The following is a 57671-nucleotide window of genomic DNA, read 5'->3' on the forward strand; positions in this document are numbered from 1 at the left end:
GAAATTGTGCAAAGTATTACATTGGCTTCGTCATTTGTAGTTGTTGCAACAACATAATCAAATAGAGAAATATCAAGTTCTTCTAAAACGCCAAAATCCAAAGCATTTGCACAAATACTAAAAACGTCAAGTGAATTTGATATATTTTCAATAACATCTTCGTTGTTGTCCACTACAGTTACTTCATAATCTTCATCTAGTAGTGAAGCTGCAAGTCTATAGCCTAATTTTCCGGCGCCTACAACTAAAGCCTTCATATATTCCTCCTAAAAAATCGCATCAAGTTTTACCACAAATTCATAATCGGGATAGATGGATTTCAATTTATCTCTTATCTCTCTTTTCAGATTTTCTTTTTCATGTACTGTCTTTACAGAATCAGCATTATAGTCAATATCTATATAAATTTTATTATCTTCCAGAACTATATCGTGAAAAGAATAAATATTAAGTGATTCTCTTATTATTTTTTTTAGTGCCAAAGATACAGAATTAACTATTTCATTGCTGCTTCCCTTTGGATCGGCGTGAATAATTAATTTTATACCAAGTAAATCAGATATCTCTCTTTCGACTTTATCTACAATATTATGAGCTTCTTCTAAGGTCAAATTATAATCTAGAGCAGCATCAATAATTACAATCATATTGTCTGGACCAAAATCTGTCACCATCATGTTGTGAACATTGGAGATACCGTCATAATTTGAAACTTTTGACTTTATCTCGTGTTTTGTTTCATCACTAAGACCTCGACCCAATATAATTGAAATTGTTTCATATATTAATGAAATGGCAGTATATAAGATAAACAAGGCAACTAAAAGTCCCACATATCCATCTAGGAGCTTTCCTGTGAATTTTTCTATTATTATAGAAATAATTACAACTGAAGTTATGAGAGTGTCACTTAATGAGTCCTTTTCTTGTGCCTTTAAAGTCACAGAATCAATTTTTCTTCCCACATTTGAATATAAGGAAGCCTGCCAAAATTTTATTATTATAGTTAAAATTAAAATCACAATAGTGGATTTTGGATAAGATATTTCCACTGGATGTATTATTTTTTCAACTGATGTTTTCAAAAATTGAAAACCAACGGAAAGTACGATACCAGAAACTACAAGAGAAATCAAATATTCGAGTCTGCCGTGTCCATAGGGATGATCCTTATCTCTTGGTTTCGCAGCAAGTCTTATACCTATAATAGAAATAATAGAGCTAATGCAATCAGTTATATTATTTACTGCATCAGATAAAATTGAAATTGACCCAGTAAAAATATACAAGATAACTTTTAAGACAGCTACAAGTATATTTGATAGAAGTCCGAGAAATGAAGTTTCTTTCGAGATTTTTGCCCTGTCATAGCCATAGGCACTCTTTCCCCTTTTTAAAATAAGTTTTGCGAGCATTTATCCTCCAAAAAATTTAATTATAAATAAAAATAGGCTAAAAGCCCACTTTAAACAGATTTCCTCAGTTACAATCATTATAACACTAGTATATTAGTAATAAAAGGAAAAGAAAAAAAGTAAAATCCCCTGACTAATTTTATAATTTATAGATAAAAAAATGCACCAGACTTTCTGGCACATTTTCTAGCTTATATTTAAATTAATTTAAATAAATTTTTTAAGTTCTGGAAGAAGTAAAGCTTCTGCAACTTCTTCTGCCTTTTCCTTGGATCCTAATACTTCAACTAACTTTACGCCAAGAAGAATGGCAAGAGCTGGACCCATAGAAGTTATAATATTATTATCTTCAACAATTGCTTCATCCACAATAATTTCTGCCTTGAGCCTATTTTCCACTCCAGGATAGCAAGTGAACTTTTTATCCTTTAATAAACCCGCAACATCAAGAACTTGCGGACCAGCACAAATTGCAATTACATTTTTCTCTTCATCGTTAAAGACATTGGCACATTCTAGAACTCTTTTGTCATTCATTAGATTTGTAGCACCAGGTTGACCTCCTGGTATGTACATGGCTCTATAATCTTCAATATTAATTTCATCAAAAATCTTATCAGCAAATACCTTTATATCGTGAGCGCCTTTTACTTCTGGTCTATCCTTAATTGATACTGTATCTACTTTTAAATCTGCTCTTCTCAAAACATCAACAATTGTTAGAGCTTCAATTTCTTCAAAACCCTCTGCCAAAAATACCAATAAATCTTTCATAACGACCTCCTATTTGTTCATTATAGAATCCACTGCATTTATAATTGCAGACCTAAAACCATCCTTTTCTAAAGATTTTACTCCCCTAATAGTTGTTCCTGCTGGTGTTGTAACCTGATCCTTTAATTCTCCTGGGTGAAGTCCAGATTCTCTTACCATCTTTGCAGAACCTGCCACTGCTTGTGAAATAACTCTATAAGCCATATCCCTTTGCATACCATAAGAAACCGCTGCATCAGCTGCTGCTTCAATATACATGTAAACATAAGCTGGCATACAACCAGAAACTGCTTCATAAATTTTAATATTTTTTTCCTCAACAATTTCAGTTTGACCAAAGTTAGATAAAATATCTCTTATTTCTTTTACTTCTTCCTCTGAAATATTTTTTCCAGGACAAATTCCTGTCATTGAAGATAAAATCTTTGCAGGTGTATTTGGAAGAGCCATCATAAGTTTTTTTCCAGGCAAAATTTCTTCAAGCTTTTTAAGATCAAAGGCTGAAGTTACTGAAATAATAATTTGATTTTCTACATCTTCCTTTATTTTTTCTAGAACTTCAGCATAAACAAAGGGTTTAATTGTAAAAATAATTGCATCAGAATTTTTTACAACATCATTTTCTGATTCCACAATATTTGCCTTTTCAAAATCTTTAAAAGCTTCTCTCTTTTTCTTATCCATGTCAAAAAGATAAGTTTCTATATCATTATTTAAAAGACCGTGTGCCATGGCAGCGCCCATGTTGCCAAGGCCTATAATTCCCATCTTCATCTCATCACTCCTTAATTAGATTATACACGAAATTATTTAAATTTTCATTTTTATGCTATAATTTAAGGCGGTGATTTCATGAAAAAATTTTCTCTTTTTAAGTTATTTTTAACATTTTTTAAAATAAATGCCATAACCTTTGGAGGAGGATATACAATTGTGCCCGTTATAAAAGATATTTTCGTCTCTGATTTAAAACTTATTGACGAAGATAAAATGATGGATATAGTCGCCATTTCCCAAGGTGGACCTGGTGCTATGGCAATTTCCTGCTCTGTCTTAACAGGTTATTACTTAAAAGGACCTATTGGAGCAATAACTTGTCTTATTGCATCCTCCCTTCCTTGTTTAATAATTTTGTCCATAATTTCAAACTTCTACCAAGAATTTAAATCGAACTTTTTTATAAATGCAGCTTTAGAAGGCATAAGCGGAATAATTTCTGCAGTCCTATTTATAACTGTTCTTCGCATGGGAATTTCATCTTACAAGAAAAATCCACGCTTTAGCCTTGTTATGATAATTCTTGTATTCTTAGTTGCCTTTTTCACAGAAATAAACACAGGACTAATAATTCTATTCTGTGCACTTGCAGGAATATCTTATTTTAGCGTTATGGAGAGATACAAAAATGCTTAATTTATTTTTAATTTTCTTTAAAATTGGATGCTTTGCCTTTGGCGGCGGTTACGCAGTAATACCACTAATTTCAAAATACGTTGTAGAAGAAAATGCTTGGATTTCAACAAGAGAATTTATAGACTTAATCTCAATATCACAAATGACACCAGGACCAATAGCTATAAATTCAGCAACCTTTGTTGGTCAAAATGTAAATGGAATAATAGGATCAATCATTGCAACAACTGGACTTGTCCTTCCTCAATTTATTTTGATGATGATACTGGGATATTTCCTCTTTAGCAAGGGCAAAAAATTTAAAATCATGGACTACTCCCTACTTGGCATAAAAGCAGGAGTTGTATCATTAATATTTATAACAACCCTAAAACTATTTCAGTCATCAGTCTTCCCCGAAGGACTAAAGCTGTCAGGAATTAGCCTTGCAGCACTTATATCCTTTGTAGTTGGCTTCATCCTCTACCTAAAAAAAGTAGACCTATTTAAACTAATAGGTCTTGGAGCAGTAATTGGAATTGGAATTAAATATGCTTTAACACTAATGTAAAACAAAACTCCTTAGAATAAAATCTAGGGAGTTTTTTCTTAGAAACTTTTAACTTTACTATTTAAAATAAACAATCGTCAATTAATTTTTTATTCTTTAAAAAATGAGTTGGTTCAAATTTGATTAACCATTATAAATTAAGTAAAATAATTTGAAGGAGGATATATTAAGCAGACAAAAGATTTAGTTTTTAATCTAATACATAAAATTAAAACTTAAAATGATAAAAAAATTATTTGAATTTTATCAATTATTATTATAATATTTGAGTCTGCATCAATATGTACGAAATATGTCACTAAAAAGGAATAAAACACTTATAATATTATTTTTATTACTTTTAATTTTTTACTTTTTCATTTCAGCAACAAAAGAACAATTTCAAGAGATAAAGCTTTATCTGATTTTAATTTTTTGGTGAGTTCCATTGAAGAGAATTTCCCAGGAACTTATCATATTGATGCTAATAAAAAGAAAAACTTAAAAAGTCTTACAATGAAACTGTTGAATCAATTTCAAATAAAAAAGATTTGGATTTATACCATTTTTACAACCTTATAGATAATTATTTGAAAAATTACAGCTCTACTAATGGACCTTTGGGTCATTTATATTTACTAAGAGCTGAAGATCTTAATTATTTAAAAAGTGTGGAAAATTTTATTCCAAAATTTTCTATAAATAATTCTTTGAATCAAGATTCTTACAATACCTATAAGTACATATCCAAAAAAGATAAATTTTCTAAAATTAATTTTTTTACAAATTCAAAAAATCATGACAAAAACCTTGAGTTTCAAGAAGATGATAATTTTATATTAATAAGTATAAAATCCTTTGATCACAGATTAAAAAATAAAGATTTAAAAATTATGCAGAATTTAATAAACGAAGATAATTGTCAAAAAAGTGTAATAATAGATCTCTCCAATTGCATTGGGGGAAGCGATTATTATTGGATTGATAATTTTATTAAAACAAATATGTATCCTAAAAATAGATTGTACTCTAAAAAAGATAAAGCTTTGTTTCTTGATGGTAAACTCGTCAAAGCTTATTTAGATTTTTTTGAAAAATCACCCGACTATATTGTTAAAAATATTAACTCTAGCAATTTAAAAATTAACAATAATTTTAAATATTTGGTTGAAATGTCTAAAGCTGATTGTGTTTTGAACACAACGTATACCGATAAATTATTTAAAGGGGAAATTTATGTATTTTATGGAAAAAATACATCTTCCTCAGCAGAAGGCTTTTTAGAGTTTTTAAAATTCAATAAACTAGCAACATTGTGTGGCAATAATTCTAAAGGTAATAATCCATTTGTTCAACCATTATTTTTGAATCTACCAAATTCAAATTTCATTGTTAGATTTCAAGTCGATTATAGAATTGATGAAAATAATAAAGCTATCTGGGAAAAAGGTATAAATCCCGATTTATATTTCAACAATATTTCTGAATTAGAAAAATACATAAATAAAAAAGAGAATAAGTTTTAATTTCCCAGATTATAAAAATAAAATATTTTATAAACCTTAATTGCTGCTAATAACAATTAATAATTTATTAGCAGCAAAATTTTTAGATTAACTTTTTATTTAAAACAAACAATCGTCAATTAATTTTTTATTCTTTAACTTATCTATCCACTTTCTTGGGATTTCATCATATCCATAGATAATAGCAGCTAGTCCACCTGTAACTGCTGCTGTCGTGTCGGTGTCATCACCAAGATTTACTGCTTTTAAGACTGCCTCTTTATAAGAACTTGTATTTAAAATGCACCAAATAGAAGCTTCAAGTGTATGAAGAACAAAACCCGTAGACTGAATCTCATCTTCATTTTTCTTTTTTATTTCGCCAAATCCCAAATCTTCTAATTTTTCACCTGCAATTAATTTTCTCGCAAGATGAACATAATCTAAACAAGCCTTTTTAGAAATTTCATGTGCATGAGTTATGCCAGAAACTTCTTCAATTTCATTATCACTTGCATCGGTAAAGGCAAGGGGCAAAATTCTCATAAGAGATCCATTTCCATTGGCATAAAAATCATCTATTCCATGATCTTCCATTAAGGCGTCCCTTGTTGTCATCCCTACATCAAAAGTTTCACCATTAGCTGTAAATTCATCATTAAATAGCCATGACTTAAAATTTTTTCTTATATCTTCTATATCAATCTTTTTCTTATCTTTAATGGATTTGCAAGTCGCAAGAGTCATGCTGGTGTCATCAGACCAAGTTCCAGCTTCCTGATTCCAAGAACCAAATCCAATCATATCATCGCATATAAAAGTTCCTCTTTCTTTAAATTCAAAGGGAACTCCAAGAGCATCAGCAACAGCAAAACCATAAATTGCATCTCTAAGCATAAGCAAAAAATAACTCCCCTTCTTTACTTTTAAATTATTAAATCAATTATATATATTAAATACAAAAAAATAAAGACTCCCCTAAGGAAGTCTTTAAGTCTATATTATTTATTCCTAACTTATTTATTAAAGAACTGCTTGTGCTGCTGTTATGATTGCTAGTGAATATACTTCGTCTTCTGAGCAACCACGAGAAAGGTCGTTTACTGGGGCATTAAGTCCTTGAAGGATAGGTCCTATTGCTTCAAATCCACCAAATCTTTGTGCAATCTTGTATCCAATATTACCTGCTTCAATGTTAGGGAATACAAATACATTTGCGTGACCTGCAACTTCTGAACCTGGTGCTTTTTTATTTGCTACTGATTCTACAAATGCTGCGTCAAATTGAAGTTCTCCATCTATTGCCATTTCTGGATTTTTTTCTTTTGCAATTTCTGTTGCTTCTGCTACCATTGTTACTCTTTCGTGAGATGCTGATCCCTTAGTTGAGAATGAAAGCATTGCAATCTTTGGATCCATGCCAAATTGTCTTGCTGTTTCGTTTGATACAAGTGCAACTTCTGCAAGTCCTTCTTTGTCTAGGTCAATGTTAATAGCACAGTCAGCCATTAGATACATTTCTTCATCTCTTAGCATGATAAATGCTCCAGAACATCTCTTGTATCCTTCTTTTGTTTTTATAATTTGAAGTGCTGGTCTAACTGTATCTGCAGTTGTGTGTGCTGCACCTGACACAAGTCCTTTTGCTTTTCCCATGTAGATAAGCATTGTGCCGAAATAGTTGTGATCTTTTAGGATTTCTTCTGCTTGTGCTTCTGTCGCTTTTCCTTTTCTTCTTTCAACAAAAGCTTTAACCATTTCTTCTTTTCCTTCATAGTTAGCTGGATCTAGAATTTCAAGATTTCCAAGTTCTACGCCTTCTTTTTTCTGCAAGAGCTTGAAGTTCTTCTTTGTTTCCAAGAACTATTGGTTTAATATCTCCATCATTATTTAGTCTAATAGCTGCTCTTAAAATTCTTGAGTCATCGCCTTCTGGAAATACTATTTCTGGTTTTGCTTGTCTTACTTTTCCTTTTAATTCTTCTATTAATGACATAATGTCCCCCTTTGTTATTGTTAAATATTATTATATATCTTATGAAAATTAATTTAAAGTGAATATGCTTTAAAATTTACATCTTCTATTACTTGGTTTAGTCTTACTGAGTCAGCAACGAGTTTTGCTATTAAGTGATGCTTCATTGTGTGAACTCTTAAAACTTCTACTCCCTTGTAGGCTGCAATAGTTGTGAGTGCAGCTGATGCTTCGTCTCTATTTTCAAATCCTTCTTCATTGTTGCCATCAGCGTCAATATTGTTTTCACTTAAAATATTTGTTATAAATCTCTTTCTTGAAACACCTAAAAATGTGAAACATCCCATTTCTCTTATGGCATCAATTTTATCAATTAATTTTAAGTTTTCTTTTTTGTAAGAGCAAATCCAATGCCTGGGTCAAGCATTATCCTTTCTCTTTCAATGCCATTTTTTTCTGCACGTTCAAGTGATTTTTTTAGATATTTTTTCATTACTTCAACTATATCCATATCTTCGAAGGATTTTAGTTCTTCTTCTGTGAAAGCCCCTTCTCCTCCAAAAGGTGGGAAATTTGCACTGGACTTGTGATTTGGTCTTGCAATCTTTGGATTAAACATTAATATTGCACCTACATCGCTTTTGCCAACAACTTCTGCCATCTTAGGATCTCCCATAAAACCTGTTATGTCATTTACAAAGTCAACTCCTGCTTCAATAGCTGCCTTTGCTACTTCAGCTTTCCATGTGTCAATAGAAAGAGGAATATCAGTCTTAGTTTTTAATTCCTTTATAACTGGCACAACTCTTTCGATTTCTTCTTTGATATCTACATAAGTAGAGCCAGGTCTAGTTGATTCTCCACCAATGTCTATCATGCCAGCACCTGCTTCAATTAATTCAAGTGCTCTATTTACTGCCTTGTCTTTTCCATACCACAATCCACCATCAGAAAATGAATCTGGTGTCACGTTGACAATTCCACATAAAATTGTTTCTTTGCCACTTTCTAAAGTTTTATCCTTGTACTTACAAACTAAATTTTCCATTATTCACTCCAGCTCTCATTTTTAATAAATATTTATCCTATAAACATTTTATGTCTTCTAAGTTTTTAAATCAAATACAATTTATTTTGCATAATACCAAAGAACTCCGTCTTGGTCCTTAACATAATCAGCTTTTCCTTCTGCTCTAAGATACTCTAGATGAGCATGAGCTTCACCTGCTGCAAAAAACTTTTGTGTATTTGGAAATTCAGAAAAATCCTTAGCCCTCATATCCCATGACATATTCATTGCAATGTCACGAACAGTGCATTTTCCATTTTCCTTTAAAGTTTTTAGAGCTTCATCAACTCTATGTTTGTGGTGATTTTTTAATTCATCAATTCTTTTTGGAATATCCTCTATTAATGCCCTGTGTGATGAATACAAGTGATCAATTGGAAGTTCTCTTAATTTTTCAATATTTTTAAGATATCTTCCAAGACTATCTCCTACAGTAAAATTCCAAAAAGTAATGTTTGGAGTTATATCACCCAAAAGGTGGTCTCCACAGAATAAAATCTTTCTTTCCTCTTCATAAAGTCCAACCATACCAGGAGTGTGACCAGAGAAATCCATTCCCTTAAAGGTAAAATACTCCAACCTTCAAGACATAATTTGGATTAAAAGAAATATAAGGAAACTCTTTCTTAGGTCTATAAACAAAACCTGCATGTTCTTCTATTTTTAAATTACCTCCATCAAGACCCTGCATGTGAGCTATCTTCATAACTTCCTTCCATCTCTTTGAATCGGCATTGGCGAAAGAAGACATCATGCGATAGTCAATATCTCCCATGTAGATATCAACACCAAGTTCTTCTGAGAACCAAGAAGCTAGACCAGTGTGATCTGAATGAAGATGAGTTAAAAATAAAATTGTCTTATTGAGATCTACATCCATTTCCTTTATAAAAGAGAGCATTTCGTTTCTAATTTCCTCTGTATTAAAACCGGTATCCACAATCATTGCTTCGCCTTTAGACTTGACCATGTAAATATTAATACTCTTTAAAGGATTACCCCTAAGAGGAATGATTTTACAATAAACACCTTCAGAAAGTTTTTTAATACTAGACATATTTCCTCCCTTCGCTCATTTAATGTATAATAAATACGAGGTGAATTATGAGCGATTTTTTATTAAAACTATTTAAAGTTGAAACCATTAACAAACTACCTATTGATAAATTATACCCCATTATAGAAAATTTAGACCAGGACCAAAGAAAGCTCATAGCATCTTCCTATGATTTGGACCTAAGTGGTCTTGGGGATAGAGAAGAAATAGATGAAATTCATAAAGTGATTTTGTCAGAATTTAAAAACACACTTATGAATTTTTCAGAAAAAGAGCATAAATCTTTTTACGATTTTTACAACGGAGCAGTAGACTACACAGACGAAAATGTCTACATAAACATGAAAAAATTCACAAGTCTAGGTATAATGTACCTATTTCTGTCAAAATCAGGAGGCTATTTTAATTTTGTAATACCAGAAGAATTAATAGAAGAGTACGAGAGACTATTACAGTCTTCATAAAATTATTAAAAATATAAAACTAGACTTATAAATTTATTAGACTAGTTTAAATCTTAAAAGGACTTAGAATAGATTAAGTCCTTTTTTTGCGAATAAAATTAGGCAAATAAAAAACACTCAATTGAGTGTTTAAAAATACTATTAAAATAAATCGCTGTGAGAACCAGTCCTATTTAAAACAAGAACAAGTTCATCATCTCTAATTTCATAAATAAGTAGCCAATCTGGGCTAATATGACATTCTCTTACTCCTTCATAATTGCCACTTAATTTATAATCCCTATATCTTTCTTCTAATGTGATGCCTTTAGCTAATTTATCTACAATCTCATAAAGTTTTTCAAGATTAAAATTTCCACTTTTCTTAATTCTCTTTAAATCTTTTTAAAAACTCTTCCTAACTTTAATTTTTCTCATAACTTGTCTACATAATCTTTAAAATCATCAACACTATCAAATTCAGCTACAATAGGATTACCTGCCTTTACTTTAAAAGGAATAGCCTCTTCGCTCACAACAGCTTTTGCAAAAATATTAAAAGCAGTAGACATGCTCATTCCCATGGAATCACATATCCTGGAAAAATCATTTTTTAAATTTTCATCAAGTCTAATATTTAAATTTACATTTGCCATAATAGCACCCTCTTTATAAGTTATATAATATCATCTTGCATGCAATTGTCAATGATATTACCTGGATATTTATATAAAAATAAATAATGAAATTTAAAATCTGAAATTATTATCAGTGGATATTCACCAAAAAACGTGTGGGGACTTTGTGTGGGAAATTAGCGTCAAATACGGTTAAATATAGTTAATTGTCAAGGCAAATAAAAAAACCATCCCCTAAGGAATGGCTAAGTTTAGACAATTTATTTAATTTATCTAAAAATATTTGGTGGAGGCGGTGGGAGTCGAACCCACGTCCGAAGACCTCTTACAGAAAGATTCTCCGAGTGCAGACTCCTCTTTAATTTTCCCCTGTATTACTAGAGTGTCAAACTCATACAGGGTATCGCCATAAACCCCCTCTGCTATGACGCATCACAGAGTTCGTTTGCCCGCTAATTTGAAACCCGGTTACAGTTCGCGGTGTCTGGCCGGATTGCTACCTAAATTAGGCAGCTAGTGCGAAATTATTTTCGTCGTTTATTTTTTAATAGACCATTTTTACGTTGTGTGATCCATCAACGACTCGCTACTTTAAGCTCAAAATCCCCGTCGAAACCATTTTCGCCCCCATATTTACTTAGACTAAAATTATACTAAATCCTCGTGTCTTTGTCAATTTTAGGGCTTCTAGCTTTTCTTATTTTTCTTCTCTTTTTCTTTGCAAATTTATATCTAAGAAACTTCTTCCAAATTAAATAACCCATAATAGAACCAACTACATTTAACATTAAATCGTCTATGTCCACAGACCTTCCTATAAAAAACTGGATAAATTCTACAAAAAAAGAAGTTGCAAAGCTCAATAAAAATATTTTTGATAGCTTCCTGAATTTTGGAAAAATCTCTGCTACTAAAATTCCATAGGGTATGAAAATTAAGATGTTTCCAAAAATATTTGTGAGTGTGTGTAAAAATCCAGAATATTTTACATAGTTTTTCATAGTTCTAAAGGGCACAAAGTTTACACCCCAAGCTCCAGAATTTATCCTATCTTTAAAATTTCCAACAAAATCAAAGTTTTCGTTTGTCAAGTTTATGCCAGAATTTGCTATATAGGAATTTGGTGTGAAAAGCATTATTACAAGAAAGGCTATGTAAGCCGCAAAAATACTTAGTAAAAATTCTCTAAATCCAGTGGAATTTTTCTTTCTGTCGGAAAAAAATTTAACTCTTATGAGAGAAAAGACAACAAAGGTAATTATAAAGGCTGGAATAGTTCTTGCCGCAAAAAATAAAAATAATCTCATAATTTTTTTAGGTCTATTAAATTCTCAAGAGAATTTTCATTTTCTTCTACAATAGTCTTCCAGGTTTCCTTGGAGTTTTCATCATAAATCCCAGCAGTTTTAAGACCTGCTCTTTTTGCAGTTCTAAGTGCTAAATATGAATCATCAACTAAGAGAATTTCTTCTGATTTTTCCCCAAGAGAGTGGGCAATGGATAGATAAAATTCTTCTTCAGCCTTTAAATGTCCAACAGAATCGGCAGTGTAAAGTCCATCTACAAGTTTATCTATTCCATATTTTTTTATAACTATATTTGCAAAGTGATCTGTAGTTGAAGTCCCAATTACAACTTTTTTACCTTGATCCTTAAAGTATTTTAAAATTTCTAGACAATTTTCTTTTAAATCCACCTTATTGGCATAGAAATCTTCTACAGTTTTGCTAAAACCACTCATTAGTTCATCAAAACTTTCTTCCAAATTATAGTATTCTTTTAAATATTTAAGTGAAGCATCTAGGTTCATAGTTGTCATCTTATGCTGAACTGCATCTTCTATATCTATTCCCTTGGTCTTCATGAAGTCACGAGAAACACTTCGCCAATATCCCATAGAATCAACTAAAGTTCCGTCTAAATCAAATATAATAGCCTTCATGTTACCTCCTTTTTCCCATAATAATACCATTTTAGTTGTATTTTTAGTAGATTTCAAGTATAATGACTCCATTAGCCTTTGATTTTTAAATTTTTTGTAAAAAAGCTTTGACAAATATTTTTTTCATGCTATAATAATATTTGTTCGAAAATAATATATAAGAAATTCACATTTTGTGTACCTCGTCGGGGTGTAGCGCAGTTTGGTAGCGCACGTGGTTTGGGACCATGGGGCCGGGGGTTCGAATCCTCTCACCCCGACCATTTTTTTATCTGAAGGTTTATCCTTCTTTTTTTTTGCTTATTTTTATTAGACTTTAAAATCAAAATTTCTTATTTAGAATAAAAAGATATTTTACAATTTCCTTTAAAGGTCTATAGCTATTTTCTTATTAAAAAAAGTTTTTAATTATATAATCTAAATTCTGTAAATTTTTAATATTTTTTGTAAATTATTTTTAAAAATTTTTATGCAAACGATTTATCTATTGAAATTGCTAGATGCTTTTATCTTGTAATTATTCTTTACTTGTTCTATAATTGAGCTGAGAATAATAAAAGTAAAGGAGGTTATAGATTTATATGTTACTATTTATTATTGGACTTATAATTCTGTTTGCTGGTGGATTTTTATATTCTAAATATGTAGAAAGTCAATTAGAACCAGACGACAGAGAAACTCCAGCTGTTAAAAAAGCTGATGGAGTTGACTATGTAGTAATGAGCGAAAAGAAAAACTGGCTCATTAACTTATTAAACATCGCAGGTACTGGACCTATCCTAGGACCTATTCAAGGTATTCTTTTTGGACCAATTGCATTTCTTGCAATTCCTATTGGTTGTGTGCTTGCAGGAGCAGTTCATGATTACATGACAGGTTTCATTTCTATGAGAAATGGTGGATCTCAAGTTCCTAAACTAGTTGGTAAATATATTGGCGATGGAGTTCGTAAATTTTACAATATTGTTATTGCAATCTTACTTCTTTTAACTGGTGTAGTTTTTGTCTACACTCCTGGTGACTTAATCGCAAATGATATTTTAAAGGTTGGAGTAGATTCAAATGTTATTTGGATTATTTATGGAGTTATTTTCCTATACTACATCCTTTCAACTATTTTACCTATTGATAAATTAATCGGTAGAATTTATCCACTATTTGGTGCCTTTTTAATTATCTCTGCTATTGGTGTATTTATTGGAATCTTTGTAAAAGGTTCTGGCGATTTAGCTTTTGCAAATGCAGGACTACTTGCTGAACACCCACTTGGACAAAGATTTATACCATCATTCTTTATTACAGTTGCTTGTGGTATCTTATCAGGTTTCCACGGTTCACAAGTTACACTTGTATCAAGAACTGTTAAGTCAGAATCAGAAGCTAAGTCAACTTTCTACTCTACAATGATTGCTGAAGGTTTTATAGCTATGGTTTGGGCAGCTGGTGCAATGGTAATTTTCTCAACTGGAAAAGCTCCACTAGATACAGCTGGTACACTAATGGTTGGCGAAATTTCTAAATACTTTATGGGTAATGTTGGAGGACTACTTGCAGTTCTTGGTGTTATTGCACTTCCTATCACATCTGGTGATACTGCCTTTAGATCTCTTAGACTAATTATCTCTGAAGAATTAAATATCGACCAAAAATCTGGAGCAAAAAGAGCTGGACTAGCTGCAGTTTTATTTATTCCTGCAATAGCAATCCTATTCTTTGCAAAATCTAATCCTAATGGATTTAATATGCTTTGGAGATACTTTGGTTTCACAAACCAATTTGTAGCAACTTTTGCACTTGCAGTAGCTACTATTTATTTGATTAACAATAATAAAAATTATTTAATCACTTTAATCCCAGGTGTTTTCTATACATTTATAGTATTCTCATTTATTATAAGTGTTAAAAAACTTGGACTTGGCTTACCTTTCTCTGTTGCATACCCAGCAGCAGCTATTATAGCAGCTCTATATGCATACTTTGTAATAAAAACTGGTAAGAAAAATAAAACTAGAATTGAATCTATAAAATTAGATTAATTGTTTAAATGAAGGGTGGCTGGAATATGCCACCTTTTTTTATTAGGAGGTTTTATGAACTTTATATTAAAAGATAAGGCTTTAAATTATCTTAAAAAGAAAAACATTGATAAAATATTTGTAAATCCAGATGTCGATGTAAAGGCATCTTGTTGTAGCGTGGGAACTTATGATTTTGACGTAAGCACAAAAGAAAATGAAGATACAAGTAGATATAAAAAAGTAGAAGTTTCTGGTATATCTATTTTTTACAACCCAACTATTGAACTATACCTAAAGGGAAAAGAGGACACAGAGATTATTATATCTGCAGTTGGAATTGGAAACTTCAAAAAATTATATGTGGAAAATGAAATAAATTCAATTGAAAAATGACAAAAGTGATAAAATGAAAAACTCAAAAATAGAAGACTTTATAAATAATTATGAACTAGATGAAAAATATAAAAATAGAATCCCTGACCCACACTTTTTTTATTCTGGTGACGAAATTTTAAATCAGGCAATTTCTGCCATCTTGGCAGGCAAAAATATTCTCCTTGTTGGCGATAAATCAACTGGTAAAAATGTACTGGCAGAAAATCTAGCCTATATTTTTAAAAGACCTCTTTGGAATTTGTCCTTTCACATAAATATTGACAGCTCCGTTTTAATAGGTGATGACACCCTAAAAAATGGAAATGTCCTTTTTCGTGAAGGCCCCATAACAAAAGCGGCAAACTGTGGTGGTTTTCTTGTCCTAGATGAAATAAATATGGCAAAAAACGAAGCAATGGCAGTCCTCCACTCCATCCTCGATTACAGAAGACTAATAGATATACCGGGCTATGACATTATAAAACTTCATCCTGCCACTAGATTTATTGCCACTATGAATTATGGCTATGAAGGAACGAGAGAATTAAACGAAGCTCTCCTATCTCGTTTTGTAATAATAAAAATGCCCCTCATCTCCAAAGAAAGGCTCTTTACTTTAATACAAAAAGAATATCCCAATATGAAAGTAGAATATGTTAATGACATCTCATCTTTTTTCTATGATTTAAAATTAAAGGCAGAAGCAGGAGAAATTTCTAGAAACTCACCAGATCTTAGGGGAATTTTTGATGCAATTGACCTTGTAAAAGAAGATCTTAGTCTAAATTCTTCACTTGAACTTACCCTTTCTAATAAACTATTTGATCCCTATGAAGAAGAAATTTTAAAAGATTTAATAAAAACCAGATTTGAAGAAAATTTATTGTATGAAGATATTTTTATAAAGTGACTATGACAAATAAAAATTCAAAATTTCAAGAAAATCGAATAAAAAATATAATCTGGGATGGATCCATGGACTATGACAGCGAACCTTTTATCACTGGCGAAGACCTCTCTGGTAATCCCGACTTTTATATTAATTTAATCCTTGGACTATCTGCAAAATATTTTGGCAGTGACAAGCTCGAAAAATTATTTTCAAATTGGGAATACAATTTTTATAGAAATAAATTTGATATGTTTGCAATTTTTATCTTGGAAGATTTTATTTATAAGAGAGAAGTTGGCTCTAGAAAAGTTTTAAAATCTCTAAGAAAAAACTATGCTCAAAAATTTTTGGAAGACAAGTACGATTTACAAAGGAAAAATTTGGCACTTAAAGAAAACTTATTTTTCCACATGCAAATAAAAAAAGTTAATGGAATTTTGGGAAGAACTTATAAATTAAATTCAAAAAAGAAAAAATATATAAAAATTTAAAGTTAGACGATGACACTATTGATAAAAATTTAGAAGAAAGAATATTAAACATCTTTCGAGAAAATTTATCTTACAGAGAAAATGAACTTTTGAAATTCACTCCACTTCAAAACTTTAGTCTTTTTGACTCTATGTCTTTTGTTAAACTCGAAAGATCAACTAGTCCAAGTGCTTTCGGGGATTTTAAAAATAAAAACAAAAATATATTTTCAAACTTTTTATATTCTCTTTCCTTAAAAAGGCGAAAAGAAAAGAAAAAATACCTTGAAGATAACTTTGGCAAATCAATTTTTTCAGAAGATGAGATGAAATTAATAGAAGAAAAATATTTGACAGACGCTCACAAAAAATCAAAACTTCATTACACAAGAGGTATCGACTTTAAAAATGTAAGTGAAGAAAATATTGAAGAAGCCTACAATAGACATCTTTTGAAATTTAAAGAAAATAGAAATTTTTACAACAACGAAATCAAAAGTCTTTCCAAAAAAATTAGACTTGCACTTTCATCTCATGCTGGAAGTGACGAAGTTATAACAAATAGTGGCAAGCTAGTTTCAAAACTTGCTTACAAGTCAATGATTTCTGACAATGTAAATATTTTTTCCAAAAAGATTTTAAATCTCAACTCTTATTTAAAGGTGGACCTCATCCTCGACGCTTCTGCATCACTTATGGATCTTGAAAGTGATATTGCAATTGAAGCTTACATTGTTTCAAAGTCCCTTGAAAATAATGAAATCTTAAATCGTGTAATTTCTTACCAAAGTCTTGGTGACTACACAGTTATCACAATTTTAAAAGATTATGAAGAAAAATCTGAATTTGAAAAAATTTTTAGATACAGGGCAAGTGGTTGGAATAGAGATGGACTATTTTATAGAGCATATAAAGAATTATTAGAAAAAGAAAATAAAAATCATCTCTTAATTTCTCTCACTGACGCATATCCTCGTGACATAAAGGCTCTTACAACAAAAAACTTTTTTGCTCCCAAAAAATATGCTGAAAAAGAATCCTTAACTGACACAAAAAAAGAGTTAGACAAGCTGAGAAAAATAGGCATACATACTTCTGCAATTTTAAATAGCGACAAAATAGAAAATGCTAAATTTCTATTTGGAAGAAACTACATAAAAATAAAAAGTGTAAAGGAAATCGCAAATGTCGCAGGTCGCTTTATCCAAAGAGAAATTGCAAATATAGAGAAAAAATAAAAGACTGCAGTTTTTGCTGCAGCCTTTTTTTGAGAGTAGAATTGTTTATTATCATATAGTTGGAATTGATATTTTTTTTATCAAATTAGGATTTATTAAAATTTATTTAAATTATTTTACTAGATCAAAGGCAGTTTGTGGAACATATACAGACTTTGTGCTGTAAATTGTAAGACCATCAAGTTCTACTTTTTCTCCATTTTTTATAGCATAATTTTTTTGAAACTGGGAATATAATCTTATCATTTCCCTTTGTAACTATAGCTTCATAATCATTTTGACCCTTAGCTTTGAATTCAACTTTTGCACCCTTTTCTTCAAAGCCCTTTCTTATAGGTTGATAAAGTTCTTCTGTCAACTTATCGAGGTCAATATCAAGAATGTCTTCCATATATCTTCCAATTTCATAATTGTGAACTGTTCCAATTAGTCTCTTAGCATCTTTGGCAGTGGAGTAAGAATAAAGACCAACATCTCCGCCAACATGACCACCAGTTGTCCAAGCAATGTGACTTCTAGCAGAAATAATTCTTCCCATTGCAGAAACTGTGTCCTTTTCATTCTTAATTAAATTAAGTTCTTCTTCTGTTAAATCTTTAATTCCAAAATCTTTTGCCATAACTTCTGCTACATTTGACTTGTCTTCTTTCACTTCTTCAGCAGCCTTTGTAACAGAAATCTTTGCAGAAGATATTAGGCTTGTGAATTCATTAAGAGGAGCTTTATCATATCCCTTAGTGATGTTTCTGTGTCCAAAAGTAATTCCACCAGTTCCGTGATCTGCTGCAATTATAATAACTGTGTCTTCATTAGAATCAGCAAAGTCTTTTGCAACTTTAACAGCATCATCAAAAGCTTTTATTTCATGAATAAGAGCAACTGGATCATTGGAGTGAGCTGCCCAGTCAACTTCAGAACCTTCAACCATTAAGAAAAATCCCTTATCATTTTTTGAAAGTGTTTTTAAAGCCTTGTCTGTCATCTCTGCAAGAGAAGGTTTGTTGGCCTTGTCCCTATCAATTTCATAAGGGAAAGACTTATCTTCGAAAAGACCCCAAATTTTTTCTCCCTTAGCTTCTTCTAAAGTTTTCTTAGTAGTTACATAATCGTAACCCTTATTTTTAATTTCAGCTATAAGATCTTCCTTGTCTTTTCTCTTTTCCTTCATCAAATAGGAACTTCCAGCACCAAGAACTAAATCCATATCTTGATAAACTTGTTGTTCGCCAAGATCTTCATAATTATTTCTGTCAGGATTGTGAGCAGAAAAATCAGCAGGTGTTGCGTGTTGAATATTTGAAGTAGAAACAATCCCTGTAGATCTACCACTTCTCTTCGCACCTTCAAGGACATTTGCTATAGGTTGTTTTTCCCTATTTTTGTCAAAATTAGAAAAACCTGGCATGCCATCCTTGCTTGGATAAGAACCAACAAAAGGTGATTCTGTTTTTATACCAGTAGCCATAGCAGTTCCAGCAGGAGCAGAATCTGCAATAGGTGTGTTGGCGTTGTTTGTCCTAACAAGACCTGTTGCCATATCGTCCATGACAAACTTCTTTTCTTCAGTCATCCATCTCGCTGTAGTAAGTGCTTCCACACTCATACCATCAGGTATCATCATAATTACATTTTTTGCACTGCCATAGTCCTTACTTTGAGCAAAGACAAAAGATGGTGCAAAACTTATCACTGCAAGTGTAAGTGATATAATTCTTCTTATTTTTTTCATTTAATCCTCCTCAAGATTATTTAACTATAATCTAACAGAAGATTGTAAATAAAATATTAATCTCATGTAAAAATTCTAATAGCTTAAAAATTTTCTTTTATGCCTTTTATATTTGCTAATAAAAATTTAAGCTATAATTTAAAAAAATTTGAAATACCATTAAAAAAGGACGCCTAAGCGTCCCAAAATTATTTATTATTTAAGTAATATTAAACTTCAATTTTTCCGTAGTTTCCATCTTTTCTCTTATAAACTATGGAAACTCCATCTGTATCTGCATCTAAAAATACGAAGAAATTGTGATTTAATAAATCCATTTGAAGAATAGCTTCTTCTTCGACCATTGGATTTAATTCAAAATTCTTTCTCTTAACAATTTTGTGTTCTGGTTCTTCTTTTTCAGCTTCTTTTCCAAGAATTTCGTCAAATCTAATTGTTTCGTTATTTTGGTATCTTCTCTTTAATTTTGTCTTATGTTTTCTAATTTGTCTAGCAAGTGCATCCACAGCGTTGTCCATTGAAGAGTACATATCGTCTGTAGTTTCTTCTGCCCTTATAATTGTCTTTGGTAAAAATATTGTAGCTTCAACAGTTTGTTCATCTTTTATAGTTGAGAAAACAAGTCTTGTTTCCACTTCTTCAGAAAAATATTTATCTAACCTGGAGAATTTTTTTTCTGCAATTTCTTTCAAAGATTCTGTAAGTTCAATGTTTTTTCCAACAAAGTTCAATAACATAAATGTCACTCTCCTTTTTTCTTTGTTTAATATTTACCCAAAATTTTTTAATTATATCATTTTATTTCTTTAATCCCCTAAACGGTTGAAATGTACTTTTTAAGCTATTCTTGATATAATGAGCTTAAAGAATGTAATATGTTTTTTAATTTTTAGATTGGAAGAATATTATGGCTATAAAAAATAAAATCGATTATAAATACAGGATAGGAATGCGTGCCTTCAAGACTGCCCTTGCCGTTGTCATAGGTCTTTATCTTTCTTATCTTCTTGATCTAAATTCAGCAATATTTGTATCCATTGCTGCAGTATCAACAATGAAACCCTCTATGTCTGAATCACTTCAGGACTTTAAGAAGAGGGCTTTTACCTGCGTATTTGGCGTACTTCTTGGATATCTCTCATCCAAAGTATCGGTGCCAGCTTATATTGAACCACTAATAGCTGGAATTGGTATTTTAATCACTATTTATATACTTGTAGTTGTGAAAATGAAGGACATGACTCAGCTTTCTTGTATAGTTTTTGTTGCAAGTTTTTGTTCTGATTCAGATAAATTTTATTATGCAACTAACCGTATAATTGGTACTTTTATTGGGATAATCGTGGGAGTTTTGGTAAATTATTTTATCTCATCTCCAAATATCTGGGAAGATTTTATAAATGCATCTAAAAAATGTTATAGCTCTGCAAATAAGGCACTTAGAGAACTTATTTATGACAAGAAAACTGATTTAAGTGAATTTAATTCAGATTTTTCCCATGCTTCTAAACTCTATAAACTTCTAGAAAAAGAAGCCACTACTCCTTTTCAATACAAATACAACAAGGTTTCTCGTGAGAAAAGAATTATAAATTTAATTGAGAGCATTGCTGTGAGGCTAGAAGTTGTAAATAATATGAAGGCAGATCACTTTAGCAAGTCCGTTTCACAAGAAGCTTTAAAGAGATACGAACTTGACGAAGAATATTTTGATGATTTAAGTGTGGAAGATAGGGTCTATAACTACCACATTGAATATATTTTAAAATACATGGACCAATTAAAGGAAGAAATAGACGAAATAAAGGTGAAATAATGAAAGAAGATAAAAAGTAAATTTATGAAATAAGTAAAAAATTCTAAGTGAATCTAGCTTTGGATTAAGAAATTTTTATCAAGTGATGAATTTGCCCCCATAAGGGACAATCCCTATGTAATGAAGAGATCCAACAAGGATTTGGCAGCTTTTATCCTTTTTGATTTCAAAGAATTCGACGAAAGTTCAACTAGAATCTTATCTGGTCTTTTAGAATCTCGAGGAATCAACGAAGATGAGATAAATGAATTTATAAGTTTACTAAAAAATTCCTTTGTTTCTCTATTCAAGATAGAAAAAAAAGGATGACCACTATTTATTTTATGACTGTCTTTTAGATGAATATATAGAAGTAGAACTTGATCCAGATTTGGAACTTTCCCAAGATAATTTTGGACTTGTGAGATTATTTGGAAAGGACAAAAGAAAGATGATCCTACAAGTTGTACAGACGATGGATGAAAAATATTTCTTTGCCTATGAAAATAATATTAATAACTTTTTTCTTCATATAGAAGATGAATTTGGTCCCTTTGATATCAACAGGGAATTTGTAAAAAGAGATCTTTTAAATCTACTAGCAATTTATGAAGTAACTTATGAAAATTTAAAAGAAGGACCAGATTTAGACGACTTAGCTATGTCTGAATTTGAAAGAATCTTGGACACCTTCAATGAAGAAGATTTAAGTATTGCTCAGGATCCAAAATTATACAAAAAAATCTTTCCTGGATCTAGTGATGAATTTGTAATTTCATTTTTCTTAAATTTGTTTTCCAAAATTTACAAAAATTCTCTAGAAGCAAAAGAACAAAAATTTAGTGACTATGACCTAAAATACAAAGAAATTATAGGGGAACTTTGTAAAAGTGGAACTTTTCTAAATAGGGAAGAATTGTCAAATTCAATAAATTTTTTAATTGTTTTTTACTCCAAAATCCTATCTATACACCCTGAAATAAGAGAAATAATAGAGGATTTAAGAGAAATTCAAGAAAATATTTTTTATTATATAAATCTTTTGGAAAATAGCCAAGAAGGTTTTTATTTTGATGACAAGATCCTAAATATCCTAGGTCAAAATAAAAATTCAGTTTTCTCCAATGAATTTATAGAAAACTTTGACAACTTCATATATTTTTTAGACATGAATTATGTAAGTGTCTTAAAATCGAAAGACCTTTCACCTGCAAAGTTAAAAGACTTTGTGAATTCAATTGACCTTCTTCCTACAAAAGAAGTGAAAACTTATAAAAACAAACACTTCCCACTAATTGAACTTTATTTAAATTTCATGGTTAAAAAATATTTGACCCTAATAGAATATAAGGATCAAAAAGAAGACATTTATCTAACAGATGTTGCCGACGAATACCTAATCTTTGACGATGTAACAAAGTTAGCAATCTGGATAGAATCCCTTACAAATAAAGAATTTTTAAAATCATCTTTTGGAAAAAACTATGAAACTTATAAGGATTTTGTCATTAATTTAATGAAAGAATTAAATGAGAAAGATTTTATTAATAACAAAAAATTTACTGGAGAAGAAAATGCTCTTCTAAATATTTTAAAAGACTTAGGAATAATAAGTTATGAAAATGATAACAAATTAAAAATTACAAAATTTGGAAAAGATATTTATAATTATTATAAAATAGAAGAAATCAACTCCAATAATGTCATAGAAGTTGATTTTAAATAAAACAGATAAATTTTTAGAACTTAGAAAAGCTTGCAATTGCAGGCTTTTTTTTATTGAAGCTTTTTAATTAAAAAGTGTGTAGCAATCTTTATAAAAATAGTCAAACAAAAAAATTTTTCTAGATATCTAATTAATTACAAACAAAAAGTTACAAATTCGTTAAGAAAAGCTTTCCATTTTTTAACACTGTGGTATAATAAAGGAAATCGATATAGATTTAATAAACTTTTAAGGGAGGCTTATAATGGAAAGTAAAAAGTTTAACTCGAAGGACATTTTTATGTTTCTACTTTATTCTTTATTTGGTATTTTTATGTTCTTCGTGCCAATTACAATTGGAGAAGCGAACACAATTCCAATTGACCACTTGACAACTTTTGTTAAGAAAATTCCAAATTACAACTTAGTCTTTGGAGTTTTCATGGTAATCGCTGGTATAGTTTATGCAGTAAAGTCTAAATCATGGGAAAAAAGTAAACTTCACATGGTATTCTTCATACTAAAACTTGTATCACTAGTATTCTTGTTTATGTTCGTAACAAAAAAGGGACCAGCAAGAATTTTTGATGGCGACATGCTACCACTTATCTGGAACGGAATAATGGTTTCTGTAACAACAATCGTTCCAATAGGTTCTGTATTCCTTGCCTTTTTAACAGGCTTTGGGCTTATGGAATTTATAGGAGTTTTCATGGAACCAGTAATGAGACCAGTATTTAAAACACCTGGTAGATCTGCAGTAGACGCAGTAGCATCTTTTGTAGGATCTTATTCATTAGCACTATTAATCACAAATAGAGTTTATATGGAAGATACTTATACAAAAAAAGAAGCTTCAATAATTGCAACAGGTTTCTCAACAGTTTCTGCGACATTTATGATTATCGTTGCAAAGACTCTTGATATCATGGACCACTGGCTATCCTATTTCTGGATAACACTATTTGTTACATTTGCAGTAACAGCAATAACTGCCAGAATATTCCCACTAAATAAAAAACCACAAGAATATTACTCTGGTAAAGAATATGTTCCTGAAGCAAAGAAAAAAGTTTCTTTTAGCGAAGCTTTAGAAACAGGTATGACTGGATACAAAAATGCTGACTCTCTAGGAAAAGTTATAAAAGATAACTTTATTGACGGTTTCAAAATGGCACTTAACATTGCTCCATCCCTACTTGGCGTAGGTATGATTGGACTTCTACTTGCAGAATACACACCAATCTTTGACATAATTGGATATATTTTCTATCCATTCACATTAATAACAAAAGTTGAACAACCACTAATGGTTGCACAAGCTCTTGGAATGAGTATAGCAGAAATGCTTCTTCCAGCACCAATAGTTGCAGAAGCAGGACTTGGACTAATTACAAAAATGCTTGTAGCAATAGTTTCTGTATCAGAAATCCTATTCTTCTCAGCATCAATCCCAGTAATGATGGGAACTGAAATCCCTCTTAAATTCTCAGATTACATTATTATCTGGATTGAAAGAATAATTTTAAGTATATTAATTTCAATGCCAATACTTTATCTTGTATTTTAAATAATTTCTTTAAATAATAAAATGCCAGGCCCCGTGCCTGGTTTTTTTACATGCAATTTACAATTATTTGCTAAAATTAAGCAGGTGGTTTTATGAAATTATTTTTTATAATTAAGGCAATAATCTACATAATATTAGAAATAATATTTGCCTATAATTTAGAAAAATCAAATTTATTTAATAGAAAATATTTTTATATCTTGGCTTTATTTATAATATCCCTAGAAATTATAAAAATAAAAAAATTTACCTCCGACTTTTGGGATAGACAAGCTATAGGCTTTCTAATAGGCTATCTTTTCTATTTCTTTATAAGAAGCCATACAAAAAAGACTAGCCTATGCTAGCCTTCTTCATTAAAAATTAAATTTTCCCTTTAAGATATCTTCTCTTAAATTTTTTATATTTTTTTCAATTTTTTCTATAACTTCTTTAAAATCTTCATCGCTTTTGCCTGCAGGATCATCTAGGCCCCAGTCCTCTTTATACTTAGCTTCCAAATAAGGACAATAGACTTCGCACCCCATTGTAATAGCAATATCAATAGGAGGAAGCTTGTCAAGAGTCTTGGGTTCTTGACTTGTTTCCATGTCAACACTATAAATATCTTTCATCAATCTCACGGCGTCTTCATTTATTTTATCCTTTTTTTCTGTGCCAGCAGAATAAGATTCAAAAACATCTGCAGCAAGTAATTTCCCCAGTGCTTCAGCAATTTGACTCCTGCAAGAATTGTGAACACAAATAAAGGCAACTTTTGCTTTTTTCATTTTATTTTCCCCCGCAAATTTATTTCTCTTTTATTATTAAGCAAATTTTCCCTTACTCTTATTTGCCACATTTACCAAAAATAACATGACAGGAACTTCTGTCAAAACTCCCACAGTGCAAGCAAGAGATGCAGCTGAACCAACTCCAAATAGTGCCACAGCAACTGCAACAGCTAATTCAAAAAAGTTTGAAGCACCAATTAATCCAGCTGGTGCCGCTATTTTAAAGGGCAGTCCCAAGACCTTGCAAGCAAGATAAGCTATGGAAAAAATGAAAATTGTCTGCAAAATTAAAGGAATTCCAATTAAAATAATGTGCATTGGGTTTTCAACAATTACATTTGCTTGTGAGCTAAAAATTAAAACAAGTGTAAGAAGCAAGCCAATAGTTGTTATTCCATCAAACTTATTTACAAATTCTTTTTCAAAATATTCTCTTCCCCTTTTTCCCACAAGATACTTTCTTGTAATTACACCAGCAAGTAAAGGTATTGCCACAAAAAGCAAGACACTTACAAATAAAGTTTTATATGGCACAATTACCTTTGAAACTCCCAAGAGAAACTTTACGATTGGAATAAATGCCACAAGTATAATCAAATCATTTGTGGCAACTTGCACAAGAGTATAGGCAGGATCTCCCTTAGTGAGCGTACTCCAAACAAAAACCATTGCAGTACAAGGAGCTGCTCCAAGTAAGACTGCACCTGCAAGATAATCCTTGGCAAGTTCTTGTGGAATCAAATTTTTAAATATTATAAAGAAAAATAAGTAAGAAATCCCAAACATTGTGAAAGGTTTTATTAGCCAATTAGTGATCCAGGTTACAAATAAACCCTTGGGATTTTTGCCGACTTCCTTTACACTTTCAAAATCCACCTTTATCATCATAGGATAAATCATTAGCCAAATGAGAATTGCTATGGGAACAGAAATCCCCTCAATTTGTAGGCTTGCTACAAAACTTGTCATTTGTGGAAAAACTTTCCCCAAAAAAACTCCAACTCCCATGCATAGCAAAACCCATAAAGTCAAATACCTTTGGAAAAAACTAATATCTTTTTCTTCTCTTTCCATCTCTTTCCCCCTAATTTTTATAAAAATTATTCTTGAGTCTTACAAATACAATCTGCAGTATTTGTAGATATCTCATCAATAAAATTTTTTATATCCTTAAAACTATCTTCCTTGAGCTTGTAATAAATATTTTTGCCATCTCTTCTGCTCTTTACAAAATCAGCTTCTTCCAACTTTTTCATGTGACTTGAAAGAGTTGGCTGACTTATATGAAAATACTCCAGAATTTCGCAGGCACACAATTCCCTACAAGACAAAAGATCTATAATTTGAAGTCTCTTTGGCTCGCACAAAACTTTTAATTTTTTAGAAAACTCCATATATTTATCCTGGTTCTTAACTGACAAAAGCTCACCTCCACATATATTATACAAATCATATCGATAGCTGTCTATGTGTTATTTGTTTTTTATTTTTAAATATGCAAAAAAAGACTAGCCTGAGCTAGTCCCTATAATTTAAGCAAGATCTTTTACCTTATAATCATTTTCAGCATCCACTAAAGTCTTTAAAAGTTTTTCAATTTCACTCTTATCAGCCTTTATAAATTTTATCTTTTTAGGATGTGCCACAATATTCTTAACTTCCTTTAACATTTCAGGAGCAGTACCTTGATAGTGAAGTGGAAACCTAAAATAATTAAAAGTTCCATCGAAGTTTAAATAATAATCAAAATGTTCAAGCCCTGCCATACATGGACCAGAATTAAGACCCAGGAGTTCTCTTTTAAACTTCTCGTCCTTTTCATAATCATCAAAGCTTGACATAGATTCACCTCTTTCAGTTACACCTATTCCAAGACCATCCTTTCTAGGATTTAAATATGGATTCTTATTTAATTCAGGTTCAAAAAATTGTCCAGCTTTTGCAAAAGATAACCAGGCAAGACATCCTTCAACTTCACCATTCTTATATCCCTTGAAAACCTTTGAAGGCATTTCTCTCATCTTTTTTTCATAAGCTGCCTTTTCTTCATCAGACTTGCCTGCCATGTCCTTATTATACAAATAGTCTAAGCCAAGAGAATCTTCTTCATTATTTTTCTCTTCACTTTTTATTTTCTTAGTGTCATAGCCTTCGCCAATTACAACAACCCTCTTGTCCTTGTCCCAGTCAACCCTTCTGCAATGGCCCTTAGTGGCACAAAAGTCCTATCATCCTTAATACTTGGAGCAACATCTAGTTTAATAGTGTTGCTATTTCCACCAGCAAAATCATTTATTTCCTTTTTATCGATTGTAAGATAAAGGACACTGCCATAATCATCACTAATTTGTACACTCCTATTGGCACTATCCCAAAGAACTTTTTTTCCCAAGTTTTCAGAAATTACCCTAAGAGGAACCATAGTCCTATCCTTATAAATGTACGGATCCACATCTGACTTTACAAAATCTCCTTTCATCCAAATCCTAATATCAGAATTTGCAAAAACAAAAGTTGGAATGGCAAGAGCAAAAATAGATGCAGCCAAAATAAATTTCTTCTTCATAAAAACCTCCTTATAAATTAAATTTAAAATATTTCCATATTTTCTCTCTTTAGTATGATTATATCTTAAAAACAATTAAAAAGAAGTGGAAAATATAAAGCTATGAAAATTTACAAATTCGAGTCTTATAATGACTTAATAGTAATTTTGCACAAGAAAAAATCCCCAGATTTCCTGGGGATCTCTCAACAAATTATTTTAATTCATTTAATCAAAATAACTTATTTATTCTTTTTATTTCTCTTCTTTAGTTCAAGATAAGCTAAACCACTTGCAGCAAGTGAAGCTAGTCCTGCTGAAGAAAGGATACCTGCGTCACCAGTCTTTGGTGCTTTTGTGTCGTCATTTGTAGAAACTGGAGCAAGATTTTTATCTACTTCATTTGTTTCAACTTTTTCTACTACTTCGTCTTCACCTTCAACAGGCTTAACTTCTTCTACTTCCTTAACTTCTTCTACCTTTTCTTCCTTATTTTCAACTTCTGTAGTTTCTTCAGTTTTTTCTTCAAGAGTCTTTTCAGTTTCAACTACTGGAGTTGATGGAACTTCAGTAACTACAGGAGTTCCTGGAGTCTTGTGATCGTGATGAGTTATTCTTTCAACTTCAATTTCTTCAGCTGGAGTTAGAGGAACAAGAGGAGTAGTGTCCTTAGGTTCTTCTGGTTCAGAAGGTTCACTAGGATCTACTGGTGTATCTTTTTTCACTAATCCTAGGTCTACTGACATGTTGTCTTCATCTTTTATTGTTACGGTTACTTCTTTACCGTCTGAGTCTTTTTCATCGTCAGTTCCTTCGTCAGTTTTTGTTATTTCATAACCTTCTGGTACTTCGAATGTTACTTTGTATTCGCCATTTTTTAGTCCTTCGAATTTGTAGTTACCATTTTCATCTGTTGTAGTTGTTTTTTCTTCTGTTAAATCTCCACCTGTTAGTTTAACAGTTACTCCAGATTTTCCTGTTTCTTTTTCACCTTGAATTCCGTCTTTGTCTTCGTCAATCCAAACTTTATCTCCGAGGCCATATGTTTTTTCTTCTGGTGCTTCTTGTTTTACTAATCCTAGGTCTACTGACATGTTGTCTTCATCTTTTATTGTTACGCTTACTTCTTTACCGTCTGAGTCTTTTTCATCGTCAGTTCCTTCGTCAGTTTTTGTTATTTCATAACCTTCTGGTACTTCGAATGTTACTTTGTATTCGCCATTTTTTAGTCCTTCGAATTTGTAGTTACCATTTTCATCTGTTGTAGTTGTTTTTTCTTCTGTTAAATCTCCACCTGTTAGTTTAACAGTTACTCCAGATTTTCCTGTTTCTTTTTCACCTTGAATTCCGTCTTTGTTGTCATCTATCCATACTCTATCGCCTAGTGCGTATGTTTCTTCTACTGGTGCTTCTTTTTTAACTAAGCCTAGGTCTACTGACATGTTGTCTGCATCTTTTATTGTTGCTTTTACTTCTTTGCCGTCTGAGTCTTTTTCGTCGTCAGTTCCTTCGTCAGTTTTTGTTATTTCATAACCTTCTGGTACTTCAAATGTTACTGTGTATTCACCATTCTTTAATCCTTCGAATTTGTAGTTTCCGTCAGCGTCTGTTTTTGTTGTTTTTGCTTCTGTTAAATCTCCACCTGTTAGTTTAACTGTTACGCCTTCTACACCTTTTTCGCCTTCTGTTTGGATTCCATCTTTGTTGTCATCTATCCAAACTCTATCGCCTAAGGAATAGTTTTCTTCTACACCTGAACCACCAGTATTTCCCGTTTCAAATTGAATTTGGTTTTCAAGTCCTAAATCTAAAGTTCCTTGACCATAAAGTGTCGCTCTAGATCCTAGATTAATTTTTTTAACATTAGGATCAATTTTAGATTTAACTGTTATAATATATGGATTATTAATTTCATTTTTTCCAAAATCCATATAAATTTTACCATTATCATAAACAGGATTAATACCTTGGGCAGTTTGTCCTTTTACAGGGTTTTCATAAACTGCATCAGGTATCTTTGTTCCTTGAGGAACTTCTACTATTTCTACACTAGTATTTTCGTCAGTAAAGTAAGCTTGGGATGCTTGGTTGTCAAATCCTCTATTATCTACAATAATTCCAACGCTTCCATTGAAATTTTCACCTGTTGAATGTCCTATATATTTTGATTCAGGATTTATATAAAATACTTGAGTAAAGTCGCCTGTTTCAGGATTGAAATATGTGTATTGACTTGTACCATTTAAAACCATTTGATAGTCATCATATCTTACCTCACCATAATTTACGAATAGTTCCTTTGAGTCAGAATGGTTTCCAACACTAACAGTAAAGGTTTGGGTTTTTGAGTTTTGAACTTTTTCTTTTACATCATAACCACCATATTGGACTGCAACTCTTACTTCATCTAATCCTTCAACATTTTCATTAAAAGTATATCTGATTTTATGTCTAGATAATCTCTTTCCATCGGCAACTGTTTTGCCATTTATATCTATTGGATCAGCCTTATCTGTATCAGGTTCTATTCCCTTTAGTGTCCAGTTATCAGATAGAACTATATCAAAATAATCACCTGATTTTGTGCCTTCTGGTGCCTTAAATGCTACTGACCACGCTAGTCCTTCTCCATCGCCTGCATTTAATGTACCAGGAGTTTCAGTATCACCTACATGGACTTCAGCTTCTGTGATTTCATTTGATATATCTCTTCCTGCTTCAGTTTCTTCGCTTGCAGCTAGGGCTTCTGGATCTTCTTCAGATACTTGTAGTTCTTCTTCATTTGCAAGTTCTTCTTTTAGTGGATCAACTTCTTCTTTTTCTTCTTCTATTTTAGCTTCTTCTGTTTCTTCCACTGATACTTCTTTATTTTCAATTGCTTCTTCAGCAACTTCTTCTTCAGTAATTTCTTCAGAAGCTTCTTCTCTTGACATAGCTTGGTCAGCAGTTTCTGTTTCTTCTACTGCCTTTTCTTCAAGAGCTGGTAGAGCTTCTTTTTCTTCAACTACATCTTCTGAAACTTCTGCCACTTCTTTTTCTTCTACTTCAGCTACTTCTTTTACTGGAGTTTCTGTTTTTTCTGCCACTTCTGTTACTTCCCTTGATGAAGTTTCAGAAGCTATTTCTTTTGCTGGGCTTTCTACTTTTGAACTTTCAACTGCTTCTGTATCGGAGGCTTTCGAAGTTTCGCTAACTTCTCTAGTTTCTGATATTTGTGTACTTTCTGACACTTCGCCATCAGCTACTTGTGCGTTTACTACTGTAGGTGGCAAGAATATGCAGTATCCTAATACACAAGAAACTAATCCTACTGATAATTTTCTTGTGCCATATCTTAGCTTTCTGCTAGCAGATTTTTCCTTTTTCTTTTCAATAAATTCTTTTAATTTTTCCAAAATTTTTCTTCCTCCATTAATATACACCTATTATATAATCACAAAGAGCATAAGTACTGTCCTAGAAACAACTAGTAGATTGCCCAGCCCTTTTGTCTTCCTAAAGTATACCCTTAGACTGGAAATTATAACAAAAAACATAAGAAAAATACAATACTTTTTTTATGCTTTTTTTGAATTTTATCTAGATTTTTTTCAAGTTCTAAGAGCAAAATTTTGCATAGTAATACAATATTTTATCTTATGTATTTCTCTTAATGGAGCCTTCTAAGAAAGTTTTTCTATTGTATAAAAAAAACTGCTGGCATAAACCAACAGTTAATTTATCTTATATTAGTCAGCGCTATATGGAAGAAGTGCAATTTGTCTTGCTCTCTTGATAGCTACTGTCATTTCTCTTTGATGTTTTGCATTTAAGCCAGTGATTCTTCTTGGAAGAATTTTACCACGGTCAGAAATGTAATTTCTTAATGTTTCAACATCTTTATAGTCAATTTTTTTAGTCTTATCTTTTTCAAAAGGATCTACTTTTTTCCTTCTGCCAAATCTTCTTTGCATTTTTACCCTCCTTAAAATGGTATATCGTCATTATCAACAGGGAAAAATCCATCGTCATCGTTATCGTTATTGTTCTTAGAAAAATCATTTTCGTAAGCAGAATTCACTGGTCCTTGGTTGTTAAAACCTGATTGATTGAATCCACCTTGGTTTTGGAAATTATTTTGATTATTAAATCCGCCTTGGTTTTGGTTAAAGCCGCCTTGTGCTTGTCCTCCTCCTTGGCTAGATCCAATAAATGTCATGTTATTTACTACAACATCTGTTGTGTAAATAGTTCTTCCATCTTTTTCATAAGATCCTGTTTGGATTCTACCTTCGATTCCGATTTGGCTGCCTTTTTTGTGATAGTTAGCTATAAGCTCAGCTACTGCTCCAAAAGCTGTGCAAGATATAAAATCAGCTGTTGGCTGACCTGCTGCTTCAGCTTCTTGTCTTTTTTGCTTGCTTAGTCTTCTATCTACGGCAACAGTGAAACGACACATTGCTGTGCCTGTTTGTGCATAACGAAGTTCTGGATCTCTCGCTAATCTTCCGATTAAACTTACACTATTCATAAAAACTCCTTAGTCTTCAACTTTGATAATCATTTGTCTCATTACTGGGTCCATGATCTTTGCTACTCTGTTGATTTCTGCTATATCTTCTGCTTTTGTTTCAAATTCTACGAAAATATAGTAAGCTTCATTCTTGTAGTCGATTTCGTAAGCTAGTTTTTTCATACCCCATTCATCAACATTATTGATTTTACCGTCTTTTTCGATTACCTTTTTAAGTCTTTCGAAAGAAGCATTTCTTTTTTCTTCTTCCACTTCTGGGTAAAACATAATCACCGCTTCGTATTTATTCATACTTTCACCTCCTTATGGTCTTCGGCATAGCATTTAAGCTATGCAAGGATCTCAATCTTTGATATTATATATTAAAGAAAAGACTTAGTCAAGATTTTTTTAAAAAAATGAGGTGTTTATGCAAGTTAAAAAATTAAGGTTAATGAAAAAAAGACTATTGCCCTAGTTGCCCACGATCACAAGAAAAAGGAACTCTTGTCTTGGGTAAAAAGACATGAAGATGAGTTAAAAGGACACAATTTTATTGGCACAGGGACTACTGCAGCTCTAATTTCTTCAGAAACTTCTCTTGATGTAAAAAGACTTGTTTCTGGTCCTCTAGGTGGCGACCAGCAACTTGGTGCAAAAATTTCTGATTCACAAATTGATATTTTAATTTTCTTTTGGGATCCTCTTGAGGCACAACCTCACGACCCTGATGTCAAGGCACTTCTTAGGATTTCAACTCTATATAACATTGCCCTTGCTACATCTTCTACTACTGCTGATTATATTTTATCTTCACCAATGTTTTCAGGAGAATATGATGTAGAAATTTTGGACAATGATTATTCTGTGGAAGATAGAATTTCAAAAAATGATTTTGATTAATTTTTAAAATTTTTTATTTAAGCTAATAGATATTTTTTATTTTCATATAATTTTCATATATGGAGAATAGTTTTAATATTTAGGAGGAAATATGGATTACAAAAGATTTGATGACAAAATAATTGCAAGAATTGACAGGACTGAAGAAGTTCACGAAAAGTTAAAGGAAATCGCCCTAAAGGAAAATATTAAACTGGCAAGTGTCTATGGACTTGGTGCAACTGATGACTTCACTATTGGCATCTTTAGTGTTTCAAAAAAAGACTACAAGGAAAGAAATTTTAAGGGAGAATTTGAAATTCTTTCTATTATAGGTAGCATTTCAACTCTCGATGGCGAATACTATCCTCATATTCACATTTCTGCATCTAATGGCGATGGCAATGTCTTTGGCGGTCACATGAAAAGTGCAAAGATAAGCGTAACTTGTGAACTTACAATAAATATTATAGATGGCATAGTTGACAGACAAAAAGATCCTAAAACTGGCATAAATATTTACAAGTTTGATTAATTCTTATAGGGACACAATTAATGAATTTTACTAAAAAAAAGTTTTTTTGACTATATTATTATTGTTACTTGCCCTTCCTCTTATTTCTAATAGGTTTTTTAAGACAAATTATGAGGATTTAGATTCTGATACTAAAGAATTGCTTAAAGAGTATGAAAAGTTTTACGACAAAAAAGTTGAACTTTGGAAAAATTACAAGCTAGATGAAAAACCATTGCCATGATAAATAAAAATTTTCTTGGAGATTTTAACTTGATAAATCCCAGTGAAGAAATAAAAAGTTTATCTGCAAAAGAAATTAAAATGCCACAAAATTTTAAGATAAAGGTTTATAGGCTTTCAAAAAATTATCCCAAGAGATTTAATTTTATAATGGGAAATTTTAACACTAAGGATAAAAATTATTCAATTTTGGGTCAAAAAAATATTTTTTATTTAAAGACAAATGAAGATTCTCTCGCAGAAAAATACAGCTCTAAGAGATTTCTTCCTCTTTTAGCTCACGAAGCTTTCCACTATTATGTCCAAGATGACTGGGATGATTTAACATTTCGAGGTCTTTCTTATTCAGAGGATGAGCTGACTTTATTGGACAAGGAATATAGATTGTTAGATCAAATTAAAGATGAAGTTGAAAAAGAAAATTCAGATAAGATTTTGCTAGATTCCTATTTAAAAGATCATTTGGAAATTATAAAAGAACGCAAAAAATTTACTGACAGCGATAAATTAAAAGCCGAGCTAGTAGAAGAAACGATTGAGGGAACGGCACAATATGTTGAAATAAAAGCTGCAAAGGCCATAGATTATGACCTTGGAATTTTATACTTTGACAATACAAAAGATGTTAATTTCTCTGACATTCTTCCTACACTAAAAAAGGGACAAATTGATCAATCTCTTATTGGTTCACACCTCGTTTATGCCTCAGGTGCTCTTCTTTGTTTTGCAATGGATAAAATGGATTTTCCAAATTGGCAAGAAGTTTTAACTGAAAAAAATAAAAAAGAAAGTTATACCCTACACGATTTAATATCTGATTATTATAAAAAATAATTTTATATATCCTTGGCAAGTCTAATTTTAAAATGCTGAGGATATTTTTATGATTTTTATAAAAATATCATGTATGATAAAATTATAGATAGAAATTTTATTTAGGAGAAATGATAATGTTAAATAGATTTTTAAAATATATTTCCTTTGAAACCACAAGTGATGAAAGTTCAGAAACTTGTCCTTCAACTAAAAGACAACTAAAACTTGGAAATTATTTAGTGGAGGAGTTAAAATCCCTTGGCATCGAAGCAGAAATTGATGAAAATGGTTACGTCTATGGAAAAATCCCTGGCAGAGTAAAAGCTAAAAAAACTATTGGCTTCATCGCTCACATGGACACTGCCCCTGACATGACTGGGAAAGATGTAAAAGCAAGAATTATAGAAAATTATGATGGAAAAGATATTAAGTTAAATGATAAATTTACATCTTCTCTTGCTGATTTTCCTTTTTTTAAAGGATTTAAAAGGAGAAACTATTATTACCACTGACGGAACTACACTCTTAGGTGCAGACGACAAGGCTGGGATTGCTATTATAGTTTCTGCAGTGGAAGAGCTTATTAATGATAAAGAGGAAAAGTTTGGCGACATAAGAATTGCCTTTACTCCAGATGAAGAAATTGGAAGAGGTGCAGATCTTTTTGATGTAAAAAAATTTGATGCAGATTTTGCTTTTACTGTAGACGGTGGACCTATTGGCGAGCTTGAATATGAAACTTTTAATGCAGCGTCAGCAAAAATCGAAATCCAAGGCAAAAATGTTCATCCAGGTTCTGCAAAAGATACTATGATTAATTCTCAACTTATTGCCATGGAATTTAATTCTATGCTTCCAGTAAATGAAAGACCAGAACACACAGAAGGATATGAAGGTTTTTCCCTTCTTACAAATATTTGTGGCAGTGTTGAATCAACAAAGATGAACTATATTATTAGGGACCACTCAAAGGAAAAGTTTTTAAAGAGAAAAGAATTATTCGAAGAAATCGCAAATTTTTTAAATAAAAAATACGACAACAGAATTAAAATTGAAATAAAAGACCAATATTACAATATGAGAGAAAAACTAGAAGATCACATAGAAATAATTGATCTTGCCAAGGCCGCCTTTGAAAAATCAGATGTAACTCCAAAAATTGGACCAATAAGAGGTGGAACAGACGGATCCAAACTTTCTTTTATGGGACTTCCTTGCCCAAATCTTTTCACAGGTGGCTACAATTATCACGGAAGATACGAGCTTGTGAGCCTGGATCAAATGGAAAAATCTAAAGAAGTTGTGAAAAATATTATAAAAATTTTAGCTGAATAAGTTATTTTAAAATCATCACTTTTGTGGTGATTTTTTTTCATATTTTTATAGGCTAGAAAAACTTTACAAATTACAATTTTTTATAAAATTCCACAAAAAAATAGTGCAAGAAATTTTTCTATCTCTCACACTATTTTGCCACTATCAAAAATTATTATTTGAATTCTCGTCTGAAGAATTTTCTTCTGAAATTGCTTCTTCTTTTAGCTTATCTCTTAACTTCTTATCTCTCATCTTTTGTTCTGCGATATTTCTTTCTTCTTCAGTCATGTTTTTTAATTCTTCTTCTGTATATTCTTTTACATATTCTTCATCAGAATTATTTTGTCTTAGTCTTTCTAATTCTTTAGCCTCGTATCTTGCGCTTTCCTTGTCAACATAATAAAGAGGAGAACCCTTTTTCATGTGTCCGTCTACAGTTTTTATATTAATATTTTCCTTATCGAGAGTTACACCGTAATAGGCAAGATAAGAAAGCTGACCGTAATTCATATCTGTTTCAATATGTTTATTTGCAATAGAAACTAATCTTGGAAGTTTTAAAAGCATCTTAGGCGATTTCATCTTGTCAAAAATCTTCATAATAAAATCTTGTTGAGCCTTTATCCTATCAAGATCCTGGTTTTTATAATTTTTTCTCATTCTAAGATATTTTACTGAATCTTTTCCATCTAAGAGGTGGAGACCCTCTTCAAAGTTGATTTCAAGTGGTGGTACAGTTGATGGATCAGTGTATTTGTACTCTGGTGTGTAAACTTCAACACCACCAATTGCATCAACAAGTTCTTCTACAGCTTCGTAATTAACTGTGACATAGTGATCAATTTTAACGTCCATAAAATCTTCGACACTTGAAACTTGAAGATCAATTCCTCCACGAGAATAAGCAGCATTCATCCTATAATTGTCATATCCCTTTAGCTTGTAATATGTATCTCTTGGGATTGATAAAAGTCTAACCCTATCAAATTTTGGATCTATGGACAAAAGCATAATTGTATCTGCTCTTTTCGAATTTTTATCAACTTCATAAGTCACATCACTGGAATCAATTCCTATAAGAAGAATGTTTACAATGTCTTCATCTTCATCAAATATAGAAATTTTTTCTGGCTCTTCTATTGCCTCTTTATTTTCAATTTTATTATCGTTAGCTAATTTTTTTCCTCTTGGCATAAATATAAATGTAAGTCCCAAGGCTCCAAGGAGGAGTACAACAGTAAGGAATACAAATATTCTGTAAATATATTTCATATTAACCTCCTAAAATAAGTCTATATAAAATAAGACAATATTTCAATACTTTTATTTATATGATAGTTTAATTTATCTTTTGGGGTAATATATAAGTATGAAAATATTATTAGACGCAGATGGTTCACCCATAAGAAAGATATGTGAAGATCTCTCAAAAAAATACGCTGCAAGGCTAATAATGGTAAGAAATTATAGCCAAGAATTTACTCCATCCTATGGAGAAGTTGTAGATGTAGATATATCAAAGGAAGCAGCTGATATTTATATTGCAAATCATGCAAAAAAAGATGACCTTGTGATAACAAATGACAGGGGACTTTCCTCTCTTGGCCTTTCAAAGGGAGCAAGAGTAATGGATTTTCAAGGAGAGTTCCTTGATGATGACAATATAATGCAGTATCTTTCTGTTAGACACTTCAATAAGAAAATGAGAGATAGGGAAATTTATTTTAATATTTCTAAGAGAGAAAAAAGTGCCGATGAAAATTTTTATAAGGCACTAGATAAATATTTGGAGGGAATAAATATGCTTACACTTTTTATTTCAAACCTTTGCCCAGATTGTCCACCAGCAATAGAAGAAATAAAAAAGAGAAAGATAAAATGTGAAATAGTTGATATCACATCATCAATGGCAAGTCTTAAAAAATTTTTAAAAGAAAGGGATTTTTCAGATGCCTTTGACGAAATCGTGGAAGAAGGTAGTGTTGGAGTACCTTGCCTTATGCGTGACGATGAATTTTTCTTCTTTGATGGAGATTTAGATGAATTCTTAGGAGGAAAAGATGGAATTTAATCAATTTTTAGATTTGGCAAAAATAAGAGAGTCCTGTAGAGAATATGATCCAGAAAGAGAAGTTGAAATAGAAAAATTAGAAGCTTGTCTTGAAAGTATGAAACTTTCTCCTTCTGCATGCAATGCCCAACCTTATTTCTATTATGTAGTTCAAGGCGAAGATGCGAAAAATATTTCTAAGTATTTTCAAGTTGGAACAATGAATTCCTTTGTAAAAGACGTAAATGCCTTTGCAATTGTGACAGAAGAAAATTACAACTTGTCTGCCAAAATAGGTTCAAGTATAAAAAATCAAGATTATAAATCAATTGATATTGGAATATCAGCAGCTTATTTTACTGCCGAGGCCACAAGTCTTGGACTTTCAACTTGCATAATAGGTTGGTTTGACGAAGAAAAATTGCAAAAATTTTTAAAGACAAAATCAAGAATTAGACTTGTAATAGCAATTGGCTACGCAAAAGATGACAAACTTCGTGAGAAAAAAAGAAAGACTTCTGATGCAATTTATAAAATAGTATCAGAAGATAAATAAATTTGAATTTATAACTAGGCTTATTAAATAAGCCTAGTTTTTTTGTAAATTTTATTACATAAGGGGTCTGATATATCCCATCTCAAGTGCAATATTATAAGCTTCAATAGCATTCTTAGCACCAAGTTTTCCATAAATATTTGCAAGGTGGTTGTAGAGGGTCCTCTCGCTGATGTAGAGCTTTTCTGCAATTTCTTTTTTTGTCTGACCACTTAAAACTTCTATTAAAATCTCTTCTTCTCTCTTTGTAAGAGGCTCAATTATTTTCTTATTTTCATCAAAAGAAATTTTTTCATCCTTGTAGACCCTCTCAAGTCTTTCTATTACCCCATCAACATCAAGTGACTTGTTAATAAAATCCCTGGCTCCCTTTTCAAGAGCAAGCCTCTTGTAATTTATCATGTCGTAGGATGTCAAAATCACAATCTTTTTATCTTTATCATAAATATTATCTAAGATGTCAAATCCCGTCTCCTCTTGCTTGAGATTTATATCCAAAATTATTATGTCGTAGTCTCCCTTCACTTCTTCATAAAAGATTTTTATGTCGCTGGTGTAGGTGCAAGAAATACCCCTCTCTTCCAATAGGAGCTTCAGACTCTCTCCAAAAATTTTGTGGTCATCTAATAAAAGAATTTTCATCTCTGTACCTTCTTATTTTTATTCTAGTGTAAAGACTTCCCTTCCTGTCTTCATAGGAAATTTCTCCTTCCTTAGAAGTCACAAGGACCTTCAAAAGGAGGACACCCCTCTTTGAGTCCTCAATATTCTTGAAGTCTTCCTCTCTCATGCCATCACTTTCTACTTCCATAACAATAAAGTCCTCATCTTCATAAAGCCTATAAAAAATATAGGAAGCCTCTGAATGCTTGTAAATGTTGTTGGCAAGCTCCTTAGTAATAGTTGATATAAGTCTTATTTCTTCCTTGCTTGCATTTCCTCTTAGGGTCTCAGAAATTTTCTGGTCTATCTTAGTTTTCTTTTCTGGATAGAGACTGGAAAGATTTTCAAAAACTCCCTGAATATTTTCTTCTATGCCAAAGTCTTCAAAGAGACTAGTTTGATAAAACTTCATAATTTCTCTAAGCTTTCCATTTAAGTTTGTGAGAATATCCCTTGACAGATCCAACCTGGGCTCTGCCAAGCTTAAATAGTTTTTAGCAGCAAAAATATCTTGGAGGACTTCATCATGGATAAGTCTTGCAAAATTTTCACGTTCTTCGCCAAGATATTCGGACATATAAAAAAGTTTAAAGACTTCTTCATAGACGTCTTCCCTGTCCTTTAAAAAAAGATAGAATAAAAGACAGTAGGCAAAAAATATTATTTGATAAAAAATATGGATTACTGGCCCATCAAGGTCAAGTAGATAAATAATTATAGTGGATAGGATAACTAGGGTAAATGTGGCAATCTGGGTCATCTTCTTAGAAACTGGAAGGACACTAATATGTCTAGCCCTATCAGGTTTTAGGTTTTTCTTAATATAAAATAGACTTGTTGGAAGTCCTAGACCTATAAAAATTATTGGACTTAAATTTTTATTGAGAGCCAGGGCAAAAAATAAAAATGAAATGAGAATAAGAAATCCATGACTTTTCTCATCTTCTTCTTTACTTATCTCTGTTTGAATAAAGCCGTAAATAGTCCCTATAATTAAAAAACTCATTAGGTTCATAAGGGCTTGGTTTTCTATTAGGTCCCCTACTTTATAAAGCCAGGCCCAATAAAATATTAGGGCAAGTTGGCAAATTATGATTTTTAAAATTCTCTTTCCCATCAAAAGTAGGTCACTCCAATCCTCTCCTTATTAGTTCTAAGGACCATAAAAATATTTATAGAAGTTAAAATTAAAAACTTGCTTATCAAGTACAATTCTATCACAGAAGTGAAAATATAAATATTAGTTGAGACCACTAAGATAAGAGCTCCCAAGAGAATTATTTTGTTTTGGATTCCAGCCATCTTGTTCATGTTTTCTGTGTTTAAAATTTTTAGAATTAAAAAATTTGTGTAAAGGCCTGCCGTAAGTAAGAAGTTAAAAATCTCTAAGACTCCAATTTTTGTCTTAAAGACAAAGAATATAAGGGCAGGCAAGAGGGTAAGAAGGCTAGCTAGGTATATGGATCCAAAATATTTTATGACTAAGAATTTTATTCCAACCCCATTGGCAAGGAAAAACTCGATTTTCTTCCTTACCTTGTCATCTTGAATGGTAACCTTAGAAAATTCTAGGGCAAAGATTGTAAAGAGGATGGCAAGACCCTCTGTCCCCATAAGCCTTGCTAGGCTTGTGTATTTTTCAATGGAAAAACTTGATAGGTAAGTAAAGACCAGACCAAAAAATCCCATCAAGATGGCGTTCTTGTCCAAGTTTTTCTTTAGGTCGAGAACAATTGATTTTAAGACCACTCTACTTTCACCTCCATGACTTTTTCATTGTCCATCTTTCTGACTTGATAAAATGAATAAATCCCCAAGCCAAGTCCAAGAATTAGATTAAAAATAATTAAAAGTACATATAAGTCCAAGTTTATAGATCCTAGAAAAGCTAAAATTCTTCCAGAAAAATTCCCCAAAAGATAAATTCCAAGACTTGTGCTAAAGAAAACCATATTTTTGAAAAACTTAAAATTCTTCCTATACATTGCCATGACGTTAAGGGTCAAGATCAAAAAATAATGAAGGGCGATGCAAGAAAGATAGAGGGCTATAAAGGACTTGCCCAAGTCACAAATAAGATAAGTTCCAAAAAAAATTATAAAGGAAGGAAGAGATGAAATCCTCCAATTTTCTATTGAGTAGGCCTTGATGATTTCTCTCACGTCAAGTCCTGCCCCTAATAAAAACTCCATCCTTCCACTTAGCTTGTCCTTTAGACTTAAGTTTACAAGAATGGTGTTGGACCCAATTATGCCAAAACCAAGTATAAGGGCATAGGACATGAGGATAATAAAATCTTCTCCCCTTTCCCTTAAGAGAAACTTGTAAATACCGAGGAGGTAGGCGAAGGCAATTACAAGAAATAAAACTGTGTTAACTATCACTTCCCTGTCCCTAAAGATCAGGTATCTTGCCGCCCTATTTAAATCTTTATCTTTCATTTTGACCCCTCCTCTATAAATAAGTCCTCAAGATTTTCTCCAAGCTGAGAAACTTCCTTGGTGAATAAAATTTTTCCATCCTTAATCATAGTCACCATATCAGCAACTTTTTCAATCTCTGACAAGTCGTGAGATGTTATGACAATAGTCTTGCCTTGGTCTTTTAAAATTTTTATAATTTTTCTAATTTCAACTCTAGACAGAGGATCTACTCCCGAAGTAACTTCGTCTAAGAAGATGATGTCTCTATCCATTAGGACAATGATGAGAAGGGATAGCTTCCTCTTCATGCCCTTGGAGTAAGTTGACACCTTCCTGTCTAGGTCATCAGTGATTCCCAAAATATGGGCATAAGTCTTGTAGTCCTCCTTACTAAAATTAAAGTATAGGGAATAAATATTTATATTTTCCATCCCAGTCTTGTCTTCATAGAGATAGTCATTTTCAAGTAACATGGCATAGGATCCCTTGACTTCGACACGACCCTTGCATTTGTAAATTCTTGTCAAAATCCTCAAGAGACTTGTCTTGCCAGACCCATTGGGACCCACAAGGGCGTGGACTGTTTTTTCCCTTATAGACAAAGAAAAATCACAAAAGACTTCCTTGTCCTTAAAGGACTTTTCAATATTTTCAACAAGTATTATGTCTTTCATATTGCCTCCTTATCTTGCAAGTCTCCTGTGATTTTATTTTTCTTATTTAAGAATTATTTTTTATTTTTAAAAATTCAAAAACTTTAAGATGCAGCCCAAAAATATTAGGATGATACCCAAGTATTTATTCTTTTCCTTATCCTTCTCCAGAATAAAACTTGCAAAAATATAAATTCCGATAAATAAAATAATATTTGAAAGTGTAAGGTATTTCATTTCTTAACTCCATTCTAATTTAATAAAATCATAATTTTATGAGTAATAACTGCAAATTTTTTTGAATTTACTTTCTTATGTTTTTACTTCTACTTAATAAATAAGATTTTATAATCTTTTAAGACAAAATAAAAGAGGAGGCTAAGCTCCTCAAATTTATTTATTTAATTCTTCTTCCATGGCTTTCACAAGTTCTTTAAATTTTTCTTCTTCAAGCTCTGTAAAGCGACCTATATTTGGTGAATCTAAATCAAGAACTCCTATTACTTCGCCTTTTATTTTTATTGGCAAGACTAATTCTGAATTAGACGCTGAGTCGCAGGCAATGTGACCTTTAAAGTCGTGAACATTTTCTATTCTCATAATTTTTTTATTTTTCCAAGCTGATACGCAAACTCCTTCTTCAGCAATTCTTGTGCAAGCAGGAAGTCCTTGGAAGGGTCCCAAGACTAATTCATCTTCTCTTACAAGATAAAATCCAGCCCAATTTAAATCTTTTATCACATTAAATATTATGGAAGAAATATTTGCCATCATGGCTATAATGTCTTTTTCTGTTTTTATGGTAGCCCTGCCAAAGTCCACCATGTAGTCAAGTCTTTCTTTATTGTCTAAGTTTTCTATTCCCTTAATCTCTAACATCTTTTCTCCCAAAATTTTATCTTTTAAAAACTATATTTCCACCAACAACTGTCATCCTTGGTTTAATATCTTTTATTTCCATTGGGTCAATTGTAAAAATGTCCTCATCTAAGACAACAAAGTCAGCTAAGAAATCTTTTTTGATTCTTCCCTTAATGTCTTCTTGAAATTCTACATAAGCAGATTCCACTGTGTAGGCATCAATAGCTTCGTAAACGTCTACACATTCCTTTGGATAAAATCCTCCTTCTGGATTTCCCTTTTTATCTTTACGAGTCACTGCCATGTAAATATTTGGAAATGGATTTAGGTTTTCAACTGGTGCATCAGTTCCATAAGCAAGGTGAGCACCAAGATCTTTTAGGCTCTTAAAAGCATAAGATGTGGATGCAAGTTCTTTGCCACATCTGTCTTCAACAACTTTCATGTCATAATCCAAAAATATTGGCTGTGCCATGACACAGATGTCATCTCTTGCAATCCTTTCAAGGAGTTCTCTGTCAGTTATTTGGCAGTGAACAAGAGTGTGACGCAATTTATTTTCTCCATCAATAAAGGAATCTTCGTAACACTTAACTGTATCTTCGATTGCCTTATCTCCAATGACGTGAGTTATGACTTGCAGATTATTTTTTGTTGCCAAGTTCACGTATTTTCTCATCTCTTCATCTTTTATCCAAGGAAGTCCGTGGTTGTCCCTATCGTCATTGTATCCATGGCGCATAAGGGCAGTTCTTGCTCCAAGAGATCCGTCCTTAAATAGTTTAAGAGGTCCAAGTTTTAAATAATTTGTGTCATAGTCATGAGAAGTGTATTCTCCTTCAGACAAATATTTTTCAAATTCAGAAAAATCATTAAAGCAAACTTGGTGTCTATACCTAATTTTTTTATTTTCCTTATAAATATCTTTTAAAAGTTTAAAGGCAACAGGTCCATTCATAAAAGTTGTGCCAACATCATTTGACTGAACTGATGTAAGACCACAAGATACTGCATAGTCCATAGTTTCTATTAGCATTTCACGTCTTTCATCAAGGGTAAAATCTGGTATAACATCTTTTGCAAAATTGCAGGCATTGGCAGTGTAAACTCCAGATGGATAACCATCGTCACCTATTAAAAATTCTCCATCAGGAAATTGTGGACTATCCTTTGTAAGTCCAAGAATTTCAATGACCTTTGTGTTTGATGAAACTATGTGACCACATACTCTTTCGAGAACTATGGGTATTTCTCTTGAAATTTTATCTAAATCAAAGCGGTTTGGTATTCTCTTTTCACCTGTGAAAAGATCTTGGTTCCAGCCAATGGCATGAATTCCCTTTTGACATCTCTTTGGATTTTTTTCCATAAAAAGTTTGCATCTATCAATCATTTCTTTAATGGACTCAACTCCTTCAATGTCAACTTGGTTCATGCTTTCTCCAAATTGCATAAAGTGAAGGTGAGAATCGTTTAATCCAGGTATTACTGTTCTTTTTTCAAGGTCAATTTTTTCTATATCATCATCGAGGTATTTTTTTACAAGGTCTTCTGTTTTTCCAACTTCTTTTATAAATTCATCTTCGACATAAATTGCCTCTTGAAATTCATCTCGATTGACATAAACTTTTCCATTGTAAAATAATTTTTTCATCTTATACCTCTTTTTTCTCTTTTTTAATTTTGCATCAAAAATCATATAAGTGATTGCACCAAGCATTGGCACAACAAGACCAGTTAGTCCTGTAATTGGATCTTCTAATGCACCTTGGACAACAAGTCCTGCAAAAATTAGAGCTGTTATAATTACAGAAACTGGATAGAACCAAACTTTGTATGGTCTTTCAATTTTTGGATATTTTTTCTCAAAATTGGAACACATAAAATTGTAAGAACTGAGAAAATCATTCCTGTTATTACTACCATGTTAGTCAATTGGTCAAGGTTTGATGAAAGTACAAGTAAACAAGCAAATACACATTGGACAATCATTGGAGCTGTTGGAACTTTATATTTTGGATGAAGTTTTGCAAAGGACTTAAAGAAGTGACCTTCTACAGCCATTGCATAGTACATTCTTGGTTGAGCAAGTATAAGTCCATTTAGGGTCCCAAACATTGCAAGAATCATTCCTGCACTTACTATGAGTACTCCAGCTTGTCCAAATACTCTTTTTGCTACTTCTGTTCCAAGATATAAATCTCCAGAATCTATCATTGCCACGATTTCTTCGTGAGGAATTACCTTCATAATGGCAAAGTTAAATAATGTGTAAAGAACCGTTATTCCACCAATACCAATTATTAGAGCAAGTGGAAGATTTTTGTGAGGTTCTTTTATTTCTTCTGCTACTGTATTTAAATTTGTCCAACCTTCATAAGCCCAAAGAGTTGCAACCACTGCTATGGCTATCATTCCAAAAATATTTGTGCCAGAAGTCTTTGAATATTCAACAGCAGATCCAAGACTCAAGTCTGGACTAATTTTTCCAACAAATAATGCTGCTATCATTACTATTCCTATGGGAACAAGTTTTGCTACCATAGATAGGTTTTGTAAAATTGAAGCTGCCTTAACTCCAAATAAATTGTAAATAGTTAGGGCAATTATTAAAAATATGGCTGCAAGTTTAATTCCAAAATCAGAGATTTCAAAAAAACTTTTGAAAACAGTCATAAGGGCAATTGCAACTGCGGCAACTGAACCTGGTCCACCAACTATCCAGTCAGTAAAGCCTGATATAAATCCAACTATTGGATGGTAGGCTTCATTTAAGTAAACAATTCTTCCTCCAGCCTTTGGCATAGCAGTACCAAGTTCTGCATAACAAAGTCCTCCAAAAAAGTGTTATAAGTCCACCAATTACCCAACAAATAAGAGCAAGACCAGAGTTCATATTAGTCCTTTGAAGAACATAGGAACCTAGATAAAAAATTCCAGAACCTATCATAATTCCGCCAATGATACTAACTCCACCAAAAACTCCAATTTCTCGATTAAACTCAGTATTCTCTGTGGTTAATTTTTCAATATCCTTTGAATTGTTATTCATAGCACACCTCTTTCCTCTATATTTTATATTTTTTAATTTTTAAAACTGTGAACAGGAGCTGGAATAAATCCACCTCTTTGTGCAAATTTTTCTGCACTGCCTGGATGAACTGGAATAATTGGAGCAGAACCCAATAGTCCACCAAAAGTTGCTTCTTCTCCAACTTTCTTTCCTATAACTGGAATAAGTCTAACAGCTGTAGTTTTTTGATTTATGATTCCAATCATGGCTTCATCAGCAATTATTGCAGCAAGCGTTGATGCCTTTGTATCTCCTGGGATTGCAATCATGTCAAGACCAACGGAGCAAACACAAGTCATGGCTTCAAGTTTTGAAAGACCAATGTATCCATTTCTTGCAGCTTCTATCATTCCTTCGTCTTCACTCACTGGTATAAAGGCACCAGATAGTCCACCAACGTGATCAGATGCCATGATTCCACCTTTTTTCACTGCATCATTTAGCATGGCAAGAGCTGCAGTAGTTCCGTGACCACCTGCAAATTCAAGACCAATTTCTTCTAGGATTCTTGCAACAGAATCTCCAATGGCTGGAGTTGGTGCAAGGGATAAGTCAATTGTTCCAAAGGGAACACCAATTTTATTTGCAACTTCTGTTCCAATTAATTCTCCAAGTCTTGTTATTTTAAAAGCAGTCTTCTTTATTGTTTCAGAAACTACATCAAAACTTTCTCCCTTAACTTTTTCTAGGGCGTATTTTACAACTCCAGGTCCAGAAACCCCAACGTGAAGGACTACATCTCCCATACCTACACCGTGAAAGGCTCCTGCCATAAAGGGATTATCTTCTACTGCGTTGGCAAAGACAACGAGTTTTGCACAACCAATGGAATCTTCATCTTTAGTATTTTCTGCAGTTTCAACAATCTTTTCTCCCATTAGCTTAACTGCGTCCATATTAAGTCCCTTTTTTGTTGTACCAACATTTACTGAAGAACAAACTTTATCAGTTTCAGCAAGGGCACGCGGGATAGAGTTAATTAAAATTTCATCTGCTGGTGTCATTTCTCCATGAACTAAAGCAGAAAAACCGCCAATAAAGTCAACTCCAATTTCCTTTGCAGCCTTGTCGAGAGTTCTTGCAAATTCTGTATAGTCTTTTTCATCAGTTGCACCAGCTATTAGGGCTATAGGTGTAACAGAAACTCTTTTATTTACAATTTCTACACCGTATTTTTTTGCAACTTCATTTGCATAATCTACTAGATGTTTGCCATATTTTGTTATCTTTTCATAAATCTTTTGGCGGGCAAGATCTCCGTCCTTATCTATACAATCTAAAAGTGAAATGCCAAGAGTTACAGTCCTAATATCTAAGTTTTCTTGATCCAGCATCCTCACTGTCTCTAAAATTCTTTTTTTATCCATAAAGATCGCTCCTTAAATTTGGTGCATCTTGTCAAAGATACCTGTGTGTTGAACTCTTATAGAAAGTCCAAGTTCTTCCCCAAGTTTTTCATAGGCATCTACAACTTCTTGGAATTCAACATTCATCTTAGTTAAATCTACCATTACAATCATTGTAAAATAACCATCTAAAATTGTTTGAGTAATATCAACAATATTTAAATCAAATTCCACCATCTTTTTTACAACTTCGTATACAATACCAATTTTGTCACTACCTATTACAGTTATAACAGCTCTCATAATTTCCCCCTTATTTAAAATTACAATCATTATACCATAATTTAGGACTTTAATAATGGCATTTATAATTGTATTTAAACTCACTTTATTATAATATTATAGCAAAAGGAGGGCTGTAAATGAAAAAGTTAAAATTTATTGTTCTTTCATTAATTGCAATTTTATTTTTTACAGGATGTAATAAAAATAAAATTGCTAATGAAGAAAAAGTAGCTGAAAAAAATAAAATGGAAGAAAAAGGAAAATCACAAGTTAATGAACAAGAGATAAAGCTCTTTATTGCAAGAGAAAATCTTGGAGAATCCTCTGAAAAGTTTCCGCAATCAGAAATCATTGGAGATTTAAGTTTAAAAGACTATGAGAGAATTTTTATGGGAGTTAACTTTAATGACAAGTTAATAGAAAAGACTGAAGATAAAGCTGGCGATTTAACAATTTATTCTCATGGCAGAATAGTTAAACTTTCCAATGAAGAAGTTGATGGAATTTATAAAAACGAAGAAATTAGAAAAGATGGTTCAAAAATAATTGAATCCAAGAAAAATCTAAGGACCAAGGCTCTAGAACTTTTAATTTCAAATAAAATGCGTGAAATTGAAAAACTTAAAAATCCTGGAGAATATGAAACTTATTATACTTATTTAGTTAAGGACTTTTTTGAAGATGGAAAATTAATTTTCCTTGCCTCTATAAAGAATTCAAACTTTTCTTTTAAAGATGGAATTTTTAAGGAAGAGTCTGGCTATACCACTCCCGTGGAAATTAGGTATGTCTTAGATAATAATAAAAATTTTGCCTTTGATGAAAAAATTGAAGCTATGGAAGGGGCAGGATACGGGCCTTCAATTAAAAAAATGGCTCGCGACGATCAAGCTATTTTTGATGTCTTTTTAGATGATAGAAGTGGAAAAGACTATGACAAATTAATGGAAGACTTGCTTTATGTGGCAGAAGAAAAGGGTCTCGATAATTTTACTCACAAGTTAGAAGAAATCCCTGGTTATGAAAAAGATGTAATCTATATAAAAGATGGTCCAAACCACATCCCTGGCACAGTTGAAATTGCCAAGAAAAAAGACTATGAAGAGGCAAAAAATAGTGTGGGAAAGGTAAATTGGTCCTACTGCGAAGGAGTAGTTTATCACGAAAAAACTGGCATTGCCGTAAAAGGCATAATTGATTATTTCGAATAATTTTATAAATTTTTAATTAAGATTTTTTTAAAGTCTTAATGATATATAAAGGTTTAATTAATTCAATCTAACCTTAGCTTATTCCCAACTATCAATTAACAAATGAGTTTTGGTAGAAAAAAATAAAAATAAAAGACAGCCGTAAAAAAATCCAATTGTTTGAGCGAAGCGAGTTTTGGATTTTAGGCTGTCTTATTTTTATTTTGTAATATAGGCCCCTGCCAGGCCGTTGGGATTGGGGGGGAGGTTTTAGGAGGGGGTAAGGGTCCTCGGAACGACCCTTACTCCCCCTCCTAATATATAATTTATGGTTTTCAATTAAAAAAGTGGATGCCACCTATAATCTTAGGCAAACATCCACTTACAAGTATTCAATTTGATGCGAGTCTATTTTGTTAACATACAACAAATAAAAAACTTTTTCTTAATTTTTTTCAAAAATTTATAAACTTACTTACAAGCTTCAATAAATTTTTCAAAAATCATATTCATTTCTTTGTCATCGTACATCATTTCTGGGTGCCATTGTACTGCAAGGGCAAATTTTTTATCGTCAAGATAAACTGCTTCTACTAATCCTTCTTCAGATAAAGCAGCTTTTTTTAATCCCTTTCCAATTTCATTTACTCCTTGATGGTGATAGGAGTTAGTCCAAATTTCTTCTCTTTTAAAAATATCAAAAAGTGGAGAATCTTCTACTATTTTTAGTGCATGTGATGGTTCATTTCTAAGTGAATTGCTCATTGAGTGAGCTGGAAAACCTGCTGAAGGTAAGTCTTGGTGGATAGTGCCTCCAAGAGTAACATTTAAAATTTGAAGTCCTCTGCAAATTCCCAAGAAAGGTATGTCTTTTTCTAGTGCATACTCTGTCATAAAAATTTCTTCGTGGTCTCTGATATTGTCAAAATTTCCTGCCTTGCCAGAGTTTCTTTCGTTATAAGTTCTTGGATTTACGTCATGTCCTCCAGATAAAAGTAGTCCGTCAATTTTATCTAAGACTTCTCTCATGTCCTCAAGACTTTTTATATTTGGTATTAAAATTGGGATTCCGCCATTTCTTTCCACTGCCCTAATATAATCTGCTGCTACTAATTGCCAATCTTGACCTTCAACCCCAATTTGTCCAACATCATTTTGAGAAATATCTCTAAGTGAGTTAACAGAAATTCCTATAAGTGGTTTCATTATCTTCCTCCCTGTGTTTTATTAAACTCATTATATCAAAGTCAAGATAAAATTGGTAATTTTTTAATTTGTCTAAGCATTTATTGCTTAAAAAATTAAATTAATATATAATCAGTAGATTAGAGGTGCATTATGAGTTTAAATAGACAATTTTTCAAATTTGTCATCCCATCTATTATAGCAATGTGGGTATTTTCGATTTATACAATTGTAGATGGATTTTTTGTTGCAAACTTTGCAGGTGAAATGGAACTATCTGCTGTCACAATAGTAGTTCCATATGTAAATTTCCTATTTGCAATTGCAATTATAACTGGAGTTGGGTCTCAAACCATTATAGGAATAGAGCTTGGAAAGGGAAATCGTGACGAGGCAAACAAGGTTTTTACCTTCATAATTTTATTTATCCTTGCTTTTTCCATTGTCCTATCTATTCTTGGAATAATTTTTATGAATCAAATAATAAGATTTCTCGGTGCAGACTCAAGTTTATTTAGTTTATCACACCAATATCTTTCAGTTATTGTTTTCTTTTCGCCCTTCTACATCATTGCCTACGCCTTTGAGGTTTTGGTAAAGGTCGATGGCTTTCCTAGAACAGCAATAATTGGTGCAGTGTCTGCCTGTGTCACAAATATAATTTTAGATTACATTTTAATTGACAAGTTCCAAATGGGAGTAAAGGGTGCTGCCCTTGCCACTGGCATAGCTCAATTTTTATCCTGTCTAATATTTTTCATTCACTTTAGATCTGCCAAGGGCTATCTTCGTTTTGTAAAAATAAAAATGACAGCTGCTGAAATAATTCAGTATTTAAAAACAACTGTCGCCTATGGTTTTGGAGAATTTATATCTGAACTAAATGCTGCAACTTTTGTCTTTATATTTAACTTATTTATAATAAAATATCTTTCACCAGAATATCTATCTGCCTACGCAGTAATAAATTACATGTCCCTATTTGCAAGTTCTACCTTCCAGGGAGTTTGTCACGGGACACTTCCTCTTCTATCCTACTATCATGGTTCAGAAGAGAGAGAAAAAAGTTTAAAAATTATAAAGATGAGTTTTATATTTATATTTATAGTTTCTCTTATTATGTATGCAATAGCCTTCTTTGGTGCAAGAACTCAATTTGAAATGTTCTTGGAAAATAAAAATATGATTTCTGCATCAATAAGACCTATGAGAATTTATGCCCTCATGTTTTTGTTGGCAGGTCACAATTTATTTATAGCTTCACTTTCATCTGCCATAGGTGATCCAAAATATTCCATAATTATAAATATTTTGAGGGGGTCAGTTGCCCTTTTCATCTCAATTTATCTTTGTGTTCACCTACTTGGAACAAGATATTTATTCTTTGGAGCAATAATTTCTGAATTTATAGTATTTTTAATTTCTCTTTACTCACTAAAGAAAATGGTGAATAAACCAAAATTACAAGTTAAAAATGCCTAAAAAAAGAGGAAGCCTTTTTTGACTTCCTCTTTTTTTAATCTAAATATTTTTTAAATTTTTCTGGTATGTTTTCTGCTAGATAAGCAAGTCCATAAATATCTGGACCAACGTGTGATGCTATAGTCTGACCAATTTCAAGAATTAGGAATTTCTCATAGCCCTTGTCTTTTAATTTATTTATCAAAGAATCAAGTAGTTCTTTGTTATCAGCATATACTGGGAAAATCCTATCATCTCCATTGGAATTAGACTTTTCTTTCATAATTTCAACCATTTTTTTATAGGATTTGTTTTTGCCACGAACTACATCTGATAAATAGATTTTTCCCTCTTCATCAACTTCTAAAATTGGAAGAATATTTAATACACTTGAAATTTTTGCCTTAGTTCTTGAAACTCTGCCACCTTCATAGAGGTATTTTAAGTCATAAACTGTAAAGATGTGTTTAGTGTTTTTTACTAAAAACTCTAATAAGTCTAAGACTTCATCATAGGATGCTCCATTTTTTGCAGCAAGCCCTGCGAAATAAGTTATTTGACCAAAACCAACTGATGCAGCAAGAGAGTCCACAATTTCAACTCTTACATCATATTTTTCCTCAATTTCTTTTTTTGCCATGCAGGCATTTTGAAAGGTTCCACTCATGCCAGATGATAAGGTTAAACAAATAATGTCTATTCCATCTTTTGCAAGTTCTTCAAATTTTTTAGGTACTCATAAAAAGTTATTTGGCTTGTCTTAAAAAAAGCTCCCTCTCTCATTTTTTTATAGATTTCTTGGTTACTTATGTCTTCTTTTAAGTCTTCGCCTTCTTCATCGGCAGTTTTTATCCTAAAAATCTCTATATCTAAATCTTCCAATGTCTTTTTATCTAAATCACATGAGGAATCTGATATTATTTTAAAAGTCATTTGTCCCTCCTATTAGGATTATTTAGCTTCTTTTATCAATCTTAAATATTTAAATTATATGTATCTTAACTTTTTGATTTTTCTTTTTTAATTAAAATATTTTATAAAAATAATACTTACATATTAATATTATAACATAGAGTTAATTTTTCATATAATATTTTATTAGTTTTCATGAAGTCTAAATCTTGATTTAATTTCCAAAATATTTGTTATAATAAATTTATGGAAAAAAAATATATGAAAGAAGCCCTTCGATATGCCCATCGTTCTCTTTTATCTGACGATGTACCTATTGGCTGTGTAATTGTAAAAAATAATAAAATAATTGCCTACGGCTACAATAAAAAAGAGGATTTAAAAAATCCCACTGCCCACGCAGAAATAATGGCTATAAATATGGCTGCAAAACACTTAAATTCTTATCATTTAGAATCTTGTGATATTTATGTAACTCTTGAACCTTGCCTAATGTGTGTTGGTGCGATCCTAAATTCTAGGATAAAAAATTTATATTTTGGTGCAAGAAATAAGAGGTTTGGTGCTGTTGTTTCCCATCAAAAAATAGAAAAACTCATAACTAATCACAATATCAGTTATGAGTATGGAATCATGGAAAAGGAATGTGCAAGCCTCATTTCCAATTTTTTCTCAGATCTTAGGAAGAGGTCTAAATAAAAATTCTAGATTGTTTTGCAAAAAAGTCTAGTATAAACTTATCGTAATAATTTTTTGTAAGAAAGGCAATAATTATTCCAATAATTGCTCCAATGATTACATCGCTTGGATAATGTACGAAGTGATAAATTCTTGAAAATGCAATTAAAATAGCTATCACAATAAATACTATTCCCATTCCTTTAAAGTAAAAATAAATTGTAAGAGCTGCTGCAAAAGATGAAGATGCGTGACCTGATGGGAAAGAAAAATCTGTGGGATTTTTTATTAAAAGTTCCACCTTTGAAATCCAAGAAGGTCTTTTTCTTTTTAAAGTGTTTTTCAAAAAAATATTGCAGACTATACCATTAAATATTAGGGCAAGAATAATATTTATGCTCTCAATCCTAAAACCTAGGTAAAATAGAATGAAAACTGTGAAAAGCCATATTGCTCCTCCAGTCCCAAGATGGGTTATGGCAATCATGTATCTATTTAAGGTGTCATTCCTTATACTAAGGAGCCAGTTTAAAAATTTGCTATCCATTAATACCTCACAAATTATTTTATAAAAAAAGGCCTATCTCTAGGCCATGAAATTACATTCTGTTTTCGTTGTCAACCCATTCTTTAGCTTCTTCAACTTCGTCGTCTGTTGGGATTTCAATTCCTGTTTCAGGATCTTGTCCTTCAGTTTTAGCATAAAGATCTGAATCTGCTCTGTCTTTAGGATTAATTTCTTTTTGTTGATCCATATTTGCTTTCATTTGTTTTTTTTGTGAATCAGAAAGAGTTGTTGAATTTTCAATTAAATCTTTTTCTTTTTTATTGTCTGTCATATTATCCCTCCATATATTTATTAAATATATATTATTACAAATATCTAATAAATACAAATACTTTAAGTAAAATTTCAGTATAATAGTATTATACTCGCATTAGAAGATTTAATATATTCTTTTTGGGTAATTTAATATAGTTAAATCAATATTTAGGAAGTGTTATATGTTAAAAGTAATCTTTGATAACTTAGGTGAGTACAAAAAATACGCTGTGCTATCGCCTTTTTTTGTTTTATTAGAAGTATTGATGAATGCAGCAATTCCCTTCTTTATGACAAAAATAATAGACCAGGGGATTTTAATAAATTCCTCTGACAATATAATTAAATACGGAATAATCCTACTTATAGTGGCGGCAATTTCACTTGCAACAGGAATAATTTCAGGTTATCTTGCCACAAAGGCTTCAAGTGGACTTGCAAAAAATATGAGAGGATCAATGTTTGATAACATCACTGATTTTTCCTTTGAAAATATGGACAAATTTAAAAGTGGATCTCTCATAACAAGAATGACAACTGATGTTCAAACAGTACAAATGGCATTTCAAATGACTATAAGAATGGCAATTCGTTCGCCACTTACTCTTATTTTTTGTTTTATAATGTCCTTTAAATTATCAAGAGACCTTGCCCCTACTTTTGTAATTATAATTCCCCTAATCAGCATTGGAATGGGACTTATTATAAAGGGAGCTTATCCAATTTTTGAAAAAGTTTTTAGGATAACAGATAAGCTAAATACTGATGTTTCAGAAAACTTGTCTGCAATAAGAGTTGTAAAATCTTTTGTAAAAGAGGACAAGGAAATAGAAAAGTTTAATACTATCTCTGATGAACTTCAAGATAATTACATTAAGGCGTCAAAACTTCTTGCCTTTTCAAATCCACTTATGAACTTTTCAACTTATCTTATGACAATTCTAATTGCTTGGTTGGGAGCACATTTTATTGTAGCTGGGACAATGACAACTGGTGCTTTGACAGGTCTTGTGACTTATGCAATTCAAATTCAAATTTCACTTATGATGCTTTCCATGATTCTAGTTCAAATAACTATTGCTAGAAACTCAATTAGACGTATCAACGAAGTGATTGCAACTAACCCATCTATTGTAAGTCCAAAAAATCCTATAAAAGAAATTAAAAATGGAGAAATAATTTTTGATGATGTTTATTTTTCTTATTCAGGTGATTTAGACAAGTCTGTATTAAAAAATATTAATCTCAAGATAAATTCTGGCGATTATGTGGGAATGATTGGTCCAACAGGATCTGGTAAAACAACTCTTATTAGTTTAATTGCAAGGCTCTTTGACCCAAGTAAGGGAAGTGTTTATGTTGGAGGAGAAAATGTCTTAAACTATGATCTTAAATCTCTTCGAAAGGACGTTTCTGTAGTCTTACAAAAAAATCAACTTTTCACTGGCACTCTTCGTGAAAATCTAAAGTGGGCTGGAGAAGATCTATCTGATGAAAAATTAAAAGAGGCACTTTATATTGCATCTTGTGACGATTTTATTGACCCAGAAAAAGATTTGGATATGCCTGTGCAAAGAGGCGGAACGAACTTTTCCGGAGGTCAAAGACAGAGAATTTCCATTGCGAGGTCTATCTTAAAAGATCCAAAAATCTTAATTATGGACGATTCAACTTCTGCCCTTGACAACAAGACTGAAGAAAAAATTATAGACTCTCTAAATAAATTAAGACCTGATATGACAAAAATTTTAATTTCACAAAAGATAAAGTCCTTAAAAAATACTGACTACACTGTAGTTCTCGATGTGGGAGAAATTGAATCAATTGGCACTCACGAAGAACTTATAAATAAGAGTCCTATTTATAGAGAAATAAATGAAACACAAGAAAGTGACGGTGATTTTGATGCAAAAGAATAAGACAAAAATTACATCTCCAGAAAACAAAGTTGCTGCAAAAAAATTATTCTCATTTATTTTTAAAAGGCATAAGTTTAAACTCTTGGCAGTTTCACTTATGGTAATAATTTCCTCTCTTGCCACAATTTCTGTTTCCCTATTTATGAGATTTTTAATAGACGACTACATCATGCCTTTAGTAAATAGTTCAAATCCAGATTTTTCAGGTCTTTTATCTATGTTGATTAAGATGGGAATATTTTTGGCAATTGGCGTCTTGTCATCTTTTACTTATTCAAGACTAATGGTTTCAATATCTGAATCCACTCTTGGCGATATGAGAAAGATTATGTTTAAAAAAATGCAATCACTGCCAGTTTCTTACTTTGATAGCAAAAGTCACGGGGACATAATGTCTTATTACACAAATGACGTAAGGGCTCTTGGGGAAATGATATCTCAATCTTTCCCTTCCTTTGTCCAATCGCTTATGACAATAATTATGGTTTTAGTGGCTATGTTTTCGCAATCTGTACCCCTATCTCTTGTAATAATTTTGACTGTTGGACTTATGATTTTTGTAATGAATGTAATTGGTGGCAAGTCCTCTCATTATTTCTTGAGTCAACAAAAATCTCTTGCCAAGACAAATGGTTATATAGAAGAGATGATTGATGGTCTAAAAGTTGTAAAAGTATTTAATCATGAAAAAAATGCCAGAGAAGATTTTAGAATAATTAATGAAGAATTAATGGAAAATACAATGATAGCAAATAGACTTGGACTTTTCCTATTTCCACTTATTTTTGGAATTGGAAACTTCCAATATATTTTGTTTGCCATAGTTGGTGGACTTATGGCAGTTCACGGTGGATTTGGCATAACGGTTGGTGTTGTAGCATCTTTCTTACAACTTTCAAGAACTCTTACAGGTCCTATGGGACAAATCGGTGGAAATATAAATTCTGTTGTCCTTGCCATTGCAGGAGCTAGAAGAATTTTTGATTTCTTAGAAGTTGAGCCAGAAGACTACTCTGGAGAAGTAGAAAAAGTTTCAAAAACTGTTGACGGAGAAGAAAAATATTTTTGGCATGATTTAAAATCAGATAAATACACAGAACTTTTGGGCGATATTAGATTTAAAAATGTCGACTTCTCTTATGATGGTAAAAAGAAAATTCTTAAAAATATAAATTTATATGCAAAACCAGGTCAAAAAATTGCCTTTGTAGGAGCAACTGGAGCAGGTAAAACAACAATAACAAACTTGATAAATAGGTTTTATGACATTGACAGTGGAGAAATTACCTTTGACGGAATTGACATTAAGAGGATAAAAAAAGAAGACCTTCGCTCATCCCTTGGCATGGTTTTACAAGACACCCACCTTTTCACTGGCACAATTTCTGAAAATATAAATTATTCTGTCGATGAAGTTGATATGGAAAAAACCCTTGAAGCAGCAAAAAGAACCAATGCT

At 31.8% G+C, this 57671-nt stretch carries 61 protein-coding genes, 1 tRNA gene, 1 other RNA gene and 5 pseudogenes (2 of these 68 cut by a window edge); 27 read left to right on the forward strand and 41 right to left on the reverse strand.

What is annotated here, in order from left to right; genetic code table 11:
- From trkA to proC, 4 genes are all read right to left on the reverse strand, one after another.
- A protein-coding gene (gene trkA, locus HGPT_RS06975) for a Trk system potassium transporter TrkA (RefSeq protein WP_019139123.1) crosses the window boundary here: on the reverse strand, window positions 1-257 show its 5' portion. The gene continues 1144 nt to the left of window position 1, outside the view; 257 of the gene's 1401 nt are visible here — the first part of the coding sequence; the start codon lies at window positions 255-257; its stop codon lies beyond the left edge, outside the window.
- A gap of 9 nt (window positions 258-266) precedes the next feature.
- Entirely contained in the window at window positions 267-1415 is a 1149-nt protein-coding gene (locus HGPT_RS06980; RefSeq protein WP_019139124.1) for a cation diffusion facilitator family transporter, read from the reverse strand.
- 207 nt (window positions 1416-1622) lie between these two features.
- Complete coding sequence (locus tag HGPT_RS06985; protein WP_019139125.1) at window positions 1623-2189, reverse strand: DJ-1 family glyoxalase III; 567 nt, start codon at window positions 2187-2189, stop codon at window positions 1623-1625.
- A 9-nt stretch (window positions 2190-2198) separates the two neighbouring features.
- Window positions 2199-2963 carry a pyrroline-5-carboxylate reductase gene (gene proC, locus HGPT_RS06990; protein WP_019139126.1) on the reverse strand — a complete coding sequence of 255 codons (765 nt, stop codon included), beginning with the start codon at window positions 2961-2963 and terminating at the stop codon, window positions 2199-2201.
- Between the two features lie 78 nt (window positions 2964-3041).
- On the opposite strand from proC, the gene HGPT_RS06995 reads away from it, so the two are divergent.
- The 3 genes from HGPT_RS06995 to HGPT_RS07005 all read left to right on the forward strand — a co-directional run bounded on the left by HGPT_RS06995 (window position 3042) and on the right by HGPT_RS07005 (window position 5657).
- Window positions 3042-3602, forward strand: a complete 561-nt coding sequence (locus HGPT_RS06995) for a chromate transporter (protein ID WP_019139127.1) — start codon at window positions 3042-3044, stop codon at window positions 3600-3602.
- Complete coding sequence (locus HGPT_RS07000; RefSeq protein ID WP_019139128.1) at window positions 3595-4152, forward strand: chromate transporter; 558 nt, start codon at window positions 3595-3597, stop codon at window positions 4150-4152. Before HGPT_RS06995 ends, HGPT_RS07000 begins: the two co-directional genes overlap by 8 nt.
- Window positions 4153-4802: 650 nt before the next feature.
- The gene (locus HGPT_RS07005; protein ID WP_172633948.1) at window positions 4803-5657 is read left to right on the forward strand and encodes a S41 family peptidase; all 855 of its coding nucleotides are present in this window, start codon (window positions 4803-4805) and stop codon (window positions 5655-5657) included.
- Between the two features lie 99 nt (window positions 5658-5756).
- Here the strand turns inward: HGPT_RS07005 and HGPT_RS07010 are convergent, their stop codons facing one another.
- The 5 genes and pseudogenes from HGPT_RS07010 to HGPT_RS10155 all read right to left on the reverse strand — a co-directional run bounded on the left by HGPT_RS07010 (window position 5757) and on the right by HGPT_RS10155 (window position 9737).
- On the reverse strand, window positions 5757-6533 hold the full coding sequence (locus tag HGPT_RS07010) for an ADP-ribosylglycohydrolase family protein (protein WP_040542850.1): 777 nt from the start codon (window positions 6531-6533) through the stop codon (window positions 5757-5759).
- A 126-nt stretch (window positions 6534-6659) separates the two neighbouring features.
- Window positions 6660-7632: pseudogene (pta, locus tag HGPT_RS07015) on the reverse strand (phosphate acetyltransferase).
- 53 nt (window positions 7633-7685) lie between these two features.
- Window positions 7686-8659: pseudogene (gene folP / locus HGPT_RS07020) on the reverse strand (dihydropteroate synthase).
- Between the two features lie 81 nt (window positions 8660-8740).
- Complete coding sequence (locus HGPT_RS10150) at window positions 8741-9259, reverse strand: MBL fold metallo-hydrolase (protein WP_245544184.1); 519 nt, start codon at window positions 9257-9259, stop codon at window positions 8741-8743.
- Entirely contained in the window at window positions 9240-9737 is a 498-nt protein-coding gene (locus tag HGPT_RS10155; protein WP_245544185.1) for an MBL fold metallo-hydrolase, read from the reverse strand. Before HGPT_RS10155 ends, HGPT_RS10150 begins: the two co-directional genes overlap by 20 nt.
- A 47-nt stretch (window positions 9738-9784) precedes the next feature.
- Here HGPT_RS10155 and HGPT_RS07030 point away from each other — a divergent pair, with 47 nt between their 5' ends.
- Complete coding sequence (locus HGPT_RS07030) at window positions 9785-10201, forward strand: hypothetical protein (protein WP_019139131.1); 417 nt, start codon at window positions 9785-9787, stop codon at window positions 10199-10201.
- Between the two features lie 141 nt (window positions 10202-10342).
- Here HGPT_RS07030 and HGPT_RS08920 read toward each other — a convergent pair.
- The 5 genes and pseudogenes from HGPT_RS08920 to HGPT_RS07045 form a co-directional block, all read right to left on the reverse strand.
- Window positions 10343-10573 (reverse strand): annotated as a pseudogene (locus tag HGPT_RS08920) (type II toxin-antitoxin system YafQ family toxin); the annotation flags it as partial.
- 41 nt (window positions 10574-10614) lie between these two features.
- Window positions 10615-10836, reverse strand: coding sequence for a type II toxin-antitoxin system RelB/DinJ family antitoxin (locus tag HGPT_RS07035; protein ID WP_019139132.1), 222 nt, complete (start codon window positions 10834-10836; stop codon window positions 10615-10617).
- 266 nt (window positions 10837-11102) lie between these two features.
- Window positions 11103-11447: a transfer-messenger RNA gene (ssrA, locus tag HGPT_RS08925) on the reverse strand.
- A gap of 24 nt (window positions 11448-11471) precedes the next feature.
- Window positions 11472-12125, reverse strand: a complete 654-nt coding sequence (locus HGPT_RS07040; protein ID WP_019139133.1) for a VanZ family protein — start codon at window positions 12123-12125, stop codon at window positions 11472-11474.
- Window positions 12122-12760, reverse strand: a complete 639-nt coding sequence (locus HGPT_RS07045) for an HAD family hydrolase (RefSeq protein ID WP_019139134.1) — start codon at window positions 12758-12760, stop codon at window positions 12122-12124. The genes HGPT_RS07040 and HGPT_RS07045 overlap by 4 nt, the downstream gene beginning before the upstream one ends.
- Window positions 12761-12946: 186 nt before the next feature.
- Between HGPT_RS07045 and HGPT_RS07050 the strand changes: the two genes are divergently transcribed.
- From HGPT_RS07050 to HGPT_RS07070, 6 genes are all read left to right on the forward strand, one after another.
- Window positions 12947-13023, forward strand: a tRNA-Pro gene (locus HGPT_RS07050).
- Window positions 13024-13341: 318 nt separating this feature from the next.
- Entirely contained in the window at window positions 13342-14796 is a 1455-nt protein-coding gene (locus HGPT_RS07055; RefSeq protein ID WP_019139135.1) for a carbon starvation CstA family protein, read from the forward strand.
- Window positions 14797-14850: 54 nt separating this feature from the next.
- Entirely contained in the window at window positions 14851-15171 is a 321-nt protein-coding gene (locus HGPT_RS07060) for a hypothetical protein (RefSeq protein ID WP_019139136.1), read from the forward strand.
- A 13-nt stretch (window positions 15172-15184) separates the two neighbouring features.
- Window positions 15185-16063 carry an AAA family ATPase gene (locus HGPT_RS07065; RefSeq protein WP_040542854.1) on the forward strand — a complete coding sequence of 293 codons (879 nt, stop codon included), beginning with the start codon at window positions 15185-15187 and terminating at the stop codon, window positions 16061-16063.
- A gap of 2 nt (window positions 16064-16065) precedes the next feature.
- Window positions 16066-16536: a hypothetical protein gene (locus HGPT_RS08755; protein WP_051007903.1), complete on the forward strand. Its 471-nt coding sequence runs from the start codon at window positions 16066-16068 to the stop codon at window positions 16534-16536.
- An 89-nt stretch (window positions 16537-16625) separates the two neighbouring features.
- The gene (locus HGPT_RS07070; protein ID WP_051007904.1) at window positions 16626-17753 is read left to right on the forward strand and encodes a vWA domain-containing protein; all 1128 of its coding nucleotides are present in this window, start codon (window positions 16626-16628) and stop codon (window positions 17751-17753) included.
- A 178-nt stretch (window positions 17754-17931) separates the two neighbouring features.
- Here HGPT_RS07070 and HGPT_RS07075 read toward each other — a convergent pair whose 3' ends face one another.
- Window positions 17932-19482, reverse strand: a complete 1551-nt coding sequence (locus tag HGPT_RS07075) for an alkaline phosphatase (RefSeq protein WP_245544186.1) — start codon at window positions 19480-19482, stop codon at window positions 17932-17934.
- Between the two features lie 209 nt (window positions 19483-19691).
- Complete coding sequence (hpf, locus tag HGPT_RS07080) at window positions 19692-20219, reverse strand: ribosome hibernation-promoting factor, HPF/YfiA family (RefSeq protein ID WP_019139138.1); 528 nt, start codon at window positions 20217-20219, stop codon at window positions 19692-19694.
- A 170-nt stretch (window positions 20220-20389) separates the two neighbouring features.
- Here hpf and HGPT_RS07085 point away from each other — a divergent pair, with 170 nt between their 5' ends.
- The 5 genes from HGPT_RS07085 (at window position 20390) to HGPT_RS09200 (ending at window position 24899) form a co-directional block, all read left to right on the forward strand.
- A complete protein-coding gene (locus HGPT_RS07085; protein WP_019139139.1) occupies window positions 20390-21298 on the forward strand; it encodes an FUSC family protein in 909 nt (302 codons plus the stop codon).
- A 120-nt stretch (window positions 21299-21418) separates the two neighbouring features.
- The gene (locus HGPT_RS07090; protein WP_019139140.1) at window positions 21419-21607 is read left to right on the forward strand and encodes a hypothetical protein; all 189 of its coding nucleotides are present in this window, start codon (window positions 21419-21421) and stop codon (window positions 21605-21607) included.
- Window positions 21608-21668: 61 nt separating this feature from the next.
- On the forward strand, window positions 21669-23003 hold the full coding sequence (locus tag HGPT_RS07095; RefSeq protein WP_019139141.1) for a hypothetical protein: 1335 nt from the start codon (window positions 21669-21671) through the stop codon (window positions 23001-23003).
- A gap of 244 nt (window positions 23004-23247) precedes the next feature.
- Window positions 23248-24552, forward strand: coding sequence for a YjiH family protein (locus HGPT_RS07100; RefSeq protein WP_019139142.1), 1305 nt, complete (start codon window positions 23248-23250; stop codon window positions 24550-24552).
- A gap of 92 nt (window positions 24553-24644) precedes the next feature.
- Complete coding sequence (locus HGPT_RS09200; RefSeq protein ID WP_019139143.1) at window positions 24645-24899, forward strand: hypothetical protein; 255 nt, start codon at window positions 24645-24647, stop codon at window positions 24897-24899.
- A 9-nt stretch (window positions 24900-24908) separates the two neighbouring features.
- On the opposite strand, the gene HGPT_RS07110 is transcribed toward HGPT_RS09200, so the two are convergent.
- The 9 genes from HGPT_RS07110 to rpsF all read right to left on the reverse strand — a co-directional run bounded on the left by HGPT_RS07110 (window position 24909) and on the right by rpsF (window position 32674).
- Window positions 24909-25322 (reverse strand): arsenate reductase/protein-tyrosine-phosphatase family protein, encoded by a 414-nt coding sequence (locus HGPT_RS07110; RefSeq protein ID WP_019139144.1) that lies wholly within the window; start codon window positions 25320-25322, stop codon window positions 24909-24911.
- Window positions 25323-25358: 36 nt separating this feature from the next.
- Window positions 25359-26399, reverse strand: a complete 1041-nt coding sequence (gene arsB, locus HGPT_RS07115; RefSeq protein ID WP_019139145.1) for an ACR3 family arsenite efflux transporter — start codon at window positions 26397-26399, stop codon at window positions 25359-25361.
- A 26-nt stretch (window positions 26400-26425) separates the two neighbouring features.
- Window positions 26426-26746, reverse strand: a complete 321-nt coding sequence (locus HGPT_RS07120) for a metalloregulator ArsR/SmtB family transcription factor (RefSeq protein WP_019139146.1) — start codon at window positions 26744-26746, stop codon at window positions 26426-26428.
- A gap of 111 nt (window positions 26747-26857) precedes the next feature.
- On the reverse strand, window positions 26858-27406 hold the full coding sequence (locus HGPT_RS08760; protein WP_155799237.1) for a hypothetical protein: 549 nt from the start codon (window positions 27404-27406) through the stop codon (window positions 26858-26860).
- A gap of 77 nt (window positions 27407-27483) precedes the next feature.
- Window positions 27484-27891, reverse strand: coding sequence for a copper amine oxidase N-terminal domain-containing protein (locus HGPT_RS07125; RefSeq protein WP_051007905.1), 408 nt, complete (start codon window positions 27889-27891; stop codon window positions 27484-27486).
- Window positions 27892-28112: 221 nt separating this feature from the next.
- Entirely contained in the window at window positions 28113-31265 is a 3153-nt protein-coding gene (locus tag HGPT_RS07130) for an SdrD B-like domain-containing protein (protein WP_019139148.1), read from the reverse strand.
- Window positions 31266-31598: 333 nt separating this feature from the next.
- Window positions 31599-31823, reverse strand: a complete 225-nt coding sequence (rpsR, locus tag HGPT_RS07135; protein WP_005957053.1) for a 30S ribosomal protein S18 — start codon at window positions 31821-31823, stop codon at window positions 31599-31601.
- Window positions 31824-31834: 11 nt separating this feature from the next.
- Window positions 31835-32380 carry a single-stranded DNA-binding protein gene (locus HGPT_RS07140; protein WP_019139149.1) on the reverse strand — a complete coding sequence of 182 codons (546 nt, stop codon included), beginning with the start codon at window positions 32378-32380 and terminating at the stop codon, window positions 31835-31837.
- A gap of 9 nt (window positions 32381-32389) precedes the next feature.
- On the reverse strand, window positions 32390-32674 hold the full coding sequence (gene rpsF / locus HGPT_RS07145; RefSeq protein WP_019139150.1) for a 30S ribosomal protein S6: 285 nt from the start codon (window positions 32672-32674) through the stop codon (window positions 32390-32392).
- A 132-nt stretch (window positions 32675-32806) separates the two neighbouring features.
- Between rpsF and HGPT_RS07150 the strand changes: the two genes are divergently transcribed.
- The 5 genes and pseudogenes from HGPT_RS07150 to pepT all read left to right on the forward strand — a co-directional run bounded on the left by HGPT_RS07150 (window position 32807) and on the right by pepT (window position 36152).
- A complete protein-coding gene (locus tag HGPT_RS07150) occupies window positions 32807-33265 on the forward strand; it encodes a methylglyoxal synthase (protein WP_040542821.1) in 459 nt (152 codons plus the stop codon).
- 91 nt (window positions 33266-33356) lie between these two features.
- Window positions 33357-33779 (forward strand): PPC domain-containing DNA-binding protein, encoded by a 423-nt coding sequence (locus HGPT_RS07155; RefSeq protein WP_019139152.1) that lies wholly within the window; start codon window positions 33357-33359, stop codon window positions 33777-33779.
- 46 nt (window positions 33780-33825) lie between these two features.
- On the forward strand, window positions 33826-34002 hold the full coding sequence (locus tag HGPT_RS09045; RefSeq protein WP_019139153.1) for a hypothetical protein: 177 nt from the start codon (window positions 33826-33828) through the stop codon (window positions 34000-34002).
- 29 nt (window positions 34003-34031) lie between these two features.
- Window positions 34032-34835 (forward strand): hypothetical protein, encoded by an 804-nt coding sequence (locus tag HGPT_RS07160; RefSeq protein ID WP_019139154.1) that lies wholly within the window; start codon window positions 34032-34034, stop codon window positions 34833-34835.
- 116 nt (window positions 34836-34951) lie between these two features.
- Window positions 34952-36152: pseudogene (pepT, locus tag HGPT_RS07165) on the forward strand (peptidase T).
- A 144-nt stretch (window positions 36153-36296) separates the two neighbouring features.
- Here the strand turns inward: pepT and HGPT_RS07170 are convergent.
- Entirely contained in the window at window positions 36297-37406 is a 1110-nt protein-coding gene (locus HGPT_RS07170) for an LCP family protein (RefSeq protein ID WP_019139155.1), read from the reverse strand.
- A 97-nt stretch (window positions 37407-37503) separates the two neighbouring features.
- On the opposite strand from HGPT_RS07170, the gene HGPT_RS07175 reads away from it, so the two are divergent.
- Window positions 37504-38205 (forward strand): DUF188 domain-containing protein, encoded by a 702-nt coding sequence (locus HGPT_RS07175; protein WP_019139156.1) that lies wholly within the window; start codon window positions 37504-37506, stop codon window positions 38203-38205.
- Window positions 38195-38740: a nitroreductase family protein gene (locus HGPT_RS07180; protein WP_019139157.1), complete on the forward strand. Its 546-nt coding sequence runs from the start codon at window positions 38195-38197 to the stop codon at window positions 38738-38740. The genes HGPT_RS07175 and HGPT_RS07180 overlap by 11 nt, the downstream gene beginning before the upstream one ends.
- A gap of 54 nt (window positions 38741-38794) precedes the next feature.
- Here HGPT_RS07180 and HGPT_RS07185 read toward each other — a convergent pair whose 3' ends face one another.
- The 11 genes from HGPT_RS07185 to HGPT_RS07230 form a co-directional block, all read right to left on the reverse strand.
- On the reverse strand, window positions 38795-39382 hold the full coding sequence (locus HGPT_RS07185; protein ID WP_019139158.1) for a response regulator transcription factor: 588 nt from the start codon (window positions 39380-39382) through the stop codon (window positions 38795-38797).
- Window positions 39360-40520 carry a sensor histidine kinase gene (locus tag HGPT_RS07190; protein ID WP_019139159.1) on the reverse strand — a complete coding sequence of 387 codons (1161 nt, stop codon included), beginning with the start codon at window positions 40518-40520 and terminating at the stop codon, window positions 39360-39362. Before HGPT_RS07190 ends, HGPT_RS07185 begins: the two co-directional genes overlap by 23 nt.
- The gene (locus HGPT_RS07195) at window positions 40520-41152 is read right to left on the reverse strand and encodes a hypothetical protein (RefSeq protein ID WP_019139160.1); all 633 of its coding nucleotides are present in this window, start codon (window positions 41150-41152) and stop codon (window positions 40520-40522) included. The genes HGPT_RS07190 and HGPT_RS07195 overlap by 1 nt, the downstream gene beginning before the upstream one ends.
- Window positions 41143-41844, reverse strand: a complete 702-nt coding sequence (locus HGPT_RS07200; RefSeq protein ID WP_019139161.1) for a hypothetical protein — start codon at window positions 41842-41844, stop codon at window positions 41143-41145. Before HGPT_RS07200 ends, HGPT_RS07195 begins: the two co-directional genes overlap by 10 nt.
- Window positions 41841-42500, reverse strand: coding sequence for an ABC transporter ATP-binding protein (locus HGPT_RS07205; protein ID WP_019139162.1), 660 nt, complete (start codon window positions 42498-42500; stop codon window positions 41841-41843). Before HGPT_RS07205 ends, HGPT_RS07200 begins: the two co-directional genes overlap by 4 nt.
- Before the next feature lie 372 nt (window positions 42501-42872).
- Window positions 42873-43358, reverse strand: coding sequence for a GAF domain-containing protein (locus HGPT_RS07210; protein ID WP_019139163.1), 486 nt, complete (start codon window positions 43356-43358; stop codon window positions 42873-42875).
- A gap of 16 nt (window positions 43359-43374) precedes the next feature.
- On the reverse strand, window positions 43375-45222 hold the full coding sequence (locus tag HGPT_RS07215; protein ID WP_019139164.1) for an amidohydrolase: 1848 nt from the start codon (window positions 45220-45222) through the stop codon (window positions 43375-43377).
- Window positions 45147-46145, reverse strand: coding sequence for an APC family permease (locus HGPT_RS07220; RefSeq protein WP_245544187.1), 999 nt, complete (start codon window positions 46143-46145; stop codon window positions 45147-45149). Before HGPT_RS07220 ends, HGPT_RS07215 begins: the two co-directional genes overlap by 76 nt.
- A complete protein-coding gene (locus HGPT_RS10160; protein WP_245544188.1) occupies window positions 46108-46392 on the reverse strand; it encodes a hypothetical protein in 285 nt (94 codons plus the stop codon). Before HGPT_RS10160 ends, HGPT_RS07220 begins: the two co-directional genes overlap by 38 nt.
- Window positions 46393-46424: 32 nt before the next feature.
- On the reverse strand, window positions 46425-47780 hold the full coding sequence (locus HGPT_RS07225) for a PFL family protein (protein WP_019139165.1): 1356 nt from the start codon (window positions 47778-47780) through the stop codon (window positions 46425-46427).
- Window positions 47781-47792: 12 nt separating this feature from the next.
- Window positions 47793-48062: an ACT domain-containing protein gene (locus HGPT_RS07230; RefSeq protein ID WP_019139166.1), complete on the reverse strand. Its 270-nt coding sequence runs from the start codon at window positions 48060-48062 to the stop codon at window positions 47793-47795.
- Window positions 48063-48181: 119 nt separating this feature from the next.
- On the opposite strand from HGPT_RS07230, the gene HGPT_RS07235 reads away from it, so the two are divergent.
- Complete coding sequence (locus tag HGPT_RS07235) at window positions 48182-49255, forward strand: hypothetical protein (RefSeq protein ID WP_019139167.1); 1074 nt, start codon at window positions 48182-48184, stop codon at window positions 49253-49255.
- A gap of 450 nt (window positions 49256-49705) precedes the next feature.
- Here the strand turns inward: HGPT_RS07235 and HGPT_RS07240 are convergent, their stop codons facing one another.
- Window positions 49706-50440: a gamma-glutamyl-gamma-aminobutyrate hydrolase family protein gene (locus HGPT_RS07240; protein WP_019139168.1), complete on the reverse strand. Its 735-nt coding sequence runs from the start codon at window positions 50438-50440 to the stop codon at window positions 49706-49708.
- 132 nt (window positions 50441-50572) lie between these two features.
- Between HGPT_RS07240 and HGPT_RS07245 the strand changes: the two genes are divergently transcribed.
- Complete coding sequence (locus tag HGPT_RS07245) at window positions 50573-51901, forward strand: MATE family efflux transporter (protein ID WP_019139169.1); 1329 nt, start codon at window positions 50573-50575, stop codon at window positions 51899-51901.
- A 34-nt stretch (window positions 51902-51935) separates the two neighbouring features.
- Here the strand turns inward: HGPT_RS07245 and HGPT_RS07250 are convergent.
- A pseudogene (locus HGPT_RS07250) lies at window positions 51936-52813 on the reverse strand (DegV family protein).
- Window positions 52814-53053: 240 nt separating this feature from the next.
- Here HGPT_RS07250 and HGPT_RS07255 point away from each other — a divergent pair.
- Complete coding sequence (locus tag HGPT_RS07255) at window positions 53054-53491, forward strand: nucleoside deaminase (protein WP_019139170.1); 438 nt, start codon at window positions 53054-53056, stop codon at window positions 53489-53491.
- Here HGPT_RS07255 and HGPT_RS07260 read toward each other — a convergent pair.
- Window positions 53484-54017, reverse strand: coding sequence for a phosphatase PAP2 family protein (locus HGPT_RS07260; RefSeq protein WP_019139171.1), 534 nt, complete (start codon window positions 54015-54017; stop codon window positions 53484-53486). The two genes, HGPT_RS07255 and HGPT_RS07260, sit on opposite strands and share 8 nt — an antisense overlap.
- Before the next feature lie 52 nt (window positions 54018-54069).
- Entirely contained in the window at window positions 54070-54309 is a 240-nt protein-coding gene (locus tag HGPT_RS07265) for a CDIF630_02480 family spore surface protein (protein ID WP_019139172.1), read from the reverse strand.
- Window positions 54310-54475: 166 nt separating this feature from the next.
- On the opposite strand from HGPT_RS07265, the gene HGPT_RS07270 reads away from it, so the two are divergent.
- On the forward strand, window positions 54476-56212 hold the full coding sequence (locus HGPT_RS07270; RefSeq protein ID WP_019139173.1) for an ABC transporter ATP-binding protein: 1737 nt from the start codon (window positions 54476-54478) through the stop codon (window positions 56210-56212).
- Window positions 56199-57671, forward strand: the 5' portion of a protein-coding gene (locus tag HGPT_RS07275) for an ABC transporter ATP-binding protein (protein WP_019139174.1). 372 nt of this gene lie beyond the right edge of the window; the window shows 1473 of its 1845 coding nt (coding positions 1-1473); its start codon is at window positions 56199-56201; the stop codon falls past the right edge of the window. Before HGPT_RS07270 ends, HGPT_RS07275 begins: the two co-directional genes overlap by 14 nt.

Origin of the sequence: Peptoniphilus timonensis JC401 (assembly GCF_000312025.1) — a bacterium.
Taxonomy (GTDB): domain Bacteria; phylum Bacillota; class Clostridia; order Tissierellales; family Peptoniphilaceae; genus Peptoniphilus_A; species Peptoniphilus_A timonensis.

Bases quoted from the DNA above. Each gene is read 5' to 3' on its own strand.
- HGPT_RS07060 (WP_019139136.1), top strand. From the start codon at position 14,851: ATGAACTTTATATTAAAAGATAAGGCTTTAAATTATCTTAAAAAGAAA.
- HGPT_RS07010 (WP_040542850.1), bottom strand. From the start codon at position 6,533: ATGCTTAGAGATGCAATTTATGGTTTTGCTGTTGCTGATGCTCTTGGA.
- HGPT_RS07210 (WP_019139163.1), bottom strand. From the start codon at position 43,358: ATGTTAGAGATTAAGGGAATAGAAAACTTAGACAATAAAGAAAGACTT.
- HGPT_RS07065 (WP_040542854.1), top strand. From the start codon at position 15,185: ATGAAAAACTCAAAAATAGAAGACTTTATAAATAATTATGAACTAGAT.
- HGPT_RS07215 (WP_019139164.1), bottom strand. From the start codon at position 45,222: ATGTGTTCCAATTTTGAGAAAAAATATCCAAAAATTGAAAGACCATAC.
- HGPT_RS07180 (WP_019139157.1), top strand. From the start codon at position 38,195: ATGGAATTTAATCAATTTTTAGATTTGGCAAAAATAAGAGAGTCCTGT.
- proC (WP_019139126.1), bottom strand. From the start codon at position 2,963: ATGAAGATGGGAATTATAGGCCTTGGCAACATGGGCGCTGCCATGGCA.
- HGPT_RS07255 (WP_019139170.1), top strand. From the start codon at position 53,054: ATGAAAGAAGCCCTTCGATATGCCCATCGTTCTCTTTTATCTGACGAT.
- HGPT_RS06985 (WP_019139125.1), bottom strand. From the start codon at position 2,189: ATGAAAGATTTATTGGTATTTTTGGCAGAGGGTTTTGAAGAAATTGAA.
- arsB (WP_019139145.1), bottom strand. From the start codon at position 26,399: ATGGAAAGAGAAGAAAAAGATATTAGTTTTTTCCAAAGGTATTTGACT.
- HGPT_RS07185 (WP_019139158.1), bottom strand. From the start codon at position 39,382: ATGAAAATTCTTTTATTAGATGACCACAAAATTTTTGGAGAGAGTCTG.
- HGPT_RS07000 (WP_019139128.1), top strand. From the start codon at position 3,595: ATGCTTAATTTATTTTTAATTTTCTTTAAAATTGGATGCTTTGCCTTT.
- HGPT_RS07230 (WP_019139166.1), bottom strand. From the start codon at position 48,062: ATGAGAGCTGTTATAACTGTAATAGGTAGTGACAAAATTGGTATTGTA.
- hpf (WP_019139138.1), bottom strand. From the start codon at position 20,219: ATGTTATTGAACTTTGTTGGAAAAAACATTGAACTTACAGAATCTTTG.
- HGPT_RS06980 (WP_019139124.1), bottom strand. From the start codon at position 1,415: ATGCTCGCAAAACTTATTTTAAAAAGGGGAAAGAGTGCCTATGGCTAT.
- HGPT_RS07045 (WP_019139134.1), bottom strand. From the start codon at position 12,760: ATGAAGGCTATTATATTTGATTTAGACGGAACTTTAGTTGATTCTATG.
- HGPT_RS07245 (WP_019139169.1), top strand. From the start codon at position 50,573: ATGAGTTTAAATAGACAATTTTTCAAATTTGTCATCCCATCTATTATA.
- HGPT_RS07200 (WP_019139161.1), bottom strand. From the start codon at position 41,844: ATGAAAGATAAAGATTTAAATAGGGCGGCAAGATACCTGATCTTTAGG.
- HGPT_RS07055 (WP_019139135.1), top strand. From the start codon at position 13,342: ATGTTACTATTTATTATTGGACTTATAATTCTGTTTGCTGGTGGATTT.
- HGPT_RS07155 (WP_019139152.1), top strand. From the start codon at position 33,357: ATGGATTACAAAAGATTTGATGACAAAATAATTGCAAGAATTGACAGG.
- HGPT_RS07100 (WP_019139142.1), top strand. From the start codon at position 23,248: ATGGAAAGTAAAAAGTTTAACTCGAAGGACATTTTTATGTTTCTACTT.
- HGPT_RS07040 (WP_019139133.1), bottom strand. From the start codon at position 12,125: ATGAGATTATTTTTATTTTTTGCGGCAAGAACTATTCCAGCCTTTATA.
- rpsR (WP_005957053.1), bottom strand. From the start codon at position 31,823: ATGCAAAGAAGATTTGGCAGAAGGAAAAAAGTAGATCCTTTTGAAAAA.
- HGPT_RS07190 (WP_019139159.1), bottom strand. From the start codon at position 40,520: ATGGGAAAGAGAATTTTAAAAATCATAATTTGCCAACTTGCCCTAATA.
- HGPT_RS07125 (WP_051007905.1), bottom strand. From the start codon at position 27,891: ATGAAGAAGAAATTTATTTTGGCTGCATCTATTTTTGCTCTTGCCATT.
- HGPT_RS07030 (WP_019139131.1), top strand. From the start codon at position 9,785: ATGAGCGATTTTTTATTAAAACTATTTAAAGTTGAAACCATTAACAAA.
- HGPT_RS07220 (WP_245544187.1), bottom strand. From the start codon at position 46,145: ATGCCAAAGGCTGGAGGAAGAATTGTTTACTTAAATGAAGCCTACCAT.
- HGPT_RS09200 (WP_019139143.1), top strand. From the start codon at position 24,645: ATGAAATTATTTTTTATAATTAAGGCAATAATCTACATAATATTAGAA.
- HGPT_RS07175 (WP_019139156.1), top strand. From the start codon at position 37,504: ATGAAAATATTATTAGACGCAGATGGTTCACCCATAAGAAAGATATGT.
- HGPT_RS08755 (WP_051007903.1), top strand. From the start codon at position 16,066: ATGACAAATAAAAATTCAAAATTTCAAGAAAATCGAATAAAAAATATA.
- rpsF (WP_019139150.1), bottom strand. From the start codon at position 32,674: ATGAATAAATACGAAGCGGTGATTATGTTTTACCCAGAAGTGGAAGAA.
- HGPT_RS07170 (WP_019139155.1), bottom strand. From the start codon at position 37,406: ATGAAATATATTTACAGAATATTTGTATTCCTTACTGTTGTACTCCTC.
- HGPT_RS10155 (WP_245544185.1), bottom strand. From the start codon at position 9,737: ATGTCTAGTATTAAAAAACTTTCTGAAGGTGTTTATTGTAAAATCATT.
- HGPT_RS07035 (WP_019139132.1), bottom strand. From the start codon at position 10,836: ATGGCAAATGTAAATTTAAATATTAGACTTGATGAAAATTTAAAAAAT.
- HGPT_RS07265 (WP_019139172.1), bottom strand. From the start codon at position 54,309: ATGACAGACAATAAAAAAGAAAAAGATTTAATTGAAAATTCAACAACT.
- HGPT_RS07270 (WP_019139173.1), top strand. From the start codon at position 54,476: ATGTTAAAAGTAATCTTTGATAACTTAGGTGAGTACAAAAAATACGCT.
- HGPT_RS07090 (WP_019139140.1), top strand. From the start codon at position 21,419: ATGAAGAGATCCAACAAGGATTTGGCAGCTTTTATCCTTTTTGATTTC.
- HGPT_RS06995 (WP_019139127.1), top strand. From the start codon at position 3,042: ATGAAAAAATTTTCTCTTTTTAAGTTATTTTTAACATTTTTTAAAATA.
- HGPT_RS07225 (WP_019139165.1), bottom strand. From the start codon at position 47,780: ATGGATAAAAAAAGAATTTTAGAGACAGTGAGGATGCTGGATCAAGAA.
- HGPT_RS07075 (WP_245544186.1), bottom strand. From the start codon at position 19,482: ATGAAAAAAATAAGAAGAATTATATCACTTACACTTGCAGTGATAAGT.
- HGPT_RS07140 (WP_019139149.1), bottom strand. From the start codon at position 32,380: ATGAATAGTGTAAGTTTAATCGGAAGATTAGCGAGAGATCCAGAACTT.
- HGPT_RS07110 (WP_019139144.1), bottom strand. From the start codon at position 25,322: ATGAAAAAAGCAAAAGTTGCCTTTATTTGTGTTCACAATTCTTGCAGG.
- HGPT_RS07260 (WP_019139171.1), bottom strand. From the start codon at position 54,017: ATGGATAGCAAATTTTTAAACTGGCTCCTTAGTATAAGGAATGACACC.
- HGPT_RS07205 (WP_019139162.1), bottom strand. From the start codon at position 42,500: ATGAAAGACATAATACTTGTTGAAAATATTGAAAAGTCCTTTAAGGAC.
- HGPT_RS07240 (WP_019139168.1), bottom strand. From the start codon at position 50,440: ATGAAACCACTTATAGGAATTTCTGTTAACTCACTTAGAGATATTTCT.
- HGPT_RS07235 (WP_019139167.1), top strand. From the start codon at position 48,182: ATGAAAAAGTTAAAATTTATTGTTCTTTCATTAATTGCAATTTTATTT.
- HGPT_RS10160 (WP_245544188.1), bottom strand. From the start codon at position 46,392: ATGAATAACAATTCAAAGGATATTGAAAAATTAACCACAGAGAATACT.
- HGPT_RS07085 (WP_019139139.1), top strand. From the start codon at position 20,390: ATGGCTATAAAAAATAAAATCGATTATAAATACAGGATAGGAATGCGT.